Raw genomic sequence first — 56,475 nt, 5'->3', positions numbered from 1 at the left:
CTACCTGATGATCGGCAAGCTACCCAACCGCACCACCAAGGCATTGAATCGCCGTGTCATCGAGATGATCAAAGCAGCGCCGCTGCCGTGTATCACGATCACCTCGGATAACGGCACCGAGTTCCATGGCTATGCGGAGATCGAGGCCGCGACCGGAACGACGTTCTACTTCGCGCGCCCTCACCACCCGTGGCAGCGTGGCACCAACGAGAACACCAACGGGCTGATCCGCCAGTACCTGCAGAAGGGCAAGAGCATGGCGAAGCTGACCCAGAAACAGTGCGATGCAATCGCTCACAAACTCAATACCAGACCGAGGAAGCGCTACGACTATGAAACGCCCGAACAGAGAATCCGCGCTTGATCAGGACTGTCGCACTTGGTGGTTGAATTCACCCGTCATTTGCGGTCGGACGCAGTCATGTACTGGACTGGCGTAACCGAGACTCGCTGAAAGACGCCCTGCGGAGTAGTTGAAACAACTACGTCATACCCTTTCTTGCTCCCGCCGCTGGACTCCCATAGCCACCAGCGACACCGAACCGCACGCTCAGGTGAAGAACTATCTGCGCAGTCGTAGGTTGAGAATGCGAACGGCATGTCGCTTGCAGATACAGCCTTGCCAGAGAACTTGGCTTTCACAGCATCAGCTACCAGCCGCGGAGTGAGCTGATCTGGGGATTTGAGATCGAACCGCCCAAGGCCAGTAGCTATGTCCTCCCAAGCCGACAAGCAAGAACAGGCAATAGGAGACCAGGACACTCCGGCACTGGCCAGACTGGCCGCCAGAAGCAGTGGAAGGCTACGTGTCACGTTGCGCAGAACTTTCATATGACGCCTAACGCCTAAGTTAAGCCGCGCCGCAGCGGGGCGTGAAGCACATGGCAAGCTGTACCTGCCATGTGGTTTGCGACACGATGCGGTGTCGGCTTGAACGCATTGTTAGGCGCTGGCTGCGACGAACTAGTCATACCAAAACCCCTCCGTGCTGAGCCAGGTGCACAACGACTTGGCTGACTCCGCCGCCTCTGCCGAGTCGGCGCCAAACTCCTCTCGGTCTGCCGTTGCCTGGCGGAGCAGGATGTACCCGCGGATGATCTTTGACTGGTTGAGCGCTCCGAACTGGAACTCGCCCGTCAAGTTGTCGCGAGCAACCATGTCTCTGAGCTTTTCAGTGGCTTCGATTGCAGCTGACTGGCTCAGGTCAGACTCCAAAATGCGTATATCCGGTTCGATCTTGCTTTCGAGACCGCGGCACAACTCCGGGCTTGCCGAAGAGCTGGCTAGGGCGATGATTGCAAGGGCTGCGGAATAGGTCATTGAAGCGCCTAACACCAAAGTTAAGCCGAGACGCGTAGTGGAGCAAAGCACATGGCAAGCTGTACCTGCCATGTGCTTTGCGGAACGAAGCGGCTTCGGCTTGAACGCATTGTTAGGCCCCGCGAGCTATGGCCCATATGCAACCTCCTGAAAGTCGTGCGCCCCCAGTAGCGCTACGTATTGCTTGCCGGAAGCATTACGCGTGATGCGCCCGGTGAAGCTGCCGCGCGCAGAGCGCCAAGTCAAATGCGGCGCCAGCGACCTCAATTGATTGATAAAGCGCTCGACGCTCTCGTCTGCGCCATCCTCCACGTGGCCGACCCGCAGGCCTGTGTTTGGGCACGCAGGATCCTTTAGCGTGATCCCGTGATGGAAGTCCGTTGAGGCTACGGCCTGGAATGAAGCCACGGTACTCAGTGGCGCTGACGTCGCAAGGAGATCGCACAGGCTAGATACCGGCGCCATTGAAGTAGCCGGGCGAGCATTCTGCGCAGCGCAGCTTGGAAGCGCCATGGTAATCAGCGCTGTAGCCAGAAGCTTGAGTCCTTGCATGGGAATACCGCGGAGCCTCATAAGGGGCCTAACGCCTAAGTTAAGCCGAGACGCGCAGTGGAGCAAAGCACATGGCAAGCTTTTCCTGCCATGTGCTTTGCGTAACGAAGCGGCTTCGGCTTGAACGCATTGTTAGGCCGCTGCCGAGACGCGCCAAGGCGGACTCTTGCGGTTCTGCCCGGCCCAGAAGAGGCAGAGCGTGTTGCCGGATGGGTCTTGAAGCCGAGCCTCTCGCCAGAGCCAGCGCTCGTCCGTGGGTGGCTTGGAGAATACGTAGCCGCGCCCTTGGAGTTCCGCAACCCGAGCGTCTAGGTCCGAGCACTCGAAGTACACAACTACTCCGCTTGCACCCGAAGGCTCGACGGACAGGTGGAGCGAGAAGGTGGCGTCACCCTCAGGGCATTCGAACCTGGCGTAATGAGGCGAGAGGACGATCAGCGTGAAGCCCATGCCTCTGTAGAACGCGACAGATGCGTCGATGTCCACCGCCGGAAGTGTCACGTGGTTCAAGTTCACCGTAGCCCTCCCCAGCGGCCTAACGCCAGAGTTAAGCCGAGCAGCGTAGTGAAGCGAAACACATGGCAAGATTTACCTGCCATGTGTTTCGCGTAACGAAGCGGATTCGGCTTGAACGATTTGTTAGGCCGCCGCTGCCCGGCACTTGTGCCCGACCCGCGACAGCCCAACCCCTGAGCGAAACAGTACAACAAGTCTTGCCGGAGAGCTTGGCCTGGCACCCGGCGCGAGCGGAGCCTAGAAGGTCGAGTCGCGCGGCCAAGAACTCCCACTGCGGCCAGCACGAAGCCGACTCGGCAGGTCGAATCTTGGCGAGAGTCGCGCCTGCCCGAAGCCGAGGTGCTGCAGGGCTGACTGCCGATGCCTGCACCGCGCGTGCGAGGTGCAAACGCTGCGGATAAGCGAGGCGCTACAGATTGCCTGGAACCCGGCAACAACAGTGCGGGAAACAAGGCCTAACGCCAGAGTTAAGCCGAGACGCGTAGTGGAGCGAAACACATGGCAAGCTTTACCTGCCATGTGTTTTGCGTAACGAAGCGGCTTCGGCTTGAACGACTTGTTAGGCCGCCGCACGCCGAGCTTCCGCCCAACCTTGCGACAGCCCAACCCCTGAGCCGAACAGTACAACAAGTCTTGCCGAAGGACCTGAGCTGGCACTTGCTCCGGCCGAAGCCAGAGCCATCGACTCGCGCGGCCAAGAACTCTCACACGGCCCTGTCCGAAGCCGACTCGGCAGGTCGAATCTTGGCGAGAGTCGCGCCTGCCCGAAGCCGAGGTGCTGCAGGGCTGACTGCCGATGCCTGCACCGCGCGTGCGAGGTGCAAACGCTGCGGATAAGCGAGGCGCTACAGATTGCCTGGAACCCGGCAACAACAGTGCGGGAAACAAGGCCTAACACCAGAGTTAAGCCGTGCCGCGAAGCGGCATCGGCTTGAACGACTCGTTAGGCCGCCGTTCCCTGGCACCTGTGCCCGACGTGCGGCAGCCCAACCCCTGAGGCGAACAGTACAACAAGCGCCGTGACTGGTGCTGCCGAAACGCCCCATGCGCGCGGCCAAGAACTCTCACCGCGCACTGCCCGAAGCCGACGCGGCAGGTCGAATCTTGCGAAGAGTCGCGCCTGTCCGAAGCCGAGGTGTTGCAGGGCTGACTGCCGATGCCTGCACCGCGCGTGCGAGGTGCCAACGCTGCGGATACGCGAGACGCTACAGCTTGCCTGGAACCGAGCAACAACGGTGCGGGAAGCAAGGCCTAACACCAGAATTAAGCCGTGCCGCGAAGCGGCATCGGCTTGAATGAATTGTTAGACGCTAGCTGCAATGCCAGCCCCAGCCAGAAGAACGGGAAAAATACGACAACCGCGAGGCCGATGAGTCCGTTCGAGGCGTAGTGCAGAGTCGCCAGCGCGACTGCTAGCGCACAGGGAACGAGCGAAAAAGCAAGCAAGAACTTTACGACGCGGCTCTTGGTGGGCAGGGTCAGTGCGCGGGCCAGCCTATGAGCAATGAGCCGTCCAATGAGAGATGCCGCAACGATGGCTTGAGCACAGCCGAAAAGGACGACGAAGGTGGCAAAGGCAGGGCCGTCTCCGCCACTTGGATTTTCACCCAGGTCAAGGAGAAAATACAGGAATGCAACGACTAACGCAGCGAGAAAAGCGCCAGCTACGAGAAGAGCATGCCGCCACCGCGGCAGGAGCGCAGGCAGCGTCCCAGTCATCAGGATTGCGAGTATCAAGGTTGCCATGATGTTTGTTCTAGCGCCTAACACCTAAGTTAAGCCGAGACGCGTAGTGGAGCGGACCAGGTGGCAAGCTTTACCTGCCGCCTGGACCGCGTAACGAAGCGGCTTCGGCTTGAACGCATTGTTAGGCCCCAGCTCAGCGAGCTTGAAAGTTTAGAACCAGCAAGCGCTGGAATGCACCAGGATCCCGAGGCAGTGGCAGCGGCGACGATCGCTGAACAGCTGTGCGGATCGATTGCTCTAGCGCCTCATCTCCACACGGTTGTCTGAACTCTGCTGCTTCTACCGTACCGGCGAGCGATATCGTGAGATAGATACGGCAAGTCGCTACCGTCTCAGACCGGGGGGCTGGCCGCGACCAGTTGCTCAGAACTCTCTCCTGCACGGAAGCGGCCCACTCAGCTGACGCTGTGAGGTCAGCAGCGCGTGCAACATTGGTTCCCGAAGCCAAGACGAGTAGGAGCAACAACGCGACAGTCTTCATATGGGGCCTAACACCTGAGTTAAGCCGCGCCGCGTAGTGGAGCGAAGCACATGGCAAGCTGTACCTGCCATGTGGTTCGCGGAACGAAGCGGTGTCGGCTTGAACGAATAGTTAGGCGCAACTGTAGCCGAAGCCAAGGCCGGTAAGATACTGCAACCTGGCCGAAGCCCGTAACGCGCTTGCGACAGAACCTAGGCTGCCGTGACAGAGATGATTCTGGAGCCGTGCCGACCGGTCGTGCGGCGCAGAAGTCGCACGCTTATTCCGCACGAAGCCGGCCGCAGATGTCGCAACCTTGTCACGAGGCTGCGTGTGGCCGAAGCCGAGGTGCCTGACGACGCCGCCCACCGCGCGTGCGTAATACACAGCGAAGTGCCAGAAGCCGAGACAGGGCGAGTTGGCACACAACGCGGCAACCGCTACTACTGCGTGCTATGAGCGCCTAACGCCAGAATTAAGCCGTGCCGCGAAGCGGCATCGGCTTGAATGATTTGTTAGGCCGCCGCGCCGGGGCCAGCACGCGAATCATCGGCTGCGTCTTGACAGTACGGAGGCAGCAAGAAGCCCGAAGGCTACTCCGGCCGCAAGGCCGACTGGGATGTTGCCAAAAAGGACTCCCAGAGCGCTGCCTAGCCCGGCACCTGCTGTGAGCCCGACAGCGATCATCTTTCCGCGCGATTGGGGTGCTGTGCTGATCATGGGTCTCTCGATCAATAGTTCCAAAGGAGAAGCAAGGACGCCTCGACATGCACAGGTGTGACGCTCTGGAGGCCTAACACCTAAGTTAAGCCGCGCCGCAGCGGGGCGTGAAGCACATGGCAAGCTGTATCTGCCATGTGGTTTGCGCCCCGATGCGGTGTCGGCTTGAACGCATTGTTAGGCGCGTAACCGAGATCAGCGAAGTGCGGTTTTGCAGACAAAGCATGCCTCCGGATTGAAGTGCGGGACATCAGGCTCCGGAAATGCTCCGCAATTTGGGCAGCGATAGGCTCTGGCACCGAAGAACACAAAGGCCGCAGCTCCAACCACGAGACCAAGTGGGAAGAACCATGGCTGAGAGTTGAGCGCACACAGCAGCGCGCCAATCAGAAGCAAGCCAGGAACCGCAACCCCGAACCAGAGCCCCTTGCGACGAGACCGCTGGAACTCCTGCTTGAAGTGCTGAGGATCTGGCATAAGCGCCTAACACCTAAGTTAAGCCGAGACGCGTAGTGGAGCGAAGCACATGGCAAGCTGTATCTGCCATGTGCTTTGCGTAACGAAGCGGCTTCGGCTTGAACGCATTGTTAGGCGCGCCCCGCCGGGGTGCCAGACGCGAACTCTTTAACGCCAGCCGCAGCAAGCTGCGCCCTCGCCTCCGGGTCCTCCGCAACAACGCGGCGAAGCGTGTGAAATACGTAGGTGCGGCACAGGCCTGGCCAAGCGACAAGCATGTAGAGAGCTCCGGCAACCAGCCAGTCCGGACGGGTCTGCGGCTTCCAGCCGCTGAAGTGTGCGACGGCGGTGTAGCCCAGAACACCCAACAGAACCCAGCGGAACGACGCCCAGAAGCGCGTGCCCCACAGTACGTTCTTGAAGTGGCGAATTTCCGAGTCTGTCAGTTTCACTTCACGCCTCCTTGCGGTGCAGTGGTGCGCCTAACGCCTAAGTTAAGCCGCGCCGCAGCGGGGCGTGAAGCGCATGGCAAGCTGTACCTGCCATGTGGTTTGCGACCCGATGCGGTGTCGGCTTGAACGCATTGTTAGGCGCTATCACGCGTCGTGCTGCCACTGGCAAGTTAGCTCCCCGACGATACTGCGGCCTGCGATGCTGAGCAGCACATTCTCCCCGGACCCCTTGAGGGTAAATGCAGGCAGGAAGCCTTCCTTGTCCGATCCCGCGTGCACCATGTCTATACGTCGCTCGCGATAGCTGAAGTCATGGACCACATAGCTCGCCAAGCGCATGGAGCGTGGGTCATTGACTTGGATCATCGCTATCTCACCCGAACCAATGAACTCGAGGGAGTAGCGTCCGGACTGGTCCGCCCCATTGAAAGCGCACAGCGTGTTCGTTGCAATGGCCTGGCCGGCGAACAGCAAGAAGGCGGCTGCAAGTAACGGCAATCGTTCCATAGCGCCTAACGCCTGAGTTAAGCCGACTTGCGTAGTGGAGCCAAACACATGGCAAGCTTCTTCTGCCATGTGTTTGGTGTAACGAAGCAAGTTCGGCTTGAACGAATTGTTAGGTGGCAGCTGTGGGCGCTGCAACGTTGACGGACAGCGATGTTTCGCCCGCCAGCGCTGCGCGGATGGCCTGCTGAAGCTCCAGCTGCTCTGCCAAGGCTTCCTGGTTAACCGCCAGACTAGTTACGTCCATTTTCAGCGCGCTCTCTCCAGAGAGAACAGACATGGCGAGTTGCCGAACCCTCTCCTGCTCTTCCTCAAGCCTGCTGTGGGCAACGGGAGAGTAGACGCCTTTTTTGAGTTGGACCCGATCGAACGCAAAATCGACGTCAAGTGCGATGGTGTGCAGAAGGTTTACGAAAAGCTCTTGACCGCGCGACGACCAGTTCTGAAGGCCGTTCTCATCAAACTCGGTTGTGAGGTGATCCAAGTACTCTCGCCAAGAATCGAGAACCGCCTGTTCGCGTTTTGTTCGGCGGCTATTCCCGAGGAAGCGGGTGCCATAGAAGGCGAGATCAATCATATTCAGTGCCTGCACGTGCTCCGGAGAAAGACGAGCTGCGCGTGTTGCCATGAGGGTGTGGAACACCCATGCCTTTCGTTGCCTCCGCTCTCGCAGCACCTCGAGCCACTTTTGCGCTTGCACCGCAAGGATAGGACCCAACAGGGTGGCCAAGATGATGAGCGTATTGCTGATAGTCATTGTTCAAGCCCCCTAGAACTGTCCCTGCCACCTAACACCTAAGTTAAGCCGACCCGCGCAGTGGAGTGGGCCAGGTGGCAAGCTGTACCTGCCGCCTGGGCCGCGTAACGAAGCGGGTTCGGCTTGAACGCATTGTTAGGCCTTTGTGCCGTACGGCCCTCACGGCTGCGCAGAAGGACAGGTGGTTGCGGCCATGGCGTACGACGTGAGCACCCAAGCCTCACCAGATCGGCGATAAGAGTAGCTGCGGCTTGCCCCGTTGCAGATCTCGAATGACAGCACTGCGCCCTCAGGCGCACGCAACTCTGCCACTGGCTCCGTGCAGTTGATCCGCTCGCACTTAGGGAACGAATCCGAGTCCATCGGCCCTTGGTTCTTGGGCTGACTGGCACAGGCGCTCAAACCCACAAGTGCAGTTAAAAGGACGGGAAGTCGCATAGAACTCTCCTCAAGGGCCTAACGCCTAAGCTAAGCCGCGCCGCAGCGGGGCGTGAAGCATGTGGCAAGCTTTATCTGCCACATGGTTTGCGCCCCGATGTGGTGTCGGCTTGAGCGCATTGTTAGGCCGCCGCACCCGAGCTTACGCCCGACCTTGCGACAGCCCAACCCCTGAGCCGAACAGTACAACAAGTCTGGCCCAGCGGCCCGAGGCTTGCATTTGCCGGGGCCGAAGCCAGAACACTTGGCTCGCGCGGCCAAGAACTCTCACAGCGCCCTGTCCGAAGCCGACTCGGCCGGTCGAATCTTGCGGAGAGTCGAGCCTGTCCGAAGCCGAGCTGCTGCAGGGGCGAATGCCAATATCTGCACCGCGTGTGCGAGGTGCGAACGCTGCGGATAAGCGAGGCGCTGCAGATTGCCGGGAACCCGGCAACAACAGTGCGGGAAACAAGGCCTAACGACTGAATTAAGCCGTGCCGCGAAGCGGCATCGGCTTGAATGAATTGTTAGGCCGCAGAAATTGCCAGACTAAGTGCGACAAATCCAGCGCCCCGAAAAGGAGAGGTGAGCTGGCAGACTGGAAGGGACTCTTATCCGGCAAGAAAGGAGCCCCAACCGTGAAGTACTGCCAGCTCACCAGAGACGAACGATACCTGATCTCCAAGCTCCGCAAGACCAGGCACAGCGTGGCCGAGATTGCCCTGATCCTGGGCCGTCACCGAAGCACGATCTATCGCGAGATCAAGCGCAACCTGACGCCCTGTCCCAAGGGCGGACACTACTGCTACAGCAAAGCCCAGGAGCGTCGGAACGGTCGGCTCCGACGCAGCCGCCGCGGTCCGCACCACGCTCCGATGCAGTACGCCCGAGTCGAGGCGCTGCTGATGCAGCAATGGAGCCCCGAGCAGATTGCCGGCGTGCTTCGGCAGGGCGAGTTTGCGATCAGCTTCCAGTCGATCTACCGCCACGTGCGGCGTGACTGGCGTGCAGGCGGCACGCTGTATCTAGAGCTGCGCCGCCGCTATAAGCGGCGCAAGCGGCACTACGGCCTGGAGCGCCGCGGAAGGCTGCAAGGCAAGCGCATGATCGAGGAGCGGCCAGTCGAAATTGAGGCGCGGCTCGAGGTCGGCCACTGGGAAATCGACACGGTCATGGGGGCGTCCTGGGAGAAGTCCTGCATCGTGACCATGGTCGAACGTGCCACGGGCTACCTGATGATCGGCAAGCTACCCAACCGCACCACCAAGGCATTGAATCGCCGTGTCATCGAGATGATCAAAGCAGCGCCGCTGCCGTGTATCACGATCACCTCGGATAACGGCACCGAGTTCCATGGCTATGCGGAGATCGAGGCCGCGACCGGAACGACGTTCTACTTCGCGCGCCCTCACCACCCGTGGCAGCGTGGCACCAACGAGAACACCAACGGGCTGATCCGCCAGTACCTGCAGAAGGGCAAGAGCATGGCGAAGCTGACCCAGAAACAGTGCGATGCAATCGCTCACAAACTCAATACCAGACCGAGGAAGCGCTACGACTATGAAACGCCCGAACAGAGAATCCGCGCTTGATCAGGACTGTCGCACTTGGTGGTTGAATTCACCCCGCAACCGCCCGACGCTTGGCGAGTGACCACAGTGTAAGCGCGACAAACACATAGATTGCAGCCTGACCTACGGCGATAAGGCCGTGCTGCCGATAGTAGCCCGTGAATAGGCCCGCCAGTGGCATCATGAGAAAGAACACGGCTGACGCGCGTAAGGCAAACGGTCCGAGCAGGCCACCGCGGTTAGGGCGGTTGGCAATAAGGCGGATAGCAAGCGCAAGCAACCACACACAGATCAGAATAAAAATCACACCGATACCAGCGGCAAGCAATGGTGCCTTTGGTGCGGGTGATGCCAGCATTGCTACCGAGCCAGCCAAGCAAAGAAGTGAGAGCGGTACAAGCAAGATGCCGAAGCAAACCTGCAACCAACGCGGTGCCTTGGGCAATGATTCTTCAATGCTCGGCGGACTATCCATGCGGCCTAACGCCTAAGTTAAGCCGCGCCGCGTAGTGGAGCCAAGCGCATGGCAAGCTGTACCTGCCATGCGCTTGGCGTAACGAAGCGGTGTCGGCTTGAACGCATTGTTAGGCGGCGGCCCATACCTAACGCAAGAAGTACAAGGCTATAGCAATGACTGCTGCCGCCACGAACGACGACAGAACAGGAAGCTGACTCTTCATGCCTGGAGTGCGCTTCATGCCGAGGCGACGACTGGTCGACCAGATCGCCAGCCAGACGACGGGCCAGCAAAAGACAGCGAACAGAGCGCCAAGAAGTCGACTGCGGTGCATGTAGCCAGGCTGATTGTGCAGTGGCTGCGACAGGTCATTCATGGCCTTTCGGACCCCGGTGCCGAAGTAACCTACAAAAAGCCAAATTGTCAGCGCCGCAAGTTCTTTGCTCACCACTCCCCCTGAAGACTTGACCGCCGCCTAACGCCTGAGTTAAGCCGACTTGCGTAGTGGAGGCAAAAGCGTGGCAAGCTTTTTCTGCCACGCTTTTGCCGTAACGAAGCAAGTTCGGCTTGAACGAATTGTTAGGCTTGCTTAGCCGGGTAGCTTTGCCGCAAGTACGTCAACTTTCTCGATGGACGGCGGCTCGGAGAACAACTCACCGGCCTTTGCCATTAACGCTGCTGCGACCTTGCCGGAGAGATGGGCTTGCCGACCCGCTTCATTCGGAAAGGCATCAAAGATTCCGAAAGTACTTGGCCCAAGGCGAATGCCAAACCAAGCAGTGGTGGCAGGCTCCTCATTGACAATGGGAAGACCGCCCATAAGGAAGCTCTCCACCTCTTTCTCTTTTCCGGGTTTCGCTTCAAGGCGAACGAACAACGCTACTTTGACCACGATATGTCTCCTCTTGTTGTAACGACATCACGATACGCCATGTTCTTGCAAGCCTAACGCCTGAATTAACCCGTGCCGCGAAGCGGCATCGGGTTGAATGAATTGTTAGGCGGCAAACTTTCGAATAAAGCTATGAACATTGACGCCTTTCGACTTGTCGAACAGAACTTCTTCGCCGCCGATTAGGTTTCTCGCGATTTGGAGAGCCGCTTCATTTTTTTCGTCATCCACAACAGCTTCTACAACAAAGCCATTCTCCGAATGCTTGGACATGCCTCCAACAAATTCGGCTAGCGATTTGGTCGCTATTGCGGTACCAAATCCCTCACCTCTGTACTGAGCTAGGACTGCGCAATCAATTTGCCAGATTGGAATACCCTGCTGTGCGCGGGACAGGCAGAACGCAGATCTGGCTATCAATTGGTTTTGAACAGAAGAACTAAACATTAGGTAGGTGATCCTCAGTCCACCATCAGGTTCATCAGCATGCACGTAAATATCTGGGTAGATGCGCCCTTGCTCTAACTGGATGGCATTTTTCGCTATTGCATCAGCCACCAGCCGCAATCCGTTTTCTGACATTTCCGAGCCACTTGGTGGCTTGGCTTTCGTTCTGCTAAAGATTCCGAACATTGCGTTCTCCCATGAAATTCGATGGCCGCCTAACGCCTGAATTAAGCCGCGCCGCGAAGCGGTGTCGGCTTGAATGAATTGTTAGGTGCCACCCAGCGACCGGCGATGATGCCGGAAGCCGCGCCACCCGCAGCACCCAGGGAGGCAATGGCGAAAGGGTCTCCGAATGCTCCGAAAGTGCCGAGCTGCTCATACTGGAAAAGCAGCATCACACCGTAGCCGAGTGCAGCGCCAGTGACCATGCGGATCCACCATCTTTGACGCACGCGAGGAAAGGCCCATAGCGCCGACGCCAGCGCGCCCGCAGCTGCGGCTGGGAGGAAACCAGCGACATAGGACGCGCCCAAGATCAACGCGAGCGAGCCAGATGCTTCAAGCACCCCGCCTGGATCGGATGTGGCGTCAGCGAGCAGAAGCACGAGCACGAGCCCGCCGATGGGTGGCCCTACCACCGCAAACGTGAGAGCGACTCGCCAGTTCCAGAGGCTCAGAATTCTCAAGTGGCACCTAACGCCTAAGTTAAGCCGAAACGCGTAGTGGAGCGAAGCACATGGCAAGCTGTATCTGCCATGTGCTTTGCGGAACGAAGCGGTTTCGGCTTGAACGCATTGTTAGGCGCGCAACCGAGACTAGCGAAGTGCGGTTTTGCAGACACAGCATGACTCCGGATTGAAGAGCGGGACATCAGGCTCCGGAAATGCTCCGCAGCTTGGGCAGCGATAGGCTCTGGCACCGAAGAACACAAAGGCCGCAGCTCCAACCACAAGACCAAATGGGAAGAACCATGGCTGAGAGTTGAGCGCACACAGCAGCGCGCCAATAAGAAGCAAGCCAGGAACCGCAGCCCCAAACCAGAGCCCCTTGCGGCGAGACCGCTGAAACTCCTGCTTGAAGTGCTGAGGATCTGCCATAAGCGCCTAACGCCAGAGTTAAGCCGTGCCGCGAAGCGGCATCGGCTTGAACGAATTGTTAGGCGGCAGAAATTGCCAGACTAAGTGCGACAAATCCAGCGCCCCGAAAAGGAGAGGTGAGCTGGCAGACTGGAAGGGACTCTTATCCGGCAAGAAAGGAGCCCCAACCGTGAAGTACTGCCAGCTCACCAGAGACGAACGATACCTGATCTCCAAGCTCCGCAAGACCAGGCACAGCGTGGCCGAGATTGCCCTGATCCTGGGCCGTCACCGAAGCACGATCTATCGCGAGATCAAGCGCAACCTGACGCCCTGTCCCAAGGGCGGACACTACTGCTACAGCAAAGCCCAGGAGCGTCGGAACGGTCGGCTCCGACGCAGCCGCCGCGGTCCGCACCACGCTCCGATGCAGTACGCCCGAGTCGAGGCGCTGCTGATGCAGCAATGGAGCCCCGAGCAGATTGCCGGCGTGCTTCGGCAGGGCGAGTTTGCGATCAGCTTCCAGTCGATCTACCGCCACGTGCGGCGTGACTGGCGTGCAGGCGGCACGCTGTATCTAGAGCTGCGCCGCCGCTATAAGCGGCGCAAGCGGCACTACGGCCTGGAGCGCCGCGGAAGGCTGCAAGGCAAGCGCATGATCGAGGAGCGGCCAGTCGAAATTGAGGCGCGGCTCGAGGTCGGCCACTGGGAAATCGACACGGTCATGGGGGCGTCCTGGGAGAAGTCCTGCATCGTGACCATGGTCGAACGTGCCACGGGCTACCTGATGATCGGCAAGCTACCCAACCGCACCACCAAGGCATTGAATCGCCGTGTCATCGAGATGATCAAAGCAGCGCCGCTGCCGTGTATCACGATCACCTCGGATAACGGCACCGAGTTCCATGGCTATGCGGAGATCGAGGCCGCGACCGGAACGACGTTCTACTTCGCGCGCCCTCACCACCCGTGGCAGCGTGGCACCAACGAGAACACCAACGGGCTGATCCGCCAGTACCTGCAGAAGGGCAAGAGCATGGCGAAGCTGACCCAGAAACAGTGCGATGCAATCGCTCACAAACTCAATACCAGACCGAGGAAGCGCTACGACTATGAAACGCCCGAACAGAGAATCCGCGCTTGATCAGGACTGTCGCACTTGGTGGTTGAATTCACCCGGCTACCTTGCAACGCATACGCCGTGCTGTGCTCCTGCCTGCTTCAGGCAGAAGCCTTTGGTGCCACATTGATGATCCCACTGGCACGATTGAGCCATGGGCGCGGGTTGCCTCGCTTGTTGGACGGGTTGCTGGAGGCTTGGATTGCAGTTGCCACCGGCTAGCGCACAACCCAGTACCGCTCCGAACTGCCCCGCAGCTTGGTTTACCTGTGCTTGCTGCTGCATTTGGATGGCCGCCAAGTCCGCATAAGGCATGGATGCGCCAAGTCGCGCCAAGTTCTGCTGGGCAACGGGCAATCCATAGCGAGCCGCCATGGTGTAGTGAGTAATGGCCGCTTCCAGATTCTGCACGCCACCAATTCGAGCTTGCTCGTACATAACTCCAAGATTATTCCAGCACGCAGCATTACCAGCATTTGCGCAGTCAAGAAAAATGTAGTAAGCCGTAAGGTTCTGATTTACGGCCATGTGATCTAGACCTTTCTGGGCCGGGTCAGATGCACAACTTGACAGAAGAAGCAGTGACGCAAAGATTGCTAGCCATATACGATTCATATCCCCTCCCAATCGGTCTATCACGAGAGCCAACCACAGATCCGTTGCCATTTATCTCCGCTGCAATTGAAGCTGAGCAATTCTGATCGTTCGCGCTGCAGCCAGCTATAGAAATCAAACTTCTCCTGCCATGTGGCAGGCTGCGTGCTCTGGCGCCGCGCCCGCCATACGGCAAGAATCTGTCGCTTTGCTTCGTCGATATTCAAGGAAGCTCCCTCGCCGCCTAACGCCTAAGTTAAGCCGCGCCGAAGGCGTCGGCTTGAATGATTAGTTAGGCCTCAGCTTACACCGGGCATGCGATCCGAACAGCTTCCACGCGTCCGGCATTAACTGACAGCTCTATCCAACAGTCTGTGGTTGTTGCGTACTGCGCCAGGAAGCGGGAACTGCCTTGATTGGTAATGCTTGGACGACCGAGCGCCTTCGGAATCTTATCGAAGGGCATGCCGGGACAAACGCCGGAGCGAGTGCAGTGTTGAGCGCGTTCGCTAGAGATCTCACCGACACCTTCCTGCGGATCAATAAGGACTGTTAGTCCGGCAGACTCCAGCTTTATCGTAAGGTAGTTGTCAGGGTGTTCGGTTCGCACTACTTGGCCAAGTGCACTCGCCGCAGCGGCCTCCGAGTCTCCGATAGAAATTCCGCCCAGCGAAAGTTCAGTGCTGGACACGCGGGGATCTGCATCGACCGCGCATGATGCCGCGAAGAGAATAAATAGAGGTGCGGAGGAAAGAGCTTTCATGAGGCCTAACACCAGAGTTAAGCCGTGCCGCGAAGCGGCATCGGCTTGAACGACTCGTTAGGCCGCCGTCCCCTGGCACCTGCGCCCGACGTGCTGCAGCCCAACTCCTGAGGCGAACAGTACAACAAGCGCCGTGCCTGGTGCTGCCGAAACGCACCATGCGCGCGGCCAAGAACTCTCACCGCGCACAGCCCGAAGCCGACCCGGCAGGTCGAATCTTGCGAAGAGTCGCGCCTGGCCAAAGCCGAGGCGCTGCAGGGCTCACTGCCGATGCCTGCATCGCGCGTGCGAGGTGCAAACGTTGCGGATGAGCGAGGCGCTACAGGTTGCCTGGAACCGGGCAACAACAGTGCGGGAAACAAGGCCTAACACCAGAATTAAGCCGCGCCGCGAAGCGGCGTCGGCTTGAATGAATTGTTAGGTGCCGCGCTCCAGGAGCTGTTTGAGCACCACTGCCTCATTGTGCAGCTGATCCTTGGCCGCGTACACAAGAGTGAGATCTCCTTGGCGGGCAAGCGCTTGAAGCTCAGACCATGCTGGATTGATCTTCAACTCGGCGCGATACCGCTTCTTGAACTCAGACCATTTTTCCGGGTCATGCCCAAACCATTGGCGAAGCTCGGTCGATGGCGCGACCTCTTTGAGCCAGAGATCGACCTTGGCTTTTACCTTGGCTAGTCCTCGCGGCCAGAGACGATCTACAAGAATCCTTTCACCATCGTTCTTGGCCGGAGGTTCGTACGCTCGCTTCAACATGACGTTCACGACGCACCCCCATGCGGGACCTAACACCTGAATTAAGCCGACCCGCGAAGCGGGTTCGGCTTGAATGAATTGTTAGCACTCATGAGCCCGACAATGCCAGGCCAAAGCCGCCTGAGGCGAAAAGGCACGACAAACATGAGAACCAGCGGGACTAGAAGGACGGCGTAACCCGCGTACTCCGCTGCACCAACAACGAAATTGCCTAGCGTGACATGGCCATTAGCCGCCCACTCAGGCGCCAATTGATCAGCCGCAAGCGACAACGGTGCCAGCAAGAGCATCAAAAGCACGCCGATGCCATAGGTCAGCACAGCAGAGGCGATGGCGAATTTGATGGGATTTGGAAGATGACAGAGCCGCGCAACTGCGAACGCGGCGAGGCATGGCAAGAGCCACGCGGCCATTGACCCGATCAGTATTCCCCAAAAGAGCACGTAGTCTTCCGCCATGAGTGCTAACACCTAAGTTAAGCCGCGCCGCAGCGGGGCGTGAAGCACATGGCAAGCTGTACCTGTCATGTGGTTTGCGCCCCGATGCGGTGTCGGCTTGAACGCATTGTTAGGCCTCAGCTGCATACGCCTCTGGGCCGACGAAGTACGAACGATTGCGACGAACCAGCAACGCAAGAGCAACGTACACGAGAACAGCAAGCCCAGCCGCGAGCCAAAGAGCGGAAGGCTTGAAGATCATGTCCATGGCCTCTCGCCGCACCGGCAAGCCCCGAAGCTCGCGGCCGATCTCGTAGGCCTCGCGAACACCCTGGATGTCCCGGACCGCCAGTAGGGTTGTGACCAAGTTCTGAGCTATGCCTGCCGCCAAGGCACCAAGCAAAACTCCATAGCCGACTAGCTGCGGCCGAAACAAGTAAAAGACCGCGGCTGCGTTGAACAGGAACACGACAACAGCCAGGGTGAAGTATGCCCAAGCGGCACCGACACTTGCGAAGATGTAATAGTCCGCGGTGGTGCTGAAGCGAGCAAGGCCATCGAGGTCTTTGCCCGTGGCCCAAAGGAACCAGACGATTAGCAGAATGATTGAACGCGGTCGCCGCACGAAACTTCCCCCTGAGGCCTAACACCTGAGTTAAGCCGAACCGCGAAGCGGTTTCGGCTTGAACGAATTGTTAGGCGACACTCCCGCGACGGTAGCCGCCGTGCATGTGAAGCTGCCGCTGAGCCCGATGCAGGACTCTAGCGTAACCATCATTGGGTCTCCGGGCGTAACAGTGAGGCGGTCCAGAACGTTCTCTGAGGCGAGGGCGCCCAGGTCGAGCTCACGGACGCCGGAAAATGACAAAGACACCTCGGCGCTCTTGCTGGCAGAAGCATCGATGTACAAGAGGACGAGAGAAACAGTGCCCTCGGCCGAGAAGCCAAATGACAGCACTCGAGCATCAGCGAACTCCGGCCAGTAGCCGAAGACCGATGTGACTGTTTCAGATCCCGTGATCATTACAGTGCCGCCTAACACCTAAGTTAAGCCGAGACGCGTAGTGGAGCAAAGCACATGGCAAGCTGTATCTGCCATGTGCTTTGCGTAACGAAGCGGCTTCGGCTTGAACGCATTGTTAGGCCGCGCCGCCCGACAGCCTGCCCCAAGACTGCCGAAGGCCCACAAAGTGGACGATGCCGATCAACAGGCAGATTGAAGAGCTTACTACCCAGAACGTCATGCTGTTTCCGGGGAAGTGCGCCATGACCGGCACGAATGCGACGCCCCGCAGAATGTAGATGGCCGTGATTGCGGAGAGGGCAGTACGCAGCAACGGCAGCTTGAGAATCAAGTCGGCGCCGGACAGAGCGTAAGCACTCCAAGCGGCAAGAATGCCGGAAATGCCCAGGGTGACGACGGTAGGATACCAGTGGCCGGCCAAGTGCAGCTGTGCCATCTGCTCTCCGGCGCCCAAGAGCCGAAAGAGCGGTGCGCCTACTACCAGACACGCCAAATGCATCAGCGCTGCGATCCCGCTAAGGGCGGCGCCGACTACCAGAAGCTTGTTGGTTGGACTGGCCATGTAGCTCCCCAGCGGCCTAACACCTGAGTTAAGCCGCGCCGCGAAGCGGCGTCGGCTTGAATGAATTGTTAGGCATCGCACAGCGGACGCAGCAGAGCCAGAGCTTGTGAATGCTTGTCCGATACGAGGCCCACGCCGGGATGGTAGCGGAACCCAGAATGGTCACGGCTTGCAGCCTCAAGGGCAGGTCTAGCCTCGGCGCGAGCATCGGCGAGGTTCCCTTGGGCAGAGAGGATGATTGCTTTTGTTGCATGAAACACAAAGTGATCCACGGCAAACATGAGGTTCTCAGCGGCTCTGGAAAGTAGGGCCATTGCCTGATCGTAGCGATGAGCTGCGCCCCGTAGGGCTATTTGATATGGCAGCTCCAAGTACGCGCCGGTGCGCAAATTTGGGAACTCCGCCTCGCGATTTAGAGCTGCCTCGTAAGACATGAATGCATCTTCTACGCGGCCAAGAGTTAAGTAGGCCGCCGCACGATCAACATGAGCTTGAGCATGGTCAAAGTCTTCACCAAGTGCAAAGTACCGATCAAGCAGATCTAAGGCTACCTGCGGATTAGCTTGCGTGAGGGAGGAGGCCTGAATCCGAAGATACTGGCTTTTGCGACGAGCGCGCCGCAGCTTTTCCTCAAAGAGAGATGCGATATCGGCATCCCAGCTCTTGTTCCGGAACCAGCGATCATCTGTCATGCGATGCCTAACACCAGAATTAAGCCGTGCCGCGAAGCGGCATCGGCTTGAATGAATTGTTAGGCGCCAGAAATTGCCAGACTAAGTGCGACAAATCCAGCGCCCCGAAAAGGAGAGGTGAGCTGGCAGACTGGAAGGGACTCTTATCCGGCAAGAAAGGAGCCCCAACCGTGAAGTACTGCCAGCTCACCAGAGACGAACGATACCTGATCTCCAAGCTCCGCAAGACCAGGCACAGCGTGGCCGAGATTGCCCTGATCCTGGGCCGTCACCGAAGCACGATCTATCGCGAGATCAAGCGCAACCTGACGCCCTGTCCCAAGGGCGGACACTACTGCTACAGCAAAGCCCAGGAGCGTCGGAACGGTCGGCTCCGACGCAGCCGCCGCGGTCCGCACCACGCTCCGATGCAGTACGCCCGAGTCGAGGCGCTGCTGATGCAGCAATGGAGCCCCGAGCAGATTGCCGGCGTGCTTCGGCAGGGCGAGTTTGCGATCAGCTTCCAGTCGATCTACCGCCACGTGCGGCGTGACTGGCGTGCAGGCGGCACGCTGTATCTAGAGCTGCGCCGCCGCTATAAGCGGCGCAAGCGGCACTACGGCCTGGAGCGCCGCGGAAGGCTGCAAGGCAAGCGCATGATCGAGGAGCGGCCAGTCGAAATTGAGGCGCGGCTCGAGGTCGGCCACTGGGAAATCGACACGGTCATGGGGGCGTCCTGGGAGAAGTCCTGCATCGTGACCATGGTCGAACGTGCCACGGGCTACCTGATGATCGGCAAGCTACCCAACCGCACCACCAAGGCATTGAATCGCCGTGTCATCGAGATGATCAAAGCAGCGCCGCTGCCGTGTATCACGATCACCTCGGATAACGGCACCGAGTTCCATGGCTATGCGGAGATCGAGGCCGCGACCGGAACGACGTTCTACTTCGCGCGCCCTCACCACCCGTGGCAGCGTGGCACCAACGAGAACACCAACGGGCTGATCCGCCAGTACCTGCAGAAGGGCAAGAGCATGGCGAAGCTGACCCAGAAACAGTGCGATGCAATCGCTCACAAACTCAATACCAGACCGAGGAAGCGCTACGACTATGAAACGCCCGAACAGAGAATCCGCGCTTGATCAGGACTGTCGCACTTGGTGGTTGAATTCACCCGCCACCCCGGTGACCTCGGCGCCCGTACAAGTGAAGCTACCACCTAGGCCATAACACGGCTCTAGATTCACGCGCATAGGCGCTCCGTCTGAGATGGTTAGGCTATCCAGCACGTTCTCTGAAAGAAGCTCGCTCAACGCTAGCTCTTGCACACCAGTGAAACGCAGGCCTACGACCGCAGCCTTCTGCATTTCCGCATCAATGTACGAAATATCCAGACGAATGGTCCCAGGCGGCTCATATGCGATGAGCGCAACTTTGGCATCCGCGAACTGCGGCCAGTAACCGAAGATCGAGATCACATTTTCAGATTGCGAGATCATGTCCATGGCGCCTAACACCTAAGTTAAGCCGAGACGCGTAGTGGAGCAAAGCGCATGGCAAGCTGTACCTGCCATGTGCTTTGCGTAACGAAGCGGCTTCGGCTTGAACGCATTGTTAGGCGCGCCCCGCCGGTGTGCCAAGCGCGAACTCCTTAACGCCAGCCGCAGCGAGCTGTGCCCGGGCCTCCGGATCCTCCGCAACCACGCGGCGAAGCGTGTGAAATACGTAGGTGCGGCACAGACCTGGCCAAGCGACAAGCATGTAGAGAGCCCCGGCAACCAGCCAGTCCGGGCGGGTCAGCGGCTTCCAGCCGCTGAAGTGTGCGACGGCGGTGTAGGCCAAGACACCCAACAGAACCCAGCGGAACCACGCCCAGAAGCGGGTGCCCCACAGTACGTTCTTGAAGTGGCGAATTTCCGAGTCTGTCAGTTTCACTTCACGCCTCCTTGCGGTGCAGTAGTGCGCCTAACACCTAAGTTAAGCCGACCCGCGCAGTGGAGTGGACCAGGTGGCAAGCTTTACCTGCCGCCTGGGCCGCGTAACGAAGCGGGTTCGGCTTGAACGCATTGTTAGGCCTCATGAGACACCAGTGGGCTTAACGAACGCAACCCGCCACTGTCCATTGCGGTACTCCAGGTCAAACCGCATCGAAGAGCCAGACAGGCCGTGAACATAGCTTGATCCGTTTAGCTCAGCCGCCACAGCGCCGTACTTCTTGAATTCGCGAAGTTCATGCAACTGGGCGCGCTTTCCAGTCTCGCGGTGGACGCCTCCTGGAGCGTTGATTGCGTATGCGCACTCCGATGCTGGCACCACCTCGCGGCCGCCAACAAGCAAGGCCGCAAGAACGCTACTAGGAGGGTCATGCCCGTCGATCAGGAGACAATTTGCATATGCGCGACTGTATGTGGCTGGCGGAACCATTCGCTCAAAAGCCGCGATTGCCGCGTCTATCGGCACCGCCGTTGAGCCGCCACTCGGGATCTCGTCGGCCGGGGCGCATCCGGCAAAGACCGCTAACAACGAGAGTATGGCAACAAGCCGGTGAGTCATTGGGATGAGGCCTAACACCTAAGTTAAGCCGACCCGCGTAGTGGAGCGGAACACATGGCAAGCTCTTTCTGCCATGTGGGCCGCGTAACGAAGCGGGTTCGGCTTGAACGCATTGTTAGGCCTCACTGCGACCGAACTCACTCTGCCACACCTTGAGGACCTTCCGGACCTCCTTGCGGTCGGCACAATGTAGCCGACCAAAAGAGTCGTTTAGACCTAAATGAGTTGGTGAATGGGAGAAGATGAGCTCTTTATCCCACGGAAAGATCAGATCGATCTTCTCTCCCACCTCAAGAACGGCTGGAAGCTTTGCCGAGAGTGGGTTGTAGAAGTCATGCATCCAAACACCTTGAGTTTGCTTGCGGCGCAGCCTAAGAAGCAGGGATCTGCGTTTGAACCAGATGATGTTTAGGTTGACCTTACCAGGGCCAAAGTTGACGGCAGAGATTATGAACTTTTCTTGTGGATCACGACGAGTGCCGAAGACGAACGATCGGCTTGCCGTCACACGAACACGCGGTTTGAGAATGATGTCGCGATAGATGTTCCAGCCGAGCGAAAAGGCCGCGACGACGAGTGACAATAAACTGATGCCAAGTGGTAGGTAAGCGAGCAGGTGGTCTGACATGAGGCCTAACGCCTGAATTAAGCCGCGCCGCGAAGCGGCGTCGGCTTGAATGAATTGTTAGGTGCCGCCCCGCTAAGGCACGTACACCGCGTGAACGCTGACAATGTCTGATTGAGCCACGTGGGCGTGCATGACCAGATCACTGCGGCCTTCCTCGTGGGTCCAAAGGTCTACAAGTACATCCCAATGATGGCCAGACCAGATACAGACTGACGAGCCCCAGGTTTCTTCGGGGAGCGAGACAAGAGTAGCGCCGTAGTCAGCGAGATACTCGCGCACTTGCGAGGCAGTTGAAGCAGACGTGGGCTCGACGCCGGCCAAGCCCTGCAAAGTGAAGTCCCCTGCCGCGAAGGCATTTGCCGCGACTGCGAGCGCCGGCCGCCATTTGAGGGGAACAGCTTGCTGCTCGTCGGACGGTGCAACTTCTTCACTGGAATCACTCACGTTGCGGGTAGCTCCGTGCGGCACCTAACGCCTAAGTTAAGCCGAGACGCGTAGTGGAGCGAAGCACATGGCAAGCTGTACCTGCCATGTGCTTTGCGGAACGAAGCGGCTTCGGCTTGAACGCATTGTTAGGCCTGCGGCTCACGGATACCTACCTGGTGAAGAAATGTCGCAAGTTGCTCAGCTTTGACCTTGCGTCCAATGCCGTACAGATGCTCCCGGCCGTCTTTCGTGCGAAAGGTGAAGATTCGGTGCTCCATCCCGCCTATGCGAGTAGTACCGACAATGGCGGATTGTACCTGCGCGAAAGGAGTGACCTCCCGACCAACTACGATACGGTCCGCTGCTACGAGAACGCTGTTGGGGATGCGTGAGAACAGCCACATACCCGGATAGGAGATCAGCAGCGCCGGTGTAACTGCGAACAGCGCGACCAGCGCAAGGTCTCGACTACTAGTTGGTGGGTCCGCAGCGACGAGTGCAAGGGCCAACAACCCCGCCAAGACGATGACAAGAAGGAGTCTGTTTCCGGGTGCAGCAGCGCGAGCACGCGCCTTAGCAAAGGCGAACGGCTCAGTCCAGTAGAAACGTTGGTCGCGCGACATTTTCACCAAGCAGGCCTAACGCCTGAATTAAGCCGCGCCGCGAAGCGGCGTCGGCTTGAATGAATTGTTAGCCGATGGTTCGGGCGGTGGCGGCGGTGGATCTCCCTTGTCGTGAGTGCCGACGACCTTAACTCTTAGGGGAGAGATGCTGCCTTTGCGGCCGCCGCCATCTTTGTTAAACACGCCGACTAGAACAACTTCTTTGTTGTGATACAGCGCTGGACCAAGTTCCGAAAGAACGCCGTCCTGGAGAGATGGTTCAAGCACTAGGCAGTTGCCGTCAGATGCTGAGTCAATATCGCGAAGGGACTCACAGATGAAATGCGCTTCGAAGCGTAAGACAGAAAAACCGTGGATCTGAACGATCGCGTTATTGTAGAACCGTGAGCCATCGCGAATCTCGGAAATTCTAGAGTGCTCTGGATAAACCAGCACGCCCGCGCCGCAGCCGCATAGGATGAATACCACAAGGTAGAGCAGGATCTTTCGCATCGGCTAACGCCTGAGTTAAGCCGCGCCGCGTAGTGGAGCGAACCACATGGCAAGCTGTACCTGCCATGTGGTTCGCGTAACGAAGCGGTGTCGGCTTGAACGAATTGTTAGGCCGCTGCTGGCCGGAGCCTTGAAGCCCTGCCCCCAGACACCCACAGCCCAACCCCTAGCCGGAACACTACAACACCTTGCTGGGGCTGGCCGGGCGCCACGCCTGGCCAAGACGTCGGCGCTTCACCGGCGGCGCGCGACCTTCTGAGCTCGGAGCGCCGAGCTCAGAAGGCGGGCGATGGACAAAATTTGTCCAACCGCCGGACTATTTGGGCGGAGTGCGGGGCTATTTGGCCGGAGCGCCGCTCTATTTGGTCGGAGCGCCGGGCTATTCGGCCGGAGCACCGAGCTATTTGGCCGAAGCGCCGCTCAATTTGCTCGGAGCGCCAGGCTATTTGTCCGGCGAACGGGACGAAACGAGTGGACGGCGGGGCAAGTAAGCCGGCGCGCCGAGCCGGTAGTGCCGAATGCCGCGGCACGGAAGCCTCACCAGCGGCCTAACACCAGAATTAAGCCGTGCCGCGAAGCGGCATCGGCTTGAATGATTTGTTAGGTGGCCGGCCGGATAAGCGACTCGTCATCCGGCCAGCGACCATCGTAGGTGTACGACTCTAGGCAGCTAATATAGCCACCCTTGACCCAAAGAATTAGGCCGATCCCTTCTGGAACGTCTGGGTGCGCAGCATGCCCAGAAGGCATGTCCTCAATTTTCCAGCGCGCCTCGTCGAGCTTTGGCGCATCCGGGCTGACCAATAGCTCGGTGTACAGGCCAACTCCGGTGTAGTCGCGGGAGACGCATGTGGCTTGTGCAAGTTGCACAAGCAGGATTTCGCCTTGCGCGTCCGACGCTCCAATCGAGGCGATGGCTTCACGTTCAAACTTGGTGAGTTCTTCCACGGCCGCCTAACACCCAAGTTAAGCCGCGCCGCAGCGGGGCGTGAAGCACATGGCAAGCTGTATCTGCCATGTGGTTTGCGCCCCGATGCGGTGTCGGCTTGAACGCATTGTTAGCCCTCAGCGGCGGCACTACCAACCGTAGGCCCTACGAAGAGCGGGTCTTTAACGCAGCTTTCCGCAGACCCCGAATAAGATCCTGCCTCAACTGCCAATCTGCACATAGCACCCTTGTAGCGGTACTTGCCGTTGCAGGGGCTACGGAACCGAATCTGCAGCTCTCGCTCCAAACAAGCGCTAGCAGCAACGGCGTCTTCCGTACCCGTCTGTGCCAGGCAGTAGCCAGCCCGCCAGTGAGCCAACTCACCTGAGATTGGGCACGACTGAGCTGAGGCATGCGGGCTGCTGCCGAAGATGCACGCTGCTGCCAGCAAGTAACTGAAATGTTTCATTGAGGGCTAACACCAGAGTTAAGCCGAGACGCGCAGTGAAGCGAAGCACATGGCAAGCTCTATCTGCCATGTGGTTTGCGTAACGAAGCGGCTTCGGCTTGAACGACTTGTTAGGCGGCAGCTGGCCCGGATGATGAACTCCCCGACCCGGACGAACCGCAGCCCAACCCCTGAGCGGAACACTACAACACCTTGAGCCATTCTGGCCGGGGCGCTTGATCGCGCCTCAAAGCCGCCTGTGGCAGGCCTGCGTGCTGCTGGGTCGAGCGACTGCTGTCGAAGTTGGGGCTGCCTGGCAGCGCCGAATGCTTGAGGCCACGCTGGTGGTGCGGAGCCCGCTGCGCGATAAGACGATGACCAGCGAAGCGACCCTCCAACTCTGGTGCGAACTATCCGAAGAGCAACCCGCGGCACACGGCGGCGCTTGCCCAGTGACGCCTAACACCTAAGTTAAGCCGACCCGCGCAGTGAAGTGGACCAGGTGGCAAGCTTTACTTGCCGCCTGGGCCGCGTAACGAAGCGGGTTCGGCTTGAACGCATTGTTAGGCCTCTTGACTTAGTTGCTTGCGATCAGAACGTCGTGTACTCGCCAGTTGGGAAGTCGTAAATCAATACCTCCCCATTTGAGCTGACTTTGTACCTGTCGCGAACGGGCGACGTTTCTGGGTCCCCGCCGCACTTCTCATTGTGGATTTCCCGAGCGGCGAACTCCCAAAATGCCGCCGTTGAACCCGCAGGAATGTCGCTCTCTGAGTCGAAGCTTAGGCACTCAAGATCCGAGACCAGCTGCTCTTCAAGGGCAGCTTTGAGCAACGTAAATGCTCGACTCTCGGAGATCTCTACGAGCGCATTAGAGTTGACCGCTGCCATGTCCATGGAAGAGGGGACCTGTTGCGACTGGGCTTTAGATGCCGGTGAGCACCCCGCCAGGAGAAGAGCAAAGCAGAGGGATGGCGCGGACTTGATCAGTGACACTTGCGACTCCTGTTGGTGTGAGGCCTAACACCAGAGTTAAGCCGCGCTGCAGCGGGGCGTGAAGCACATGGCAAGCTGTATCTGCCATGTGGTTTGCGCCCCGATGTGGCGTCGGCTTGAACGACTCGTTAGGCCGCCGCTGCCTGGCACTTGCGCCCGACCTGCCGTAGCCCAACCCCTGAGCCGAACAGTACAGCAACTTGGCGAAGCTTGGCCGCGCCTGCCGGAGCGAAGCCGCGGCCTACAAGTCGCGCGGCCGAAAGCCCGCACCGCCAACCACAACGAAGCCGACTCAGGATGATCGTACTTGTGCCGAAGCTGCGCCTATCCGAAGCCGAGCTGCACCACGAGTGCCTGCCGATGCCCGCAACGCGTGTGCCAGCTGCCCAATGTGATGGATGCGCGGCATGTACCAGGCGACCCGAAGATGCTGCTACAACACTGCGGCGAACAAGGCCTAACGCCTGAATTAAGCCGCGCCGCGAAGCGGCGTCGGCTTGAATGACTTGTTGGACGCCGACTGTAGCCGAAGCCGGGCCGCTTGCCGCCTGCCACGTGGCGTCACGAAGAGGTCGCCACGGTCGCGCCTGGAACTGCACGCCGCTGCCTCCGAAGCCGGAAAACCGCGTGTGCGCGGCCAAGAAGTCCCACCGTGGGCTCTCCAAATGCGACTGCCTGGTCGAAGCGCGGACCCGATGGTGGCAACGCACAATCCGAAGCCCACAAAGGTCACGTCTGCAGCTCGCAACGCGCGTGCGAGCCGTGTCACCGAAGCTCTCTCACGCGCCCAAGACCTTGCGATCGTGCGCTTTGATATTGAGACGGAGCTTGCAGACCACGCTTGCCGCCGCCAACAACCTGCGAGCTCTTAGCGGCCAACACCAGAGTTAAGCCGCGCTGCAGCGGGGCGTGAAGCACATGGCAAGCTGTATCTGCCATGTGGTTTGCGCCCCGATGTGGCGTCGGCTTGAACGACTCGTTAGGCCGCCGCTGCCTGGCACTTGCGCCCGACCTGCCGCGCCCCAACCCCTGAGCCGAACATTACAGCAACCTGGCGACGTGTAGCTGTGCCTGCAAGGGCGAAGCTAAGGTCTACAACTCGCGCGGCCGAAAGCCCACACCGCCCATCACAACGAGGCCGACTCGGGATGATCGTACTTGCACCGAAGCTGCGCCCGTCCGAAGCCGGGCTGCACCACGAGTGCCCGCCGATGCCCTCACCGCGCGTGCGAATTGCTCAACGTGATGGATGAGCAGGATGCACCAGGCGACCCGAAGATGCTGCTACAACACTGCGGCGAACAAGGCCTAACGCCAGAATTAAGCCGCGCCGCGAAGCGGTGTCGGCTTGAATGAATTGTTAGGCCGCACCAGCACTATGCCTGTGCCGCTCTCAGGACTGCGGGTCATACCCGAAGACTCGCAATTCCTGGTCACAGCGACAGGCTTTAGCGATGCGCGCGGCCCACACGACAGCCTCGTCTCGCGAGGGCAGTTCTAGCACGGTGAAGCCCCCATTGAGCGCAGGCGCCCAAGGATAGCCACCCTCGGCAACGGCGCCTGTAGCCGAGACGAGCGTGGGTGAGACGCTCTCGTCGATGCCGCCACCGAAGACATAAACACCTGCGGCTTTCGCCTCTTCAATTACGGCATGCGAGTCGCGAACTACCGCCTCCCACTCGTCGTCAGGCACGACCATCGCGGCGCTGGGAAAGGAGATCAGGTACTTGGACATAGTGCTGATTCCGCTGAGCTGAAAGTCGCCGTGATGCGTGCGTGCGGCCTAACGCCTGAATTAAGCCGAGCCGCGAAGCGGCTTCGGCTTGAATGAATTGTTAGGCCTCATACAGACGACCCTCACCGCTCCAGCCATTACGATACCAAGCGCCTGTCGGTATGAAGCAGCGCCAGCCATGGCCGCTAATGATGAGCGCAAATTGTTCGGCGGCTTCCGGGGCAAGTCGCGCCTGATCCTCGGAGCATATAGGGAGCCAAAAGCGGTACTTGGCCAGATCTGAGTCATCCGTGAAGCAGGCCGTTACCTCTAGGTTGGACCCAACCGAACGAAAGTACGTGTCGTCAACGTAGTGCGAGCTTTCGCGCTCCTCGTATTGCTCAATACTGATGAGCGGGAACACGACGTGAGCGAAAGCCTGAAGGCTCAGGTCTGCTGGGGTCTCAACAAAGATATCTGAGAAAGTGGTCATGAGGCCTAACACCAGAGTTAAGCCGCGCTGCAGCGGGGCGTGAAGCACATGGCAAGCTGTATCTGCCATGTGGTTTGCGCCCCGATGTGGCGTCGGCTTGAACGACTCGTTAGGCCGCCGCTGCCTGGCACTTGCGCCCGACTTGCCGCGGCCCAACCCATGAGCCGAACATTACAGCAACCTGGTGATGTGTAGCTGTGCCTGCAAGAGCGAAGCCAAGACCTACAACTCGCGCGGCCGAAAGCCCACACCGCCAACCACAACGAGGCCGACCCGGGATGATCGTACTTGCGCCGAAGCTGCGCCCGTCCGAAGCCGAGCTGCACCACGAGTGCCCGCCGATGCCCACACCGCGCGTGCGAATTGCCCAATGTGATGGATGAGCGGGATGCACCAGGCGAGCCGAAGATGCTGCAACAACACTGCGGCGAACAAGGCCTAACACCAGAGTTAAGCCGTGCCGCGAAGCGGCATCGGCTTGAACGACTCGTTAGGCCGCCGTTCCCTGGCACCTGCGCCCGACGTGCGACAGCCCAACCCCTGAGGCGAACAGTACAACAAGCGCCGCGCCTGGCGCTGCCGAAACGCACCCTGCGCGCGGCCACGAACCCTCACCGCGCACTGCCCGAAGCCGACCCGGCAGGTCGAATCTTGCGGAGAGTCGCGCCTGTCCGAAGCCGAGGTGTTGCAGGGCTGACTGCCGATGCCTCCAACGCGCGTGCGAGGTGCAAACGCTGCAGATAGCGAGGCGCTACAGATTGCCTGGAACCCGGCAACAACAGTGCGGGAAACAAGGCCTAACACCTAAGTTAAGCCGCGCCGCAGCGTGGCGTGAAGCGCATGGCAAGCTGTATCTGCCATGTGATTTGCGCCACGATGCGGTGTCGGCTTGAACGCATTGTTAGGCAGCAGCTTAGTCACAGAGCTCTTCGAAGGCAGCGCCAATGTTGGACTCCCAGTCTTCGATGTAGAAGCTTCCGGACTCGCCGTCCTCTCGGGTCAGCTCTTGCATTCCGTAGGTCTTCATTGTGCCGTAAACAATGTCGCCCTCGTAGAGGTAAACGCCCGAGTAGTGCTCAGCGGCGATATACCAACCATCTGTTGTCTCAATAATTGCATTGCCAGCGCCGCATACGTCGCCCTTAACCACCTCTCCTTTGTCAGCAATCGCCGAGAACGGAACGGCACAAAGCGTGAGAAGTATCAACTTGCGCATAAGTTTCCCCTGCTGCCTAACACCAGAGTTAAGCCGTGCCGCGAAGCGGCATCGGCTTGAACGACTCGTTAGGCCGCCGATGCCTGGCACCTGAGCCCAACCCCTGGGCCGAACATTACCGCAACTTGGCAAGGCTTGGACGTGCGTGCGAGAGCGGAGCCGAGGTCTACAGCTCGCGCGGCCGAGGGCCCCGCACCGCCAACCACAACGAGGCCGACTCAGGATGATCGTACTTGCGCCGAAGCTGCGCCTGTCCGGTGCCGAGGTGCATCACGAATGTCTGGCGTTGCCTTCACCGCGTGTGCGAGGTGTCCTCTGCGACAGATGTGCGGGGTGCAGCAGGCGACTCGAAGATGCTGCTACGACAGTGCGGGAAACAAGGCCTAACGCCTAAGTTAAGCCGAGACGCGTAGTGGAGCGAAGTACATGGCAAGCTGTACCTGCCATGTGCTTTGCGTAACGAAGCGGCTTCGGCTTGAACGCATTGTTAGGCCCCATTGTACTGATGCCACAGTCGCCGCCTAACAGCGCGAGTGACCTTGACGTATGGCCTGACACCCGCAGTTGTCACAACGCGGACTTTGAAGAAACTAATGCGCAGCCAAGCAATGTAGCGATTCTTGTGGAAAAAGAACTTCTCTGGTTCATCGAGCAACAGGAAAAAGTCGTCTGGATAGAAAGCGTGGCCTTCTTTCCCATCGGTCAGCTCGATCGGCAGCTTGGAGCAGAGGCTCGCAACGCGCGCATCTCGGTATGGCTGAAGGAAAACGATGCCTTTAACGAATGGAAGCTCCCAGCAATGATTCGTCACGGTCGCTGGTCGAGGCCCAACGTTGGCGAAAGAGAGAACAAACACAGCTCTATCAAGGACATCGGGGTTGGAAGAAGGCAGCAATCCGAGTGTTAGCGCTGCTTTAAGGTTGATCCGTCGGTCACGAACGGACAGCCAAAGCGCCAAGCCGGTGATCAGAATTGTCCCAATAGCAGCAAGCCAGCTGGCGAAGCTGTTGACGCACTCCCATGTTGTGCAGGATTCAATGGCCATCGATGATCTGACGAATGGGGCCTAACACCAGAATTAAGCCGTGCCGCGAAGCGGCATCGGCTTGAATGACTCGTTAGGCCGCCGATGCCTGGCACTTGGCCCAACCCCTGAGCCGAACACTACAACAACTTGAAGAGCCTTGGCCGTGCCTGCGAGAGCGGAGCCGAGTCCAACAGTTCGCGCGGCCGAGAACCCGCACCGCCAACCACAACGAGGCCGACTCAGGATGATCGTACTTGCGCCGAAGCGGCGCCTGTCCGGAGCCGAGGTGCATCACGAATGTCTGCCGTTGCCCTCGCCGCGCGCGCGAGGTGCCCTCTGCGACAAATGTGCGGGATGCAACAGGCGACCCGAAGATGCTGCTACGACACTGCGGGGAACAAGGCCTAACACCTAAGTTAAGCCGACCCGCGCAGTGGAGCGGACCAGGTGGCAAGCTTTACCTGCCGCCTGGGCCGCGTAACGAAGCGGGTTCGGCTTGAACGCATTGTTAGGCCTCAACCCGGCACCAGAAGGCCACCGTGAATTTGCCCAACTCTATTGACTCCCAATCCTTGGACTCGTGGACCGGCATATCAAGTGTTACCGGCTTGAGGCCGACTGAGTCCGAGAAGCGGTCGAGAACGATATCGGCAACGTCACCGGCCAGTTGATGATGCGCCAGAAACAGATTGAAGCTGTCAGTTCTCTGCTCAGAGCTGACCATGATCTCACCGCGATCTAGCAGATCATCACCTTGGAACAGAGCTAGATCAACGCGCATAGGATCTCGACTTGAGGCCTAACGCCTAAGTTAAGCCGCGCCGCGGCGGGGCGTGAAGCACATGGCAAGCTGTACCTGCCATGTGGTTTGCGACCCGATGCGGTGTCGGCTTGAACGCATTGTTAGGCGCGCACTACACCGGCTGCCACCGCCTGGAGGCGCGTCAGACCAGCAAGCACTTTTGACAGATCGTCCACGAAGAGGGCTGGGTCTTGCATCGCAGCATCCGCCGCGACGGCGATGAGCTGGCCCAACTCCGCCACCGTTATTGATAACGCGTAGTCATGTCTCGCGTTGCTCGAAAAATCTTCCACACGTGTCTGGCGAACTTGCAGGAGCTTCTCACCCGCGTTCCAAGTGAACTTCGGCGAGGGGAACTGAATCTCATAGACGCCGTGGAATGCTGCGGACCCAGATCGTGCGATTTTCATCTCTCCCCCCCGGTTACCGTACTAGTGGACAAAGCGCCTAACACCCAAGTTAAGCCGAGACGCGTAGTGGAGAAAAGCACATGGCAAGCTCCATCTGCCATGTGCTTTGCGGAACGAAGCGGCTTCGGCTTGAACGCATTGTTAGGCGGCACCCGGTTTGCCGCCAGCGATGTGCCAGATTACGCCAACGCATACGCTGAGTAGACCGATACCGAACGCCACCGCGGCGGACCCCGGAGTTTGACCGGTCAAGTAGTAGACCCCAAGAGCTACGACGATACCCACGGCGGTCGGAATGACTATCCGACGCGCGAGCAGTAGGTCTAGCCAGCTCCCCGCCAGGTCAAACAGATCGATCGCCATATATCTCCCGAGTGCCGCCTAACGCTTGAATTAAGCCGCGCCGCGAAGCGGCGTCGGCTTGAATGAATTGTTAGGCCGCACCCCGGCCCTCGAAGAACGACGGCTGCACGGCCCCGGGCACATATCTCTGCCACCCGCGCGAACTGAGCACGCCAAATAGCTCATCTTGCGACAAACGATCCCAGCTGTGGATGCTTTGGTCAGTGAGTGAACTATCTGACGCGACGTAGCACACAAAGCAGCTGTCACCGTGCCACTCCACTCTCTCCAGGGGGCCGCAGAACCAGTCACCTGCGAGATTTATGGCAAGACCGACACTCGGCGGAAATGGCATCTCCAGCTCTCGGAAGAACAGGGCAGGAGCAGCCTCCTCGTTGGTTGAGAGAGAAACTTCTAGGAAAACGGCAACTTTGTAGTGAACTGTCATGTGCGGCCTAACACCTAAGTTAAGCCGCGCCGCGTAGTGGAGCGAACCACATGGCAAGCTGTACCTGCCATGTGGTTTGTGGAGCGAAGCGGGGTCGGCTTGAACGCATTGTTAGGCGCCAGCTGAGATCGACTCTAGTAGGTCGGCGAGCCCATTCCATTTTGGATCTTCACAGACCTCAATTGAGATTGGAAAGCTCTTGTAGTTGACCAGCGCACTCTGAAGTTGGGACTTAAATTTCTGGCGGTCGGATACGTAGTAGTGCCACTCCCGTGTGCCGTTGCCAGTGATGGAGGCCGCTTGTATGCCAACGCCTTGACGTTCAATCAAAGACTCCAAACTAGTCTCTGCTCCTTCCAATTCCTTGGTCATAGCGTCCGACGGCAAGCCATCTTCGTCCGGCTCAAACTCCAAGTAGATCACGGCCAAATCTGCATAAACATTTCTTATGTTCTCAGGTGGAAGGGACGCCCTCATGCGCATGACCAATGGAAGATCATCTTCATAGCCATTTGCAACAAGCCACTCATCACTGATTTCTAATGCCGTCATTTGAACTCTCCATGGCGCCTAACACCAGAATTAAGCCGTGCCGCGAAGCGGCATCGGCTTGAATGATTTGTTAGAGCCCAGAAATTGCCAGACTAAGTGCGACAAATCCAGCGCCCCGAAAAGGAGAGGTGAGCTGGCAGACTGGAAGGGACTCTTATCCGGCAAGAAAGGAGCCCCAACCGTGAAGTACTGCCAGCTCACCAGAGACGAACGATACCTGATCTCCAAGCTCCGCAAGACCAGGCACAGCGTGGCCGAGATTGCCCTGATCCTGGGCCGTCACCGAAGCACGATCTATCGCGAGATCAAGCGCAACCTGACGCCCTGTCCCAAGGGCGGACACTACTGCTACAGCAAAGCCCAGGAGCGTCGGAACGGTCGGCTCCGACGCAGCCGCCGCGGTCCGCACCACGCTCCGATGCAGTACGCCCGAGTCGAGGCGCTGCTGATGCAGCAATGGAGCCCCGAGCAGATTGCCGGCGTGCTTCGGCAGGGCGAGTTTGCGATCAGCTTCCAGTCGATCTACCGCCACGTGCGGCGTGACTGGCGTGCAGGCGGCACGCTGTATCTAGAGCTGCGCCGCCGCTATAAGCGGCGCAAGCGGCACTACGGCCTGGAGCGCCGCGGAAGGCTGCAAGGCAAGCGCATGATCGAGGAGCGGCCAGTCGAAATTGAGGCGCGGCTCGAGGTCGGCCACTGGGAAATCGACACGGTCATGGGGGCGTCCTGGGAGAAGTCCTGCATCGTGACCATGGTCGAACGTGCCACGGGCTACCTGATGATCGGCAAGCTACCCAACCGCACCACCAAGGCATTGAATCGCCGTGTCATCGAGATGATCAAAGCAGCGCCGCTGCCGTGTATCACGATCACCTCGGATAACGGCACCGAGTTCCATGGCTATGCGGAGATCGAGGCCGCGACCGGAACGACGTTCTACTTCGCGCGCCCTCACCACCCGTGGCAGCGTGGCACCAACGAGAACACCAACGGGCTGATCCGCCAGTACCTGCAGAAGGGCAAGAGCATGGCGAAGCTGACCCAGAAACAGTGCGATGCAATCGCTCACAAACTCAATACCAGACCGAGGAAGCGCTACGACTATGAAACGCCCGAACAGAGAATCCGCGCTTGATCAGGACTGTCGCACTTGGTGGTTGAATTCACCCCGCCGATGCGTGGCACCTGGCCCAACCCCTGAGCCGAACACTACAACAACTTGCCGAGCCTTGGCCGTGCTTGGGAGAGCGGAGCTGAAGCCTACGACTCGCGCGGCCGAGAACCCGCACCGCCAACCACAACGACGCCGAGTCAGGATGATCGTACTTGCGCCGAAGCTGCGACTTTCCGAAGCCGAGGCGCTTCACGAGTGCCCGCCGATGCCATCGCCGCGTGTACGAGGTGCCCACCGCGACAGATGCGCGAGGTGCGACAGGCGACCCGACAACGCTGCTACAACACTGCGGGAAACAAGGCCTAACACTTAGTAGATTCCAGAAACGGAGTGTAATCCGTTCCTGACGCCGGTTGTCTGACGCACTCGACCCGCTGCAACCCATCCCAGATCAATCGCTTGGCTGATTTTTCTGGGCAACGCCTGCGGTAATGATTCCGGGAAATACCGCAGAAATGGAGTGCTATGTCATATCACCGCACGGATGCGGCGGTACCCGGTGCTTCGGGTGATGACTCTCCATCCGAGACCCCGCCTCCCCGCCTGCTCGACCAGGTGCGCGCCCGCTGTCGTGCCAAGCACTACAGCATCCGCACCGAGCGGGCGTATGTGGGCTGGGCGCGGCGCTTCGTGCTGGCCAATGGGCGCCGCCATCCGCGGGAGTTGGGGGCTTTGGAGGTCGAGGGCTTTCTGTCGACCCTCGCGGTGCGGCATGACGTGGCGGCCAATACGCAGAACCAGGCGCTGTCGGCGCTGCTCTTCCTCTACAAGGAGGTGCTGGGCATCGACCTGCCGTGGATGGAGTCGGTAACGCGCGCGAAGCGTCCCAAGAAGCTGCCGGTGGTGTTGTCGCACGACGAGGTGCGGCGCCTGCTGGCGCTGGTGGATGGGCAGGTGGGCTTGATGGCGTCGCTGCTGTACGGGGCGGGCATGCGTTTGATGGAGGCGGTGCGGCTGCGGGTGAAGGACGTGGATTTCGACCGTCGCGAGATCTGCGTGCGCAACGGCAAGGGAGGCAAGGATCGTCGGGTGCCGTTGCCGCGCAAGCTGGAGGTGGCGCTGCACGAGCAGCTGGAAAAGGTGCGCGTGCTCCACGCCCGCGACCTGCAGGCGGGGTGCGGCGAGGTCTGGCTGCCGCATGCGCTGGGGCGCAAATATCCCAATGCGGCGCGGGAGTTCGGGTGGCAGTACGTGTTTCCGGCCACGCGACTGTCGGCGGATCCGCGCACCGGTGCGCTGCGCCGGCATCACATCGACGAGGCGGTGCTGCAGCGCGCGGTCAAGTCGGCGCGGGTGGCGGCGGGCATCGACAAGCCGGCGACCTGCCACACGCTGCGGCACTCGTTCGCCACGCACCTCATCGAGTCCGGGCAGGACATTCGCACGGTGCAGGAGTTGCTGGGACACAAGGATGTCGCGACGACGCAGATCTACACGCACGTGTTGGGCCGTGGCGCGGGCGGGGTGTTGAGTCCGCTGGATCGGTATTGACGGCCTACCCGCGCGGCAGCGGCAGCCCGCGAAACGCCTTGACCGTGCGCAGCACGAAGCTCGAGTTCACGTCGCCCACGCCGGGTTGGCCGAGCAGGCGGTCGAGGAGGAAGCGCGAGAAGTGTTCGAGGTCGCGCACGGCGATCTGCAGCAGGTAGTCCATGTCGCCGGTGAGGGCGTGGCACGCCACCACTTCGTCCCAGGCGTTGACGGCGCTGGCGAAGGCGGCGACCGAGGTGGCGTCGTGGCGCTTGAGGCGGATCCGCACGAAGGCGGCGAGGCCGAGGCCGAGGTGCTCGGGGTCGACGTGCGCGTGGTAGCCGGCGATCACGCCGTCGCGCTCCAGGCGCTGCACGCGGCGCAGGCAGGCGGAGGGCGAGAGGTGCACACGCTCGGCGAGCTCGGTATTGCTCAGGCGGCCGCGGGTCTGCAGTTCGGCGAGCAGCTGCAGGTCGATGCGGTCAAGGTCGACGGTGGGCATGGGTCGGTTCCGTTGGGCCGTGGACGACGGGCGGGAGGAACGGCCCGCTTCGGGCTCGGGCCTGCGCCGGCGAAGGGTGCCGTGGAGTTGGACGCCGAGCCGGCGAGCGCCGGTGTTCGAGCGTTCGCATTGCCACCGTATCTCTATTGTTGCGACAACATCGCTATGCGCGGTTGAATGTTGCACGGAATCGCGCTATTGGCGCAACAGACACATCCATGTTGCAGGATTTCGGCGTTAGAGTCTCCAGGTCGTGCTTTATCGCACCGTCTTTCGTGCCGGCCCTGCATCTGCCGCGCCGCCAGGAGTCCGCCATGTCCGCCCAGTCCCAGCCGCGCCGCGTCGAGAACCTGCACACCGACAAGGGCAAGGTGCCGGTGTACGCCACGGGCATCGTGGCGCAGCCATGGGACGAGTACTCCGCAGACGACCACGCCACCTGGGCGACGCTCTACGCGCGCCAGCGCGAGCTGCTGGTCGGCCGCGCCAGCAGCGAGTTCCTGCGTGCGCAGGATGCGATGGGCATGACCCCGGACCGCATTCCGCGCTACGCGCAGTTGAACGCGGTACTGGAGCAGGCCACCGGCTGGACGCTGATCGGGGTCGAGGGGCTGCTGCCGGAGCTGGATTTCTTCGAGCACCTCGCCAACCGGCGCTTCCCGGTGACGTGGTGGATCCGCCGGCCGGACCAGCTCGACTACATCGAGGAGCCGGACCTGTTCCACGATCTCTTCGGCCACGTGCCGTTGCTGATGAACCCGGTGTTCGCCGACTACATGGCGGCCTACGGGCGCGGCGGGGTGAAGGCGCATGCGATCGGGCCGGATGCGCTGCAGAACCTCACGCGGCTGTACTGGTACACGGTCGAGTTCGGGCTGATCCGCGAGGCCGAGGGGCTTCGCATCTACGGCAGCGGCATCGTGTCGTCCAGTGGGGAGTCGGTGCATGCGCTGGAGTCGGCGGCGCCCAATCGCATCGGCTTCGACCTGGAGCGGGTGATGCGCACGCGCTACCGCATCGACAGCTACCAGAAGACCTATTTCGTGATCGACAGCTTCGAGCAGCTGATGGACGCGACGCGACCGGACTTCACGCCGGTCTATGCGCGCCTGGCGACGCAGGAGGCGATTCCAGCCGGCACGGTGCTCGACACCGACACCGTGCTCCAGCGCGGCACCGGCGCGGGCTGGCCGACCGACGCCGACGCCTGAGGAACGCGTCGCCCGGCGATCTGCCGGGCGCGGCAGTACAGGGGCCCACGCCTGACGGAGCGTCCGTCCCGCAGTGTTCCGCCCCGCGACCCGCCCGGCACGGGCGCGCGGGCGACAATACGTGCATGACTCCTCCCCAGCTTTCCGCCCTCGCGCGAGCGCTCGCACTTGCACTCGTCGTCCCCGCCGTGGCCCACGCCGCGCCGCCCGCCAGCCCGCGGCAGCCTGAGGCTCCGGCCCCCACCACCCTCGACCGCGTCATCGTTGAAGACACCCGCCTGCGCACCGTGCCGGCTTTCGACACGCCCGCGTCCACCGCCACCGTGGATCTCTCCGGCGAGCGCTCCGACGCCAGCGCCGACGTCTCCGAGGTCCTGCGCGGCATCCCCGGCCTGCTCGCCCGCGACCGCCAGAACCTGGCGCAGGACACCCAGCTCTCCATCCGCGGCTTCGGTGCGCGCGCGACCTTCGGGGTGCGCGGGCTGCGGCTGTACGCCGACGGCATTCCGGCGTCGATGCCGGATGGCCAGGGCCAGCTGTCGCATTTCAGCCTCGCCGGCGCGGATCGCATTGAAGTCTTGCGTGGGCCGTTCTCGGCGCTGCACGGCAACTCGTCGGGCGGGGTGGTGTCGATCCACAGCGCCGACGGCCAGGCCGGTGATCCGTGGCGGCTGCGGGCCACGGTCGGCAGCGATGGCACCTGGACCGGCGCGGCGCGGCTGCTCGGCGGCAACGACATCGTCGGCTACAACTTCGCGGTCTCGCGCCTGGATACCGACGGCTGGCGCGATCATTCCGCGGCGCGGCGCGACGTGGCCAACCTGAAGCTTGGCTTCGACCTGGGTGAACGCCGCAAGCTGAGCCTGGTGCTCAACCACGTCGACATCCCCGAGGCGCAGGATCCACTCGGGCTCACCGCGGCGCAGATGCGCGCGGATCCGCGGCAGGCGGTGGCCAATGCGTACGTCTTCGACACGCGCAAGAGCGTGCGCCAGTCGCAGGCCGGCGCGGTGTACGAGCACGGCTTGGGCGATGCGCACGCGCTGCGCCTGTCGGCCTGGGGCGGCGACCGCGAAGTGACGCAGGTGCTGCCGATCCCGGCGGCGCCGCAGCGCAATCCGCTGCATTCGGGCGGAGTGATCGATCTCGACAACCGCTACGCCGGCTTCGATGCGCGCTGGTCGTGGAGCGGCAGCCTGGCGTCGCGGCCGCTGGAGCTTGCGGCGGGTGCGGGCGGCGAGCGCCAGCGGCAGCGGCGCCGCGGCTTCGAGAACTTCGTCGGCGACGCGCTCGGCGTGCGCGGCACGCTGCGTCGCGACGAGCGCAACGAGGTGGAGACCGACGACCTCTATGCGCAGGCGTGGTGGCAGGTCGCGCCGCGCTGGTCGCTGCTGCTCGGCGCGCGCCACAGCGAGGTCGGCTTCACCTCGAGCGACCGCTACGTCGCCGAAGGCAATCCCGACGACAGCGGGCGCGTCGACTATTCGGAAACCTCGCCGGTGGCCGGCGTCACCTTCGCGCCGTCGGAGCACCTGCGGCTGTACGCCTCGGTCGGCCGCGGCTTTGAAACGCCGACCTTCAACGAGCTGTCGTACCGCGCCGACGGTGGCGCCGGCCTGGCGTTCGGGCTGCGTCCGGCGGTCAGCGACAACCACGAGCTCGGCCTGAAGTGGCGCACGCCCACCGGCGGCCTGCTCGAGGCGGCGCTGTTCCGCGCCGACACCGATGACGAGATCGCGGTCGCGACCAACGTCGCCGGACGCAGCAGCTACCGCAACGCCGGCAGCGCGCGCCGCCAGGGCGTGGAGCTGGCGTGGCTGCAGCCGCTGGGCGACGCCTGGGACCTGCAGCTGGCGGCGACGCAGCTGGAAGCGGAATTCCGTGGCGGCGCGGCCGCCGGCGGTGGCACGGCCATGGCCGGCCGCATCCCCGGCGTACCCGAGCGCCACGCCCAGGCCCGCCTGCAATGGCAATCCGGCCCCTGGACCGCGGCCTTCGAGGCCGAAGCCATGGGTGACGTGATGGTCAACGACGCCGGCAGCGAGTCGGCCGCCGGCTACGGCCTGCTGCATGTCGAAGCCGCGCGGCGCTGGCCCACCGCGGCCGGCCCGGTGCGCGTGTTCGCCCGCGTCGACAACCTCCTCGACCGCGCCCACATCGGCTCGGTGATCGTCAACGAAGGCAACGGCCGCTTCTACGAACCCGGCGGCGGCCGCACCTGGCTCCTCGGCCTCGAATGGACCTTCGCCCGCCCCTGACCCCCGCGCAGCCCCTCCCAGCCCCGCTCTGCCCCCGTCACCCCCGCTCTCCTTCGCGCCTTCGCGCCTTCGCGAGAAAAATCCCCCTGCACGCCCCCCGCGCCCCCCACCCCTGCAACCCCCACCACGTTCGGAGACAATGTCCCCCTCTCCAAACATCCACAGGCTCGCGATGTCCGGTCCCGTTTCCCTCACCCGCCACCTCATCGAGGCGCAGCGCGCCGGGCACATCGAGCCCGACCTGCGGCTGTTGATCGAAGTCGTGGCGCGTGCCTGCAAGTCGATCTCGGTGGCGGTCGGGCGCGGCGCGCTCGGCGGCGTGCTGGGCGATGCGGTCTCGGCCGCCGGCGGCGACAGCGTCAACGTGCAGGGCGAGGCGCAGAAGAAGCTCGACGTGCTGTCCAACGAGATCCTGCTCGAGGCCAACGCCTGGGGCGGGCACCTGGCGGCCTGTGCATCGGAAGAGATGGAGCACTGCCAGCCCATCCCGGATGCCTACCCGCGCGGCGCCTACCTGCTGCTGTTCGATCCGCTCGACGGCTCCAGCAACATCGACGTCAACGTGTCGGTGGGCACCATTTTTTCGGTGCTGCGCTGCCCGGAAAACGTGGACACCGTCGGCGACGAGCACTTCCTGCAGCCCGGCACCGCGCAGGTCGCGGCCGGCTACTGCGTGTACGGCCCGCAGACCACCCTGGTGCTGACCATCGGCCAAGGCACGCATGCGTTCACGCTGGACCGCGAGCAGGGCGCGTTCGTGCTGACCCGCAGCGACATCCGCATCCCGGACGAGACCCGCGAGTTCGCCATCAACATGTCCAACCAGCGCCACTGGGAGCCGGCCATGCAGGGCTACGTCAGCGAGCTGCTGGCCGGCCGCGAAGGCCCGCGCGGCAAGGACTTCAACATGCGCTGGGTGGCCTCGATGGTCGCCGACGTGCACCGCATCCTGACCCGCGGCGGCATCTTCATCTATCCCTGGGACCGCAAGGACCCGGGCAAGCCCGGCAAGCTCAGGCTGATGTACGAGGCCAACCCGATGGCGATGCTGGTGGAGCAGGCCGGCGGCGCCGCGACCGACGGCCGCGGCCGCATCCTCGACATCGCGCCGACCACCCTGCACCAGCGCGTGCCGGTGTTCCTCGGGTCGAAGGCCGAGGTCGAGGTGGCGACGCGCCAGCATTGCGAGCACGACGCCGCGCACGCGGGCGCGACCACCGCATGACCGCCGCGACCCTGTAAGCGCCACATGGCCGCGACCCGAGACTTCATCGAGGTCACCGCAGGCGCGCTGGATGCCGCGACCTGCGCGGCGATCGTGGAACGCATCCACGCCAGCGACGCGCTGCAGCCGGGGCGCGTCGGCAGCGGCGTGTTCCCCGAGTTGAAGAAGAGCCGCGACATCGCGCTCGCCGGGCGTCCGGACTGGGCCGATGTCGAGCAGGCGCTCAATGTGGCGGTGTACGGTGGCCTGCTCGCGTACCTGCGGCAATACCCGCAGGCGCTGATCGCGCCGCTGATGCTGCAGCAGCCGGGTGCCGATGGCGCCCTGCGCCGGCTTGCAGCCGACGACATCACGGCGATGGACGATGCGGCGCTGGGCCGGCTGGCGATGACCTGCCTGCGCCCGGGCAGCGTGAACCTGCAGTGGTACCGCGCCGACGAGGGCGGCTATCCCTACTGGCACTGCGAGCTGTATCCGCGCGACGCGCCGTGCGAAACCCTGCACCGCCACCTGCTGTGGACGCTCTACCTCAACGACGGATTCAGCGCAGGCGAGACCGAATTCCTGTTCCAGGAACGCAAGGTGGCACCGCGCACCGGCGACCTGCTGATCGCGCCGACCGCGTTCACCCACACCCATCGCGGCAACCGCCCGGCGGGCGGCGACAAGTTCATCGCCACCAGCTGGATCCTGTTCCAGCGCGCCGAAACGCTGTTCCCCGCCGGCGCCTAGCGCCGCAGCGCCTGCTCACTGCGGCTCGCGGCCGTGGTTGAGCACCAGCCAGTACAGCCCGACCTGCTTCACCGCCCACACGAACTGGCCGAAATCCACCGGCTTGCGGATGTAGCTGTTGGCGCCGAGCGCGTAACTCGCTTCGACGTCGAACGGTTCCCCGCTGGTGGTGAGCACCACCACAGGCAGGCTGCGCGTGCGCTCGTGGCTGCGGATCGCCTGCAGCACCTCGCGGCCGTCGACCTTGGGCAGGTTGAGGTCGAGCAGCACGATCGACGGCAGGTCGTCGGGATCGCGGTCAGCATGCGCGCCGCGTGCGAACAGGTAGTCGAGCGCCGCGGCGCCATCGGTGACCACGGTGAGTGCGTTGGCGATGTTGGCTTCGGCGAACGCGATGCGCGTCAGTTCGACGTCGTCCGGGTTGTCCTCCACCAGCAGGATCGGGCGGGTGCTCACGGCGGGTTCCCCTGCCCGCCCTCCGGCGTGCCGACGCCACTGCCGCCGCGTGGCAGCGTCACCTGGAACGTGCAGCCTTCGCCGGCCACGGCGTCCGCGCTGATGGTCGCGCCGTGCCGTTCGGCGATGCGTTGCGCGATCGCCAGCCCCAGCCCGTGGCCCGCGCCCTCGTCCGCGCCGTGCAGGCGCTGGAACGGCTCGAAGATGCGTTCGCCACGCGCGGGATCGAAGCCGCTGCCGTGGTCGCGCACCGAGATGCGCACGTCGTCGCCCACGTTGACCGCCGTCACCGCCACATGCACCCGGTCGCGGCCGCGCGAAAACTTCCAGGCATTGTCCAGCAGCTGTTCGAGCAGCAGCTTGAGCTGGCGCTCGTCGCCGCGCACGACGATGCCGGGCTGCACGTGGAGTTCGACCGCGCGCGCAGGGTCGGCATCCTGCAATTCGGCCAGCGTCCACTCCGCGAGCAGGCTGGCATCCACGTCGACGATGTTCAGCGGCGCGCGCGCGGCGCGCGACAGCGCCAGCAGCCCGTCGATCAGGGTGGACATGCGCGCGGCGGCGGCGCGCACGCGGGCGAGATGGTCGCGGGCGGTGGCATCCAGGCCGGCACTTGCATGCTGCTCCAGCAGCGCCGCGAAGCCTTCCACCGCGCGCAGTGGCGCGCGCAGGTCATGCGAGACGCCGTGCGAAAGCAGTTCGAGATCGCGCTGCGTGGCCGCGAGTTCCAGGCGGCAGGCCGCCAGCTGCTGCGCAAGATCGGAATCCGGCGCGGGCGCGCGGTCGTGCGGGTCCGCGGCGGGCATCGCGCCGGCCACGGTGCCGGTGCACGCGGACCGGTTGTGCGGGAGTGGCTGCGGCATGTGCATACGGTAGCAAGCCGCGCCGTGGACGAGGCGTATAGATCCGGTGAATGCCAAGCCCCCGGGGACGCGCGTGGCGCGCGGCTTGCGCTCGCGGCGCTTGCCGCTAGCCTGACGCACGGGCGCCGCCGCGGCGCGATGGGGGCATGGCATGTTGGACTGGTTGCGGGACGCCTGGCAGGCGCTGCTCGCCATTCCCCACCTCGGGCTCTACCTGGGCGTGGCCTGGCTGGCGTACCTGGTGGTGCTGGGAGGCTGGATCATCCTGCAGAAGCGCGAGCCCGTGGCCACGTTGAGCTGGCTGCTGGGGCTGGCGCTGCTGCCCTACCTCGGCCTGCTGGTCTACCACGTGTTCGGGCCGCAGCGGATCCACCGTCATCGCCTGCGCCGCGCCAGGAGCCGCGGCAACGTGACGCATGGCGACGTCGACGCCGGCCATGCCGACGGCGTGGAACTGGTGCGGCTGTCGCAGGCCACCACCGGCCTGCCGCCATCGTCCGCCCGCGACGTGCGCCTGCTGGTCGACGGCGCCGCGAAGTACAGCGCCCTGCTCGCCGACATCGCCGCGGCGCGCCGGCACGTGCACCTCGAGTACTACATCTACGAACCCGACCACACCGGTGCCGCGCTGCGCGATGCACTGGCCGAGCGCGCGCGCGCCGGCGTGGCGGTGCGCCTGCTGGTGGATGCGGTGGGCTCCGGAGGCGCGCGCCGCTTCTTCCAGCCGCTGCTCGACGCCGGTGGCGAAGTGGCGTGGTTCCATCCGATGCGCCTCGGCCAGTTCTGGCGGCGGCCCTGGGCCAACCTGCGCACGCACCGCAAGATCGTGGTGATCGATGGCCGCATCGCCTACACCGGCGGCATGAACATCAGCGACGCCCAGGACGAGCGCCGCGGCGCGGACGCCTACCGCGACCTGCACCTCAGGCTGGAAGGCGACGTGGTGCGCGTGCTGCAGCTGGTGTTCGCCGAGGACTGGACCTATGCCACCGGCAGCCGCGACTTCCTGTCCGACGTCGCGCGTGAAACCCCGCATGAATCCGCGCCCGGCCCGATCCGCGCCCAGGTGCTGACCTCGGGCCCGGACTCGCCGTGGGAGGCGATCCACCGCCTGCACGTCGCCACCATCCACGCCGCGCGCAAGCGGGTGTGGATGACCACCCCGTACTTCGTGCCCGGCGAGGCGGCGATGATGGCGCTCACTTCCGCCGCCATGGCCGGGCTGGACGTGCGCCTGCTGGTGCCGCGCGAGAGCGACTCCAAGCTGGTCACGCTGGCCGCGCGCTCCTACTTCGGCGCGCTGCTGATGGCGGGGGTGAAGGTCCACGAGTACGGCCCGCGCCTGCTGCACAGCAAGACGCTGCTGGTCGACGACGACTTGGCGATCATCGGCAGCGCCAACTTCGACCACCGCAGCTTCCGGCTGAACTTCGAGGTGTCGGTGCTGTTCGACGACCCCGCGATCGCGGCTGAACTCGCTGCGCTGATCGAGGGCGAGATGGCAAGCGCGCCGCGCGTGCATCGTGGCCGGACCCGGTCGCTGCTCGGGGCGCGCATGCCCGAGGCGCTGGCGCGGCTGCTGTCGCCCCTGCTGTGATACCGCGACCGGCGGCGGCACGGGTCGCCCGGACGGCGCGCCGACGCGATGGCGGCGCGCGCGCCTGCGGTTAGACTGCGGCCATTGTCCCTGGCGGAGCCTGTCCATGCCCTGGTTGTTCCTGCTGCTGGCCGTGGCCGCGTTCGCCATGGCGCTCAACACCGCGTCGATGGCGCTGGCCGTGGCCTGCCTGCTGGCCGCGCTGGGTCTTGTGGTCGCTTGGGTGCTGGGCCTGCTGGCCCAGCGCGTGGGCAACCAGGCCCGCGACGACAGCATGATGCTCGACCCGGTCGAGCTGCGCCGACTGCGCGAGGAAGCCGAGGCGCGGCGCGTGGTCGCCGCCCAGGCGCAGCCGGGCGACGCGCCGGAATCGACCGGCGCCTGAGCCCGCCGCGCATGACCCTGCTCAGCGTGAACCTCAACAAGGTCGCCGTGCTGCGCAACTCGCGCGGCGGTGACCAGCCCGACATGCTGCGCGCCGCCCGCGCCTGCCTCGATGCCGGTGCCCACGGGCTGACCCTGCATCCGCGTCCCGATGCGCGCCATGCGCGCAGCGACGACGTGATGGCGCTCGCCACGCTGGCGGCCGAGCGCGGGGTGGAACTGAACCTCGAAGGCAATCCCTTCGCGGCGCCGCGGCCCGGCTATCCCGGCTTCGTGGCGCTGTGCCGCGCGGCGCGCCCGGCGCAGGCGACCCTGGTGCCCGACGACGACGGCCAGCTGACCTCCGACCACGGCTTCGACTTCGTGCGCGACGGCGAGCGCCTGCGTCCGCTGGTCGCCGAATTGAAGGCGCTGGGCTGCCGCGTGAGCCTGTTCGCCGATGCCAGCTGCGATGTCGAGGCGGCGGCGGCCACAGGGGCGGACCGCATCGAGCTGTACACCGGTCCGTTTGCCGATGCCCATGCCGCCGGCGACGCCAGCGCGGCGCTGGCCACCTGTGCCGGCACCTCGCGGCGCGCGCAGGCCGCCGGACTCGGCGTGAATGCCGGCCACGATCTCAGCCAGGACAACCTGGGGGATTTCCTGGCGGCAGTACCTGGGGTCCAGGAGGTGTCGATCGGCCACGCGCTGATCGGCGAGGCATTGCATGACGGGCTGGGGACGACCGTCGCGCGCTACCTGGCGATCCTGGACGCGGCCGGCGCCTGACATAAAAACGCCGCCCTTGCGGGCGGCGCGAAAACAGCAAGCGTCTCTCCCGACCGGCGCGCTGCAGGCGACGCCGGAGGGTCTTGGGTGGTTCAGTTCCTGACGAAACCGATCTTCAGCATCTGCGCGTTCTTGGCCTCGGCCAGCACCTTGGCCAGCGTGCCGTAGTCGGCGTCCTCGTTGACGTCGATCTCGAGCGTGGGCTGGTTGGACGGATCGCGCTCGACTTCAGCCTGCATCATGTTGCGCAGGGCCGAGGTCGGCGTGGGACTGTCGTTCCAGTACACCTGGCCCGACGCGTCGATCCGCAGGCGGATCGGCGGCGGCGGATCCACCGGGTTCACCGGCGGATTCAACGAGGGCTGCGGCAGGTCGATGTCGATCGGGTACGACAGCTGCGGCGCGGTGACCATGAAGATGATGAGCAGCACCAGCATCACGTCGCAGAGCGGGATGATGTTGATGTCGGCCATCGGGCCGTCACCGGAATTGGACGAAAAAGCCATGTGACTAACTCCGGATCAGTTGCTTTCGCGGGTGGCGACGAAGCCGACCTTGCGCATGCCCTGGGCCTGCGCGATGCCGACGACCTGCTTCACCACGCCGTACTTCGTGGTCTTGTCGCCGCGGACATTGACCGGCGGCTGCGGGGTCTTCTGTGCCTCGACCGACAGTGCGCTTTCGAGCAGCTGCAGGGTGACCGGCTGGTCGTTGAGGAAGATCTCGCCGTCTTCGGTGACCGCGATGGTGATCGGCGGAGCCGGCGGTGCCGTCTCCGGCCGCTCATCCAGGTTCGCCTGTGGCAGCTCGACCTGGACCTTGTGGGCCATGAGTGGTGCCGTGACCATGAAGATGATCAACAGCACCAGCATCACGTCGACCAGCGGCACGATGTTGATCGTGGCGTTGACCTTGTCATGGCCGCTACCGCTTGAACTGTAAGCCATGTCGGGACTCCCTCAATACCTGGCGATCAGCGCTTCTGCTCGCCGACGCGCGAGCCGGTGGCGAAGAAGTCGTGCAGGTCGTGCGCGAAGGTGTCGAGCTTGTTGTTCGTCGAGCGGTTCAGGCGCACGAAGAAGTTGTAGCCAAGCACGGCCGGGATCGCGACGCCCAGGCCCAGCGCGGTCATGATCAGCGCCTCGCCGACCGGACCGGCAACCGCGCCGATGTCGGCCTGGCCGCTGGCGCCGATGCGGATCAGGGCGCGGTAGATGCCCCACACGGTGCCGAGCAGGCCGACGAACGGCGCGGTCGAACCGACGGTGGCGAGCACGGTCAGGCCGGCCTCGAGCTTCAGCGACTCGCGGGTCACGCCCTGGCGCAGCGCGCGGTCGACGAACTCGGAGCGGTTGAGCGACTCGACCAGGCGCGAACCTTCGTGGCGCTGGTGGTGCGCCGCGGCCAGGGCGGCGTCAAGCGCGACCTTGGAGAAGGGCTCGCTCTTGCGCTGCTCTTCCATGTGGCGGATCGCGTCCTGCGCGTTCGGGGTTTCCCAGAACGACTGGATCACGTTGTCCGAGGACGCACGCAGGCGCGCGTTCTTGATGGCGTTGAAGATGATCCAGTAGATGGACATGGCCGACATGACGACCAGGGTGATGAGCACCACCCAGCCGACTGCGTCCATATGCTGGACCATGTCCGCGAAACCCATCTGCTGGAGCGCAGCGGCGTTGCTGCCGCCGGAGGCCGGGATGTTCGAAGTTTCCTGCAGCATGACGCTTACCTTCTAGATGTTGTGATTTGGATAGTTTGGATCGGTTATAGCCGGTAGAGCGATGGAACAGCGTGAGGCGCGGCCGGGGCCGCGACCCGGGTCAGAGCACGAAATCAACCGGGACGCGCACTCGGCCCGAGGTGGCGACGCCATTGACGATTTCCGGGTTGAAGCGCCACTTGCGCGCGGCGTCCACCGCGGCACGGTCCAGGTCGCGGTTGCGGCTGGATTTCTCGACCGACACGTTGGTGACGTTGCCGTTGGCATCGACGTCGACGATCAGGATGACCTGGCCCGTCACGCCGGCACGCAGCGCCGCCGGCGGGTACTTCGGCGGATTCATGCTCTTCGACGACGGGTCCACGCTGGCGCCGATCGACGGCGTGGGCGCGGGCGGCGCAGGCGGGGCGGGCGGCGGCGCGGGCACGTCGATCGGCGACGGGTCGTCGAAGATCACCGGCGGCTGTTCCGGCGGCGGCGGCAGCGGCGACGGCGACGGCGGCACCAGCTCCTTGATGGGCTTGGGCTCGGGCGGCTGTTCCGGCGGCGGCGGCGGCGGCGGGGGCGGCGGCGGCGGCTCGATGATCACCACGCGCGTGACCTCTTCGGCCTCCGCTTCGGCACCGGGCGGATTGACCGGCGCCAGCAGCAGCAGGACGGCCGCGGCGTGCAGCGCGACAACCATGGTGAAACCGGTGATCCGTGCCCAGTTCAGGCCCTCGTCCTGGTCGTCGTTCCGGTTCGAGGTCGTGGAGGCTTGCGTCATGCGGGGAACTCAAGTCTGGCCGGGCAGGAAGCGCCCCGAATATTGTCGTATCCGCGCCGCTTGTTCGGCGCGGGAATTTCCAAGCTTATACCAATCGTGGCTGCCAGTACCAACCCGGCCAGCACGTGATCGGAGGTGCGCCTCAGCGCTTCAACAGCGCCCGCGCTTCCTCAGGGCGCTTGACGCCCTTGTCCAGCGCCTTCTGCGCGGCATCCTTGGATTCGGCGCTGCGGCCTTCATTGGCCAGCACCTTGGCGAGGTTGAGCCAGGTTTCGCCATCGGCGGCAAGCGGCGCGGCCTTCTGGTAAGCCTTGATCGCCTCGCCGTACTGGTCGCTGAAATAGTACGCCTGCGCCAGTGCGTTGTAGGTCTGGTGGTCGGGCTTGAGGATCTGCTTGTCCAGGCCCTCGGTGATCACCCCGGCGGCTTCGCGCTCCTTGCCCTCGCTGTTGAGGTATAGCGCCATCAGGTTGCGGTAGTCGCGCTCCTCGGTGAGTTCACCGGCCTTGCGCAGGCGCTCGTAGACCTCGATGGCGCGCGGTGTGTCGTCGGACTGCAGGTAGATGTTGGCGAGGTTGAGCTGGGCACGCCTGTCGCCGGGTGACTGGGCGGCCACCTGCTCGGCAAGCTGCGCGGCTTCGGCGGGACGGCCCGCCTCCGCGTATGACGCCATCAACAGCTGGACCCAGTCGGGCCGTGCCTGCGGGTTGCCATCGATCACCGGCTTCAGCGCCGCGATCGCCTCGTCGTAACGCTCGAGGCGATACAGCGAATTGCCGCGGATCACGTGGTACTCGGGATTGGTGGTCTTTGTTTCGGCGATCACGCGGTCGAGGGTGACGAGGGCACCGGCGTAGTCGTCTTCCTGCAGCTGCAGCTGGGCAAGCATGACCAGGGAGCCGTAGTGGTCGTTGTTCTTCAGGCCGTTCGCCTCGACCGCCTTGCGCAGGTAGTCCTTGGCGCGCTCGGTGTCGGTATCCACGTAGAGGTCGGCCATCAGGCGCATCACGATGGCGCGCTCGTACGCGTTGGCTTTGGGATTGGCGATGATCTCCGCGGCGATGGGCTCGGCGGCGGCCACGTCCCCTGCCTCGTGGGCTTCGGAAATCTTGTTGATCCTCGCGCCGATGCGCTGGCTGGCGCCGAGTTCCGGTTCAACGCGGGTGGCTTCGGGGAACTGCGCGGCGGGCTTGGCGGCCTCCGCCTTCGCAGCTTCGGCGCGCGCGCGGCGCTCGCTGCTGCGCTGCGCGTTGGCGTCGCCAACCGTCATGACGAGCAGGGCGGCGGCGATCGCCGTGGTCAGCAGGCGGCTGGAGTTGGAAACGGACATCGGGAACACCCTTCAGGTTGAGGCTGCCGGATGACGCGGGCGCCTTGGTACAAACGGGTCGGCAAAGCTAACAGAAGAATATGACAGCCGCGAGCGTCCGGAGGTCCACTGGCAGCGGCGCTCAGCCGCAGGCTGGACGACGCCCGGCGCTGCGCGCCTGCTCCCAGGTGGGCACCAGGCCGACGGCGCGCGACTGCAGCTCGCCGATGCGGGCGCTGGGGTCCGGATGGGTCGACAGCCACTGCGGTGCGCGACCGCCGCCGCTGGCCGACATCATGTTCTGCCACAGGTTGACCGCCTGGCGGGGATCGAAGCCGGCCTTGGCCATGAGCTGCTGGCCGACCACGTCGGCCTCGCTTTCCTGCACCCGCGAACCGGGCAGCAGGAACGCGGTCTGCAGCGCGGCACCGCCGAGCTGGTTGGTGGTCTGGCTGGCACCCTCGCCGTAGCGCGAACCGAGCACCGCGCCGACCACGCCGAGGCCGGCCTGCGCCCCCATCTGCCGGGTGATGCGCTCGTCGTGGTGGTGGGCCACGACGTGCCCGACCTCATGCGCGATCACCGCGGCCAGCTGGTCTTGGGTCTTTGCGACCGTGAAGATGCCGGTGTACACGCCCACCTTGCCGCCGGGGAGCGCGAAGGCGTTGGGGTTGTTATCCACGAACACCGCGGACTCCCAGCCGATGCGCTGCTGGTCGGCCGGCAGCTCACGCACTATGGCATTCACCACGCAGCTTACATAGCGCTTCTGCGCGGCGTCGGTGGACTGCCGGAGCTGCGCCTTCTGCTCGGCGAAGGCCTGCGCGCCCATGGCGTCGAGCTGCGTCTGGGACACGGCGCCGACGTACTGGGTGCGCCCGGTCGGCGAGGTCGTGGTGGCACAGGCCGCCGTGAGGCAGGCGATGGCGACAGCGGTGGCGGCAGTGATCGGCGAGGTCCGCATGGGGAGTTCCTTGAATGGGTCATGCGGTTGTAGACCGGCTTGCCTGAAGGCGGCGTCAACTCCCCCGCGGGCCTGCACACTCACACGTCGAGGTTGGTGGCGCGCAGGGCGTTGTCCTCGATGAACGCGCGCCTGGGCTCCACCACGTCGCCCATCAGGGTGCTCAGGATCTGGTCGGCGGCGACCGCGTCCTCGATGCGCACCTGCAGCAGCCGGCGGGTCTCCGGGTTGACCGTGGTTTCCCACAGCTGCTCCGGGTTCATCTCGCCGAGGCCCTTGAAGCGCTGGATCTGGCGGCCCTTCTTGGCCTCGTCGAGCAGCCAGGCCTGCGCCTGGGCAAAGCTCGACACCGCCTGGGTGCGGTTGCCACGGACGATCTGCGCGCCTTCGCGCACCAGGCCGTTGAGCAGCGCCGCGGCGTCGCGCAGGGCGCGCAGCTCGCCGCCCTCGAAGGCCGAGAACGGCAGCACCTGCACGTTTTCCAGGCCCATGTGCCGGCGCGTGACCAGCAGCGCCGCCGGCCGCTCCTCGTCGCCAGCCTGGAATTCCAGCGCGTAGCGCGGCTGGCCCAGCCCGCCACGATTGAGCCGCGCCTCGAGCACGTCGAGCTCGTGGCGCTCGTCGGTGTTCTCGGCCAGGCGCTCGGCGTCAAGCGGGGTGTAGTCGATCAGCGCCTCGAGCACGTTGGGGTCGTAGCGGTGGGTGTTGCGGACGATGGTCTCGCGCGCGCCGGCAAACGCCAGCAGCAGCTTCTCCAGCGCCATGCCCTCGACGGCGGGCTCGCCGGTGGCGGGCACCAGCGAGGCGCCTTCCACGGCGTTGCCGGCGAGGTAGGCGTCGAGCGCCGCATCGTCCTTCAGGTACAGCTCGGTCTTGCCCTGCTTGATCTTGTACAGCGGGGGCAGGCCGATGTAGATGTGCCCGCGCTCGATCAGCTCCGGCATCTGCCGGTAGAAGAAGGTCAGCAGCAGCGTGCGGATGTGCGAGCCATCGACGTCGGCGTCGGTCATCAGGATGATGCGGTGGTAGCGCAGCTTGTCCGGGTTGTACTCGTCCTTGCCGATGCCGGTGCCGAGCGCGGTGATCAGCGTGCCGACCTCGGCCGAGGCGAGCATGCGGTCGAAGCGCGCCCGCTCGACGTTGAGGATCTTGCCCTTGAGCGGCAGGATCGCCTGGGTCTTGCGGTTGCGGCCCTGCTTGGCGGAGCCACCGGCCGAGTCACCCTCGACGATGAACAGTTCGCTGAGCGCCGGATCCTTTTCCTGGCAGTCGGCGAGCTTGCCGGGCAGGCCGGCGATGTCCAGCGCGCCCTTGCGGCGCGTCAGGTCGCGCGCCTTGCGCGCAGCCTCGCGGGCGCGGGCGGCATCGACAATCTTGCCGGCGATGGCCTTGGCCTCGGCGGGGTTTTCCTGGAGGAATTCCTCGAGCTTGGCGCCGAAGGTGTGCTCCACCACCGGGCGCACGTCGGAGCTGACCAGCTTTTCCTTGGTCTGCGACGAGAAGCTCGGATCAGGCACCTTCACCGACAGCACCGCGATCATGCCTTCGCGCATGTCGTCGCCCGACAGGCTGACCTTGGCCTGCCTGGCGATGCCGTTCTGCTCGATGTAGTTGGTCAGCGTGCGCGTGAGCGCGGCGCGGAAGCCGATCAGGTGGGTGCCGCCATCCTTCTGCGGGATGTTGTTGGTGAAGCAGAACATCGTTTCCTGGTAGCTGTCGGTCCACTGCAGCGCGACGTCCACGGTGATGCCGTTTTCCTCGCCGGTGACCGAGATCACCTTGGGGTGCAGCGGCGTCTTGAGCTGCGCCAGGTGCTCGACGAAGGAACGGATGCCGCCCTCGTACTCGAACACGTCGCGGCGCGGCTCGCCGCGCTCGTCGGCCAGGGTGATCTTGACCCCGGAGTTGAGGAACGACAGCTCGCGCAGGCGGCGGGCGAGGATTTCGTAATGGAACTCGACGTCGCTGAAGATGTCGACCGCCGGCCGGAAGCGCAGCAGCGTGCCGCGGCGCTGGGTGGCCTCCATCTGCTTGAGCCGGTACAGCGGCTCGCCCAGTGCGTATTCCTGGCGGTAGTGGAACCCGTCGCGCCAGATGTCGAGGCCGAGGTGCTCGGACAGGGCATTGACCACCGACACGCCCACGCCATGCAGGCCGCCGGAGACCTTGTAGCTGTTGTCGTCGAACTTACCGCCGGCGTGCAGCACGGTCATGATGACCTCGGCCGCAGACACACCCTCTTCCTTGTGGATGTCCACCGGGATGCCGCGGCCGTTGTCGGACACCGACACCGAGCGGTCCTCGTGGATGGTCACCACGATGTCGTCGGCGTGGCCGGCCAGCGCCTCGTCGATCGCGTTGTCGACCACCTCGAACACCATGTGGTGCAGGCCGGTGCCGTCATGGACGTCGCCGATATACATGCCCGGGCGCTTGCGGACGGCCTCGAGGCCGCGCAGCACGGTGATCTTGCTGGAGTCGTAGCTGCTGGCGCCGCTATCGGGGGTACTGACGGTCTGGTCGGTCATCGAATGCTTCTGGCCCTTCGGGATGCCCCACCCGTGCCTGCCGCGACCATGCCGCGGGAGACACATTACTTATAGGGGCGTGAGGCGGCCATTATACCAGTTCATGGCGGTTGGCAAGGATTGCGGGGCCTGCGGCCGCCCAAGCCACAGGAGAAGCACTCGGGGGCGTGGCGGCGCTGGGCCAGCACGGCCCGCTTGAGGGACCTTGGTGCTGCAATGCATCAATCCGCGCGCCGGACCGCCCCGTGTTCCACGTGGAACACCGTCGCCCCGACCGCCGGAAGCGCGACCAGGTCCACGCCGGTGACGAACACCTGAGCAGGCGTCGTGTCGAGCACCGCAAGCACCCGTTGCCGGTGCTCCGCGTCCAGTTCCGACGCCAGGTCGTCCAGTGCGATGACCGGCCAGCCACCACGCTCGGCGGCGCAATCGCTGGCCTGTGCGAACAGGCAGGCCAGCGCGGCCAGCTTGGCCTGCCCACGCGAGAGCGCCTCGCGTTCGGGCTTGGTGGCCAGGTGCAGACGCCAGTCGGCGCGGTGCGGGCCGACCGTGGTGTGGCCCAGCGTGCGGTCGCGGTCTTGGGCCACGGCCAGCGCGTCGGCGAGCGACAGGCTGCTGCGTCGCCATCCCGGCTCGAACTCGAGCGCCATCCGGCCGAGGCCGGGCGCGAGTTGCGCGGCCACCGGTTCCAGGCGCTCCTGCAGGCGCTCCAGATATCCCGCCCTGCGCCGAGTGAGTTCCTCGCCGGCCGTGCCCAGCTCCAGGTCCCAGGCCGCCAATTGTGCCGGACCCGCCCCGGCCTTGAGCAGGGCATTGCGCTGCTTCAGCCCACGCGCGTAGCGGCGCCACACCGGCAGGAAGTCCTGTTCCACGTGGAACAAACCCCAGTCGACAAAGCGCCGCCGCGGCTCGCCGCCACCCGACACCAGCGCATGACTGCCCGGCTCGAACGCCACCACCATTAATGCCGACAGCAGTTGGCCAAGATGGGCCACCTTTTCGCCGTCCAGACGCGCTTCCCAGCTGGAACCGCTGTGCCGCAGCCCGGCCTTGTGCGGCACGGGAGTATCGCCTGCCCCCACCGACTCCCACTCGGCGAACACCTCCAGCGCATCCGCGCCGGTGCGCACCAGGCCGTCACGCACGCGGCCACGGAAGCTGCGGCCGTAGGCCAGCAGGTGCAGGCCCTCGAGCACGCTGGTCTTGCCGGCGCCGTTGGCCCCGACCAGCACGTTCAGGCCGGGCCCGGGCAGCAGGGCGACATCCTGCAGGTTGCGCACGTTGCGCAGCTCCAGCCGGGTCAGGTGCACGGCGGGCGTGCCGGAAAAGCAGAACGCCCGGACCAGGCCGGGCGTTCGTGTTCCACGTGGAACCTGTCGTTCACAGCCGCAGCGGCATCACGACATGGCGGGAGCGCTCGTTGGCGGCCTCGCGCACCAGCGCCGAGGAGTTGGCATCGCGCAGCGCGATGACCACGGTCTCGTCGCGCAGCGCGCCCAGGGCATCGAGCAGGTAGTTCACGTTGAAGCCCACCGCCAGTCCGTCGACCACGGTGTCGGCCTCGACTTCTTCCTGGGCCTCTTCCTGCTCCGGGTTGTGCGCATTGATCTTCAGCTGGCCCGGCGACACTTCGAGGCGCACGCCACGGTACTTCTCGTTGGACAGGATGGCGGCCCGCTGCAGCGCGGCACGCAGCACTTCGCGGTCGATGCGCACCTCGCGGTCGGCGCCGATCGGAATCACGGCCTCGTAATCCGGGAAGCGGCCATCGATGAGCTTGCTGGTGAAGGTCACATCGTCGCGTTTGACGCGGATGTGGTTGCGGCCCATCTCCAGCTCGAGCACGCGGTCGCCGCCTTCCAGCAGGCGCTGCAGCTCGGTCACGCCCTTGCGCGGCACGATGATCTGGCGCTTGGACTGCACGCTGTCTTCGAGCGCGGCTTCGCACAGCGCAAGGCGGTGGCCGTCGGTGGCCACGCAGCGCAAGCGCTGCTCGGCGAGGTCGAACAGCAGGCCGTTGAGGTAATAGCGCACGTCCTGCTGCGCCATCGCGAACGAGGTGCGCTCGATCAACTCCTTGAGCGCCGCCTCGGGGACGTTGACGCGCTCGGTGGCCTCGACCTCGTCGATCGACGGGAAATCGTTGGCGGGCAGGCTGGCCAGGGTGAAGCGGCTGCGTCCCGCCTGCACGGTGACCTTGTCGCCGGACTGCGAGACGGTGACCTTGCTGCCGTCGGGCAGGGCGCGAACGATGTCGAACAGCTTGCGCGCCGGGATGGTGATCTCGCCGTCCTGGGCGTCGTCGACCGCGCAGCGCGCCACCATCTCGACCTCCAGGTCGGTACCGGTCAGCGACAGCTGGCTGCCGGTGACCACGACCAGCAGGTTGGCCAGGACGGGCAGGGTCTGGCGACGCTCCACGACGTTGACGACCTGGGCCAGGGGCTTGAGGAAAGCTTCTCGCTGCAGACTGAAACGCATGCCGTGGTGTCCCCTTGGCTCTTAGCTGTTAAACAGGATAAATAACAAAAAGCGGTGGTGGTGGAGTCAGGAAAATCTGTTGAAAACCTGCGCAATTACCTGATTTACAACATGTTTCCGCCGCTACAACTCCTGTGTGAAACCCCGCCGGGTCTGCGCACAAGCTGTGGACAGTTTTAGGAGCGTTTCCCCCGACGCAAACTGTCCACAGCTTGTCCCCGGTCCGTACAGCGGTTGGCGGGATGCTGCGCCGGCCGCCTATTCATTCAATTTGCGGATGAGTTTGTCCCAATCCTCGCGCAGCTTGCCGTCGGTCTGCGCCAGGGTGCGGATCTGGCGGCAGGCATGCAGCACGGTGGTGTGGTCACGACCCCCGAACGCGTCGCCGATCTCGGGCAGGCTGTGCTCGGTGAGTTCCTTGGCCAGCGCCATCGCCATCTGGCGGGGGCGGGCCAGCGAACGCGTCCGCTTCTTGCCCAGCAGGTCCTTCATCTGCAACGCATAGTAGTCTGCCACGGTCTTCTGGATGTTGGCGATGCTGACCGAGGCCTGCTGGGCGCGCAGCAGGTCGCGCAGGGTCTCGAGCGCGAACTCCTGGGTGATGGCGCGGCCGGTGAAGTTGGCCTGGGCGGTAAGCGTATTGAGCGCGCCTTCCAGGTCGCGCACGTTGGACGGCATCCGCTTGGCCAGCAGGAACGCCACGTCCTCGGGGATGTGGACGCCACGCTCGCGTGCCTTGGCCAGCACGATCGCCGCGCGGGTCTCGAAGTCGGGTGGATCGATGCCCACCGGCAAGCCCCAGGCCAGGCGCGACTTCAGCCGCGGCTCCAGGCCCTCGACCTCACGTGGGAACCGGTCGCAGGTCATGATGATCTGCTGCCGGCCCTCGAACAGCGCGTTGAAGGTGTGGAAGAACTCCTCCTGCGTGCGGTCCTTGCCGGCGAAGAACTGGATGTCGTCGATCAGCAGCGCGTCGAGCTGCTGGAACTGGCGCTTGAACTGGTCCGCGGTACGTTCCTGCAGCGAGCGGAAGAACGCGCTGTAGAAGTCGTTGGAGCGCATGTACAGCACGCGCGCGCCGGGGTTGTTGCGGCGCATCTCGTTGCCCGCGGCGAACATCAGGTGGGTCTTGCCCAGGCCCGTGCCGCCGTACAGCAGCAGCGGGTTGTGGGCGCGGTCGCCGGGCTTCTGCGCGGCCTGCCACGCGGCGGCGCGGGCGAGCTGGTTGCTGCGGCCTTCCACGAAGTTGTCGAAGGTGAACTGGTTGTCGAGGTTGCCGTGGAAGGCGAGGTCGGCGGCGGACACCGCCGGTGCCACCACTGCCCGCGCCGGCTCGGCGGCACGCGGCAGCGAGCCGATCTCCAGCGACACCTCGCCGCCGCCGCCGAAATGCCCCAGCAGCTCGCGGATGCGGACCATGTAGCGGTCGCGGACCTCGTCGCGCACGAAGGCGTTGGGCGCATACAGCACGGTGGAGTCGGCGCGGCGCGCCGCCTGCAGCGGCCGCAGCCAGGTGTGGACGTCTTCGGCCGGGAATTCGGCTTCCAGGCGTTCGAGGCAGCGGGGCCAGGCTTCCATGTGCGGGTTCGACATACCGACGGCAGGGCCGCCGACACCGTGGTCAGGCCACGTGCGGCGGGGGCGAAAGGGGAACGCGCAGCCTATCACCGCGCACCCGACCATGTGCGCCGCGGCA

At 63.2% G+C, this 56,475-nt stretch carries 58 protein-coding genes (1 of these 58 only partly in view); 14 read left to right on the top strand and 44 right to left on the bottom strand.

The annotated features are described in order from the left end of the window. A protein-coding gene (locus tag IDM46_RS00300) for an IS30 family transposase (protein WP_185116154.1) crosses the window boundary here: on the top strand, positions 1-364 show its 3' end. Its footprint begins 590 nt before the window's first position; 364 of the gene's 954 nt are visible here — the last part of the coding sequence; its start codon lies off the left edge, out of view; its stop codon occupies positions 362-364. A 599-nt stretch (positions 365-963) separates the two neighbouring features. Here IDM46_RS00300 and IDM46_RS00295 read toward each other — a convergent pair. From IDM46_RS00295 to IDM46_RS00265, 6 genes are all read right to left on the bottom strand, one after another. Next, positions 964-1,320: a hypothetical protein gene (locus tag IDM46_RS00295; protein WP_185116153.1), complete on the bottom strand. Its 357-nt coding sequence runs from the start codon at positions 1,318-1,320 to the stop codon at positions 964-966. 684 nt (positions 1,321-2,004) lie between these two features. Continuing rightward, complete coding sequence (locus IDM46_RS00290) at positions 2,005-2,373, bottom strand: VOC family protein (RefSeq protein WP_223878086.1); 369 nt, start codon at positions 2,371-2,373, stop codon at positions 2,005-2,007. A gap of 1,278 nt (positions 2,374-3,651) precedes the next feature. Next, positions 3,652-4,134 (bottom strand): hypothetical protein, encoded by a 483-nt coding sequence (locus IDM46_RS00285; RefSeq protein WP_185116140.1) that lies wholly within the window; start codon positions 4,132-4,134, stop codon positions 3,652-3,654. Between the two features lie 1,767 nt (positions 4,135-5,901). Then, positions 5,902-6,222 carry a hypothetical protein gene (locus IDM46_RS00275; RefSeq protein ID WP_185116138.1) on the bottom strand — a complete coding sequence of 107 codons (321 nt, stop codon included), beginning with the start codon at positions 6,220-6,222 and terminating at the stop codon, positions 5,902-5,904. Between the two features lie 144 nt (positions 6,223-6,366). Then, entirely contained in the window at positions 6,367-6,798 is a 432-nt protein-coding gene (locus IDM46_RS00270; protein WP_221441920.1) for a hypothetical protein, read from the bottom strand. Between the two features lie 40 nt (positions 6,799-6,838). Then, complete coding sequence (locus tag IDM46_RS00265) at positions 6,839-7,483, bottom strand: DUF6680 family protein (protein ID WP_185116136.1); 645 nt, start codon at positions 7,481-7,483, stop codon at positions 6,839-6,841. Between the two features lie 1,055 nt (positions 7,484-8,538). On the opposite strand from IDM46_RS00265, the gene IDM46_RS00260 reads away from it, so the two are divergent. Then, complete coding sequence (locus IDM46_RS00260) at positions 8,539-9,492, top strand: IS30 family transposase (protein ID WP_185116154.1); 954 nt, start codon at positions 8,539-8,541, stop codon at positions 9,490-9,492. A 28-nt stretch (positions 9,493-9,520) separates the two neighbouring features. Here IDM46_RS00260 and IDM46_RS00255 read toward each other — a convergent pair whose 3' ends face one another. The 4 genes from IDM46_RS00255 to IDM46_RS00240 all read right to left on the bottom strand — a co-directional run bounded on the left by IDM46_RS00255 (position 9,521) and on the right by IDM46_RS00240 (position 11,453). After that, the gene (locus IDM46_RS00255) at positions 9,521-9,946 is read right to left on the bottom strand and encodes a hypothetical protein (RefSeq protein ID WP_185116151.1); all 426 of its coding nucleotides are present in this window, start codon (positions 9,944-9,946) and stop codon (positions 9,521-9,523) included. Positions 9,947-10,073: 127 nt separating this feature from the next. Next, a complete protein-coding gene (locus IDM46_RS00250; RefSeq protein ID WP_185116150.1) occupies positions 10,074-10,376 on the bottom strand; it encodes a hypothetical protein in 303 nt (100 codons plus the stop codon). Positions 10,377-10,517: 141 nt separating this feature from the next. Continuing rightward, complete coding sequence (locus IDM46_RS00245; RefSeq protein WP_008217156.1) at positions 10,518-10,820, bottom strand: antibiotic biosynthesis monooxygenase; 303 nt, start codon at positions 10,818-10,820, stop codon at positions 10,518-10,520. A 105-nt stretch (positions 10,821-10,925) separates the two neighbouring features. Continuing rightward, a complete protein-coding gene (locus IDM46_RS00240; RefSeq protein WP_185116149.1) occupies positions 10,926-11,453 on the bottom strand; it encodes a hypothetical protein in 528 nt (175 codons plus the stop codon). A 1,080-nt stretch (positions 11,454-12,533) separates the two neighbouring features. On the opposite strand from IDM46_RS00240, the gene IDM46_RS00235 reads away from it, so the two are divergent. Further along, a complete protein-coding gene (locus IDM46_RS00235) occupies positions 12,534-13,487 on the top strand; it encodes an IS30 family transposase (RefSeq protein WP_185116154.1) in 954 nt (317 codons plus the stop codon). 36 nt (positions 13,488-13,523) lie between these two features. On the opposite strand, the gene IDM46_RS00230 is transcribed toward IDM46_RS00235, so the two are convergent. The 7 genes from IDM46_RS00230 to IDM46_RS00195 all read right to left on the bottom strand — a co-directional run bounded on the left by IDM46_RS00230 (position 13,524) and on the right by IDM46_RS00195 (position 18,291). Further along, positions 13,524-13,991: a hypothetical protein gene (locus IDM46_RS00230; RefSeq protein WP_185116147.1), complete on the bottom strand. Its 468-nt coding sequence runs from the start codon at positions 13,989-13,991 to the stop codon at positions 13,524-13,526. 107 nt (positions 13,992-14,098) lie between these two features. Next, positions 14,099-14,284, bottom strand: coding sequence for a hypothetical protein (locus tag IDM46_RS00225; RefSeq protein ID WP_185116146.1), 186 nt, complete (start codon positions 14,282-14,284; stop codon positions 14,099-14,101). Between the two features lie 953 nt (positions 14,285-15,237). Then, the gene (locus IDM46_RS00220) at positions 15,238-15,576 is read right to left on the bottom strand and encodes a DUF488 domain-containing protein (protein WP_185116148.1); all 339 of its coding nucleotides are present in this window, start codon (positions 15,574-15,576) and stop codon (positions 15,238-15,240) included. A gap of 41 nt (positions 15,577-15,617) precedes the next feature. Next, on the bottom strand, positions 15,618-16,034 hold the full coding sequence (locus IDM46_RS00215; RefSeq protein WP_185116145.1) for a hypothetical protein: 417 nt from the start codon (positions 16,032-16,034) through the stop codon (positions 15,618-15,620). 109 nt (positions 16,035-16,143) lie between these two features. Beyond that, on the bottom strand, positions 16,144-16,638 hold the full coding sequence (locus IDM46_RS00210; protein WP_185116144.1) for a hypothetical protein: 495 nt from the start codon (positions 16,636-16,638) through the stop codon (positions 16,144-16,146). Between the two features lie 514 nt (positions 16,639-17,152). Next, positions 17,153-17,599: a hypothetical protein gene (locus tag IDM46_RS00200; protein WP_185116142.1), complete on the bottom strand. Its 447-nt coding sequence runs from the start codon at positions 17,597-17,599 to the stop codon at positions 17,153-17,155. A gap of 68 nt (positions 17,600-17,667) precedes the next feature. After that, complete coding sequence (locus tag IDM46_RS00195; protein ID WP_185116141.1) at positions 17,668-18,291, bottom strand: hypothetical protein; 624 nt, start codon at positions 18,289-18,291, stop codon at positions 17,668-17,670. 170 nt (positions 18,292-18,461) lie between these two features. Here IDM46_RS00195 and IDM46_RS00190 point away from each other — a divergent pair, with 170 nt between their 5' ends. Continuing rightward, complete coding sequence (locus tag IDM46_RS00190) at positions 18,462-19,415, top strand: IS30 family transposase (RefSeq protein ID WP_185116154.1); 954 nt, start codon at positions 18,462-18,464, stop codon at positions 19,413-19,415. Here the strand turns inward: IDM46_RS00190 and IDM46_RS00185 are convergent, their stop codons facing one another. The 11 genes from IDM46_RS00185 to IDM46_RS00135 all read right to left on the bottom strand — a co-directional run bounded on the left by IDM46_RS00185 (position 19,416) and on the right by IDM46_RS00135 (position 28,790). After that, the gene (locus tag IDM46_RS00185) at positions 19,416-19,778 is read right to left on the bottom strand and encodes an Imm50 family immunity protein (protein WP_185116122.1); all 363 of its coding nucleotides are present in this window, start codon (positions 19,776-19,778) and stop codon (positions 19,416-19,418) included. 109 nt (positions 19,779-19,887) lie between these two features. Then, positions 19,888-20,208 carry a hypothetical protein gene (locus tag IDM46_RS00180; protein ID WP_182825446.1) on the bottom strand — a complete coding sequence of 107 codons (321 nt, stop codon included), beginning with the start codon at positions 20,206-20,208 and terminating at the stop codon, positions 19,888-19,890. A 733-nt stretch (positions 20,209-20,941) separates the two neighbouring features. Then, the gene (locus tag IDM46_RS00175; RefSeq protein ID WP_185116123.1) at positions 20,942-21,454 is read right to left on the bottom strand and encodes a hypothetical protein; all 513 of its coding nucleotides are present in this window, start codon (positions 21,452-21,454) and stop codon (positions 20,942-20,944) included. A 72-nt stretch (positions 21,455-21,526) separates the two neighbouring features. Beyond that, on the bottom strand, positions 21,527-21,898 hold the full coding sequence (locus IDM46_RS00170) for a hypothetical protein (protein WP_185116124.1): 372 nt from the start codon (positions 21,896-21,898) through the stop codon (positions 21,527-21,529). Between the two features lie 128 nt (positions 21,899-22,026). Then, positions 22,027-22,509 carry a hypothetical protein gene (locus IDM46_RS00165; RefSeq protein ID WP_185116125.1) on the bottom strand — a complete coding sequence of 161 codons (483 nt, stop codon included), beginning with the start codon at positions 22,507-22,509 and terminating at the stop codon, positions 22,027-22,029. A 21-nt stretch (positions 22,510-22,530) separates the two neighbouring features. Continuing rightward, entirely contained in the window at positions 22,531-22,995 is a 465-nt protein-coding gene (locus IDM46_RS00160) for a hypothetical protein (RefSeq protein WP_185116126.1), read from the bottom strand. 600 nt (positions 22,996-23,595) lie between these two features. Beyond that, positions 23,596-23,943, bottom strand: a complete 348-nt coding sequence (locus IDM46_RS00155) for a hypothetical protein (protein ID WP_185116127.1) — start codon at positions 23,941-23,943, stop codon at positions 23,596-23,598. A gap of 1,019 nt (positions 23,944-24,962) precedes the next feature. Next, entirely contained in the window at positions 24,963-25,367 is a 405-nt protein-coding gene (locus IDM46_RS00150) for a hypothetical protein (protein ID WP_185116128.1), read from the bottom strand. A 1,393-nt stretch (positions 25,368-26,760) separates the two neighbouring features. Continuing rightward, complete coding sequence (locus tag IDM46_RS00145) at positions 26,761-27,102, bottom strand: transcription initiation protein (RefSeq protein WP_185116129.1); 342 nt, start codon at positions 27,100-27,102, stop codon at positions 26,761-26,763. Between the two features lie 100 nt (positions 27,103-27,202). Continuing rightward, on the bottom strand, positions 27,203-27,574 hold the full coding sequence (locus IDM46_RS00140) for a hypothetical protein (RefSeq protein ID WP_185116130.1): 372 nt from the start codon (positions 27,572-27,574) through the stop codon (positions 27,203-27,205). A gap of 913 nt (positions 27,575-28,487) precedes the next feature. Further along, positions 28,488-28,790, bottom strand: a complete 303-nt coding sequence (locus IDM46_RS00135; RefSeq protein WP_185116131.1) for a hypothetical protein — start codon at positions 28,788-28,790, stop codon at positions 28,488-28,490. Positions 28,791-29,295: 505 nt separating this feature from the next. On the opposite strand from IDM46_RS00135, the gene IDM46_RS00130 reads away from it, so the two are divergent. After that, a complete protein-coding gene (locus IDM46_RS00130; RefSeq protein WP_191073338.1) occupies positions 29,296-29,697 on the top strand; it encodes a hypothetical protein in 402 nt (133 codons plus the stop codon). A gap of 628 nt (positions 29,698-30,325) precedes the next feature. Here the strand turns inward: IDM46_RS00130 and IDM46_RS00125 are convergent. The 3 genes from IDM46_RS00125 to IDM46_RS00115 all read right to left on the bottom strand — a co-directional run bounded on the left by IDM46_RS00125 (position 30,326) and on the right by IDM46_RS00115 (position 32,371). Beyond that, positions 30,326-30,541: a hypothetical protein gene (locus IDM46_RS00125; protein WP_223877983.1), complete on the bottom strand. Its 216-nt coding sequence runs from the start codon at positions 30,539-30,541 to the stop codon at positions 30,326-30,328. 179 nt (positions 30,542-30,720) lie between these two features. Further along, positions 30,721-31,029 (bottom strand): hypothetical protein, encoded by a 309-nt coding sequence (locus IDM46_RS00120; RefSeq protein WP_185116134.1) that lies wholly within the window; start codon positions 31,027-31,029, stop codon positions 30,721-30,723. Positions 31,030-31,930: 901 nt separating this feature from the next. Then, on the bottom strand, positions 31,931-32,371 hold the full coding sequence (locus IDM46_RS00115; RefSeq protein ID WP_185116135.1) for a DUF695 domain-containing protein: 441 nt from the start codon (positions 32,369-32,371) through the stop codon (positions 31,931-31,933). A gap of 181 nt (positions 32,372-32,552) precedes the next feature. Here IDM46_RS00115 and IDM46_RS00110 point away from each other — a divergent pair, with 181 nt between their 5' ends. Both IDM46_RS00110 and IDM46_RS00105 read left to right on the top strand, forming a co-directional pair. Next, positions 32,553-33,506 carry an IS30 family transposase gene (locus IDM46_RS00110; protein WP_185116154.1) on the top strand — a complete coding sequence of 318 codons (954 nt, stop codon included), beginning with the start codon at positions 32,553-32,555 and terminating at the stop codon, positions 33,504-33,506. Positions 33,507-34,010: 504 nt separating this feature from the next. Further along, the gene (locus tag IDM46_RS00105; RefSeq protein ID WP_185116070.1) at positions 34,011-35,036 is read left to right on the top strand and encodes an integron integrase; all 1,026 of its coding nucleotides are present in this window, start codon (positions 34,011-34,013) and stop codon (positions 35,034-35,036) included. Between the two features lie 4 nt (positions 35,037-35,040). Here IDM46_RS00105 and IDM46_RS00100 read toward each other — a convergent pair whose 3' ends face one another. Further along, positions 35,041-35,517: an Lrp/AsnC family transcriptional regulator gene (locus tag IDM46_RS00100; RefSeq protein ID WP_182823982.1), complete on the bottom strand. Its 477-nt coding sequence runs from the start codon at positions 35,515-35,517 to the stop codon at positions 35,041-35,043. A gap of 314 nt (positions 35,518-35,831) precedes the next feature. On the opposite strand from IDM46_RS00100, the gene phhA reads away from it, so the two are divergent. From phhA to IDM46_RS00080, 4 genes are all read left to right on the top strand, one after another. Beyond that, entirely contained in the window at positions 35,832-36,728 is an 897-nt protein-coding gene (gene phhA, locus IDM46_RS00095; protein WP_185116069.1) for a phenylalanine 4-monooxygenase, read from the top strand. A 125-nt stretch (positions 36,729-36,853) separates the two neighbouring features. Then, positions 36,854-38,986, top strand: coding sequence for a TonB-dependent receptor (locus IDM46_RS00090; RefSeq protein ID WP_185116068.1), 2,133 nt, complete (start codon positions 36,854-36,856; stop codon positions 38,984-38,986). A gap of 172 nt (positions 38,987-39,158) precedes the next feature. After that, complete coding sequence (locus IDM46_RS00085; protein WP_185116067.1) at positions 39,159-40,211, top strand: class 1 fructose-bisphosphatase; 1,053 nt, start codon at positions 39,159-39,161, stop codon at positions 40,209-40,211. A 24-nt stretch (positions 40,212-40,235) separates the two neighbouring features. Further along, positions 40,236-40,943 (top strand): 2OG-Fe(II) oxygenase, encoded by a 708-nt coding sequence (locus tag IDM46_RS00080; RefSeq protein ID WP_185116066.1) that lies wholly within the window; start codon positions 40,236-40,238, stop codon positions 40,941-40,943. A 15-nt stretch (positions 40,944-40,958) separates the two neighbouring features. On the opposite strand, the gene IDM46_RS00075 is transcribed toward IDM46_RS00080, so the two are convergent. Both IDM46_RS00075 and IDM46_RS00070 read right to left on the bottom strand, forming a co-directional pair. Next, positions 40,959-41,399, bottom strand: a complete 441-nt coding sequence (locus tag IDM46_RS00075) for a response regulator (RefSeq protein WP_185116065.1) — start codon at positions 41,397-41,399, stop codon at positions 40,959-40,961. Continuing rightward, positions 41,396-42,262: an ATP-binding protein gene (locus tag IDM46_RS00070; RefSeq protein ID WP_185116064.1), complete on the bottom strand. Its 867-nt coding sequence runs from the start codon at positions 42,260-42,262 to the stop codon at positions 41,396-41,398. Before IDM46_RS00070 ends, IDM46_RS00075 begins: the two co-directional genes overlap by 4 nt. A 151-nt stretch (positions 42,263-42,413) precedes the next feature. On the opposite strand from IDM46_RS00070, the gene cls reads away from it, so the two are divergent. The 3 genes from cls to IDM46_RS00055 all read left to right on the top strand — a co-directional run bounded on the left by cls (position 42,414) and on the right by IDM46_RS00055 (position 45,011). Continuing rightward, positions 42,414-43,859, top strand: coding sequence for a cardiolipin synthase (cls, locus tag IDM46_RS00065; protein ID WP_185116063.1), 1,446 nt, complete (start codon positions 42,414-42,416; stop codon positions 43,857-43,859). 106 nt (positions 43,860-43,965) lie between these two features. Then, positions 43,966-44,244 (top strand): hypothetical protein, encoded by a 279-nt coding sequence (locus IDM46_RS00060; RefSeq protein ID WP_182823998.1) that lies wholly within the window; start codon positions 43,966-43,968, stop codon positions 44,242-44,244. An 11-nt stretch (positions 44,245-44,255) separates the two neighbouring features. Continuing rightward, the gene (locus IDM46_RS00055) at positions 44,256-45,011 is read left to right on the top strand and encodes a pyridoxine 5'-phosphate synthase (protein WP_182824000.1); all 756 of its coding nucleotides are present in this window, start codon (positions 44,256-44,258) and stop codon (positions 45,009-45,011) included. A 92-nt stretch (positions 45,012-45,103) separates the two neighbouring features. Here IDM46_RS00055 and IDM46_RS00050 read toward each other — a convergent pair whose 3' ends face one another. The 10 genes from IDM46_RS00050 to dnaA all read right to left on the bottom strand — a co-directional run bounded on the left by IDM46_RS00050 (position 45,104) and on the right by dnaA (position 56,357). After that, positions 45,104-45,517: a biopolymer transporter ExbD gene (locus IDM46_RS00050; protein WP_182824002.1), complete on the bottom strand. Its 414-nt coding sequence runs from the start codon at positions 45,515-45,517 to the stop codon at positions 45,104-45,106. Positions 45,518-45,532: 15 nt separating this feature from the next. Then, positions 45,533-45,958 carry a biopolymer transporter ExbD gene (locus tag IDM46_RS00045; RefSeq protein ID WP_182824004.1) on the bottom strand — a complete coding sequence of 142 codons (426 nt, stop codon included), beginning with the start codon at positions 45,956-45,958 and terminating at the stop codon, positions 45,533-45,535. 26 nt (positions 45,959-45,984) lie between these two features. Next, a complete protein-coding gene (locus tag IDM46_RS00040; protein WP_182824005.1) occupies positions 45,985-46,731 on the bottom strand; it encodes a MotA/TolQ/ExbB proton channel family protein in 747 nt (248 codons plus the stop codon). Positions 46,732-46,831: 100 nt separating this feature from the next. Continuing rightward, complete coding sequence (locus IDM46_RS00035; RefSeq protein ID WP_182824007.1) at positions 46,832-47,497, bottom strand: energy transducer TonB; 666 nt, start codon at positions 47,495-47,497, stop codon at positions 46,832-46,834. Between the two features lie 142 nt (positions 47,498-47,639). Then, the gene (locus IDM46_RS00030; protein ID WP_185116062.1) at positions 47,640-48,827 is read right to left on the bottom strand and encodes a tetratricopeptide repeat protein; all 1,188 of its coding nucleotides are present in this window, start codon (positions 48,825-48,827) and stop codon (positions 47,640-47,642) included. 121 nt (positions 48,828-48,948) lie between these two features. Continuing rightward, a complete protein-coding gene (locus IDM46_RS00025) occupies positions 48,949-49,770 on the bottom strand; it encodes a M48 family metallopeptidase (protein ID WP_182824011.1) in 822 nt (273 codons plus the stop codon). A gap of 80 nt (positions 49,771-49,850) precedes the next feature. After that, the gene (gene gyrB, locus IDM46_RS00020; RefSeq protein ID WP_185116061.1) at positions 49,851-52,298 is read right to left on the bottom strand and encodes a DNA topoisomerase (ATP-hydrolyzing) subunit B; all 2,448 of its coding nucleotides are present in this window, start codon (positions 52,296-52,298) and stop codon (positions 49,851-49,853) included. 221 nt (positions 52,299-52,519) lie between these two features. Continuing rightward, positions 52,520-53,593 (bottom strand): DNA replication/repair protein RecF, encoded by a 1,074-nt coding sequence (gene recF / locus IDM46_RS00015; RefSeq protein WP_223878085.1) that lies wholly within the window; start codon positions 53,591-53,593, stop codon positions 52,520-52,522. Between the two features lie 85 nt (positions 53,594-53,678). Continuing rightward, positions 53,679-54,779: a DNA polymerase III subunit beta gene (gene dnaN / locus IDM46_RS00010; protein WP_182824017.1), complete on the bottom strand. Its 1,101-nt coding sequence runs from the start codon at positions 54,777-54,779 to the stop codon at positions 53,679-53,681. 258 nt (positions 54,780-55,037) lie between these two features. After that, positions 55,038-56,357, bottom strand: a complete 1,320-nt coding sequence (dnaA, locus tag IDM46_RS00005) for a chromosomal replication initiator protein DnaA (protein ID WP_185116059.1) — start codon at positions 56,355-56,357, stop codon at positions 55,038-55,040. Positions 56,358-56,475: the final 118 nt, after the last annotated feature.

It is taken from the genome of Luteimonas sp. MC1825 (assembly GCF_014764385.1).
Lineage (GTDB): Bacteria > Pseudomonadota > Gammaproteobacteria > Xanthomonadales > Xanthomonadaceae > Luteimonas.
This window is presented reverse-complemented; position numbering and strand designations above follow the sequence as displayed.

What these genes read in the sequence shown, in the direction of transcription:
- IDM46_RS00070 (WP_185116064.1), bottom strand. Translation starts at nt 42,262, where the DNA reads ATGCCGCAGCCACTCCCGCACAACCGGTCCGCGTGCACCGGCACCGTG.
- IDM46_RS00230 (WP_185116147.1), bottom strand. Translation starts at nt 13,991, where the DNA reads ATGGCCGTAAATCAGAACCTTACGGCTTACTACATTTTTCTTGACTGC.
- IDM46_RS00035 (WP_182824007.1), bottom strand. Translation starts at nt 47,497, where the DNA reads ATGACGCAAGCCTCCACGACCTCGAACCGGAACGACGACCAGGACGAG.
- IDM46_RS00060 (WP_182823998.1), top strand. Translation starts at nt 43,966, where the DNA reads ATGCCCTGGTTGTTCCTGCTGCTGGCCGTGGCCGCGTTCGCCATGGCG.
- IDM46_RS00270 (WP_221441920.1), bottom strand. Translation starts at nt 6,798, where the DNA reads ATGGCAGAAGAAGCTTGCCATGTGTTTGGCTCCACTACGCAAGTCGGC.
- dnaN (WP_182824017.1), bottom strand. Translation starts at nt 54,779, where the DNA reads ATGCGTTTCAGTCTGCAGCGAGAAGCTTTCCTCAAGCCCCTGGCCCAG.
- IDM46_RS00105 (WP_185116070.1), top strand. Translation starts at nt 34,011, where the DNA reads ATGTCATATCACCGCACGGATGCGGCGGTACCCGGTGCTTCGGGTGAT.
- IDM46_RS00080 (WP_185116066.1), top strand. Translation starts at nt 40,236, where the DNA reads ATGGCCGCGACCCGAGACTTCATCGAGGTCACCGCAGGCGCGCTGGAT.
- IDM46_RS00030 (WP_185116062.1), bottom strand. Translation starts at nt 48,827, where the DNA reads ATGTCCGTTTCCAACTCCAGCCGCCTGCTGACCACGGCGATCGCCGCC.
- IDM46_RS00195 (WP_185116141.1), bottom strand. Translation starts at nt 18,291, where the DNA reads ATGACAGATGATCGCTGGTTCCGGAACAAGAGCTGGGATGCCGATATC.
- dnaA (WP_185116059.1), bottom strand. Translation starts at nt 56,357, where the DNA reads ATGGAAGCCTGGCCCCGCTGCCTCGAACGCCTGGAAGCCGAATTCCCG.
- IDM46_RS00050 (WP_182824002.1), bottom strand. Translation starts at nt 45,517, where the DNA reads ATGGCTTTTTCGTCCAATTCCGGTGACGGCCCGATGGCCGACATCAAC.
- IDM46_RS00120 (WP_185116134.1), bottom strand. Translation starts at nt 31,029, where the DNA reads ATGAAAATCGCACGATCTGGGTCCGCAGCATTCCACGGCGTCTATGAG.
- IDM46_RS00130 (WP_191073338.1), top strand. Translation starts at nt 29,296, where the DNA reads ATGCCACAGTCGCCGCCTAACAGCGCGAGTGACCTTGACGTATGGCCT.
- IDM46_RS00215 (WP_185116145.1), bottom strand. Translation starts at nt 16,034, where the DNA reads ATGGCGGAAGACTACGTGCTCTTTTGGGGAATACTGATCGGGTCAATG.
- IDM46_RS00220 (WP_185116148.1), bottom strand. Translation starts at nt 15,576, where the DNA reads ATGTTGAAGCGAGCGTACGAACCTCCGGCCAAGAACGATGGTGAAAGG.
- IDM46_RS00135 (WP_185116131.1), bottom strand. Translation starts at nt 28,790, where the DNA reads ATGCGCAAGTTGATACTTCTCACGCTTTGTGCCGTTCCGTTCTCGGCG.
- IDM46_RS00255 (WP_185116151.1), bottom strand. Translation starts at nt 9,946, where the DNA reads ATGGATAGTCCGCCGAGCATTGAAGAATCATTGCCCAAGGCACCGCGT.
- IDM46_RS00025 (WP_182824011.1), bottom strand. Translation starts at nt 49,770, where the DNA reads ATGCGGACCTCGCCGATCACTGCCGCCACCGCTGTCGCCATCGCCTGC.
- IDM46_RS00160 (WP_185116126.1), bottom strand. Translation starts at nt 22,995, where the DNA reads ATGCGAAAGATCCTGCTCTACCTTGTGGTATTCATCCTATGCGGCTGC.
- IDM46_RS00115 (WP_185116135.1), bottom strand. Translation starts at nt 32,371, where the DNA reads ATGACGGCATTAGAAATCAGTGATGAGTGGCTTGTTGCAAATGGCTAT.
- IDM46_RS00200 (WP_185116142.1), bottom strand. Translation starts at nt 17,599, where the DNA reads ATGGCCAGTCCAACCAACAAGCTTCTGGTAGTCGGCGCCGCCCTTAGC.
- phhA (WP_185116069.1), top strand. Translation starts at nt 35,832, where the DNA reads ATGTCCGCCCAGTCCCAGCCGCGCCGCGTCGAGAACCTGCACACCGAC.
- IDM46_RS00055 (WP_182824000.1), top strand. Translation starts at nt 44,256, where the DNA reads ATGACCCTGCTCAGCGTGAACCTCAACAAGGTCGCCGTGCTGCGCAAC.
- IDM46_RS00085 (WP_185116067.1), top strand. Translation starts at nt 39,159, where the DNA reads ATGTCCGGTCCCGTTTCCCTCACCCGCCACCTCATCGAGGCGCAGCGC.
- IDM46_RS00185 (WP_185116122.1), bottom strand. Translation starts at nt 19,778, where the DNA reads ATGGACATGATCTCGCAATCTGAAAATGTGATCTCGATCTTCGGTTAC.
- IDM46_RS00175 (WP_185116123.1), bottom strand. Translation starts at nt 21,454, where the DNA reads ATGTCAGACCACCTGCTCGCTTACCTACCACTTGGCATCAGTTTATTG.
- IDM46_RS00285 (WP_185116140.1), bottom strand. Translation starts at nt 4,134, where the DNA reads ATGGCAACCTTGATACTCGCAATCCTGATGACTGGGACGCTGCCTGCG.
- IDM46_RS00265 (WP_185116136.1), bottom strand. Translation starts at nt 7,483, where the DNA reads ATGACTATCAGCAATACGCTCATCATCTTGGCCACCCTGTTGGGTCCT.
- gyrB (WP_185116061.1), bottom strand. Translation starts at nt 52,298, where the DNA reads ATGACCGACCAGACCGTCAGTACCCCCGATAGCGGCGCCAGCAGCTAC.
- IDM46_RS00125 (WP_223877983.1), bottom strand. Translation starts at nt 30,541, where the DNA reads ATGGTCAGCTCTGAGCAGAGAACTGACAGCTTCAATCTGTTTCTGGCG.
- IDM46_RS00145 (WP_185116129.1), bottom strand. Translation starts at nt 27,102, where the DNA reads ATGTCCAAGTACCTGATCTCCTTTCCCAGCGCCGCGATGGTCGTGCCT.
- IDM46_RS00045 (WP_182824004.1), bottom strand. Translation starts at nt 45,958, where the DNA reads ATGGCTTACAGTTCAAGCGGTAGCGGCCATGACAAGGTCAACGCCACG.
- IDM46_RS00295 (WP_185116153.1), bottom strand. Translation starts at nt 1,320, where the DNA reads ATGACCTATTCCGCAGCCCTTGCAATCATCGCCCTAGCCAGCTCTTCG.
- IDM46_RS00090 (WP_185116068.1), top strand. Translation starts at nt 36,854, where the DNA reads ATGACTCCTCCCCAGCTTTCCGCCCTCGCGCGAGCGCTCGCACTTGCA.
- IDM46_RS00100 (WP_182823982.1), bottom strand. Translation starts at nt 35,517, where the DNA reads ATGCCCACCGTCGACCTTGACCGCATCGACCTGCAGCTGCTCGCCGAA.
- IDM46_RS00240 (WP_185116149.1), bottom strand. Translation starts at nt 11,453, where the DNA reads ATGTTCGGAATCTTTAGCAGAACGAAAGCCAAGCCACCAAGTGGCTCG.
- IDM46_RS00040 (WP_182824005.1), bottom strand. Translation starts at nt 46,731, where the DNA reads ATGCTGCAGGAAACTTCGAACATCCCGGCCTCCGGCGGCAGCAACGCC.
- IDM46_RS00140 (WP_185116130.1), bottom strand. Translation starts at nt 27,574, where the DNA reads ATGACCACTTTCTCAGATATCTTTGTTGAGACCCCAGCAGACCTGAGC.
- cls (WP_185116063.1), top strand. Translation starts at nt 42,414, where the DNA reads ATGTTGGACTGGTTGCGGGACGCCTGGCAGGCGCTGCTCGCCATTCCC.